Origin of the sequence: uncultured Metabacillus sp., from assembly GCF_947503125.1 — a bacterium.
Classification (GTDB): domain Bacteria; phylum Bacillota; class Bacilli; order Bacillales; family Bacillaceae; genus Metabacillus.
Window position 1 is genome coordinate 1 of sequence record NZ_CANNCR010000039.1, and the last position, 42550, is coordinate 42550.

At 38.0% G+C, this 42550-nt stretch carries 40 protein-coding genes and 2 tRNA genes; all 42 read right to left on the reverse strand.

Features of this window, described 5'->3' with window-relative positions:
* Positions 1–632: 632 nt before the first annotated feature.
* On the reverse strand, positions 633–2132 hold the full coding sequence (lysS, locus tag Q1B07_RS19165; protein ID WP_299093013.1) for a lysine--tRNA ligase: 1500 nt from the start codon (positions 2130–2132) through the stop codon (positions 633–635).
* A 99-nt stretch (positions 2133–2231) separates the two neighbouring features.
* A complete protein-coding gene (dusB, locus tag Q1B07_RS19170) occupies positions 2232–3233 on the reverse strand; it encodes a tRNA dihydrouridine synthase DusB (RefSeq protein ID WP_299093015.1) in 1002 nt (333 codons plus the stop codon).
* An 11-nt stretch (positions 3234–3244) separates the two neighbouring features.
* A complete protein-coding gene (locus Q1B07_RS19175; RefSeq protein ID WP_299093016.1) occupies positions 3245–3463 on the reverse strand; it encodes a helix-turn-helix transcriptional regulator in 219 nt (72 codons plus the stop codon).
* Entirely contained in the window at positions 3415–3942 is a 528-nt protein-coding gene (gene folK, locus Q1B07_RS19180) for a 2-amino-4-hydroxy-6-hydroxymethyldihydropteridine diphosphokinase (protein WP_299093018.1), read from the reverse strand. Before folK ends, Q1B07_RS19175 begins: the two co-directional genes overlap by 49 nt.
* Entirely contained in the window at positions 3939–4301 is a 363-nt protein-coding gene (gene folB / locus Q1B07_RS19185; RefSeq protein WP_299093060.1) for a dihydroneopterin aldolase, read from the reverse strand. The genes folK and folB overlap by 4 nt, the downstream gene beginning before the upstream one ends.
* 1 nt (position 4302) lies before the next feature.
* Positions 4303–5136, reverse strand: coding sequence for a dihydropteroate synthase (gene folP / locus Q1B07_RS19190; RefSeq protein WP_299093062.1), 834 nt, complete (start codon positions 5134–5136; stop codon positions 4303–4305).
* 23 nt (positions 5137–5159) lie between these two features.
* Positions 5160–6020, reverse strand: a complete 861-nt coding sequence (pabC, locus tag Q1B07_RS19195; RefSeq protein ID WP_299093020.1) for an aminodeoxychorismate lyase — start codon at positions 6018–6020, stop codon at positions 5160–5162.
* A gap of 2 nt (positions 6021–6022) precedes the next feature.
* Positions 6023–6610: an aminodeoxychorismate/anthranilate synthase component II gene (gene pabA / locus Q1B07_RS19200; protein WP_299093022.1), complete on the reverse strand. Its 588-nt coding sequence runs from the start codon at positions 6608–6610 to the stop codon at positions 6023–6025.
* Between the two features lie 11 nt (positions 6611–6621).
* On the reverse strand, positions 6622–8037 hold the full coding sequence (pabB, locus tag Q1B07_RS19205; protein WP_299093023.1) for an aminodeoxychorismate synthase, component I: 1416 nt from the start codon (positions 8035–8037) through the stop codon (positions 6622–6624).
* Between the two features lie 194 nt (positions 8038–8231).
* On the reverse strand, positions 8232–9155 hold the full coding sequence (gene cysK, locus Q1B07_RS19210) for a cysteine synthase A (protein WP_299093024.1): 924 nt from the start codon (positions 9153–9155) through the stop codon (positions 8232–8234).
* A 94-nt stretch (positions 9156–9249) separates the two neighbouring features.
* Positions 9250–10155, reverse strand: a complete 906-nt coding sequence (locus Q1B07_RS19215) for a peptidyl-prolyl cis-trans isomerase (RefSeq protein ID WP_299093025.1) — start codon at positions 10153–10155, stop codon at positions 9250–9252.
* Between the two features lie 33 nt (positions 10156–10188).
* Positions 10189–11064: an Hsp33 family molecular chaperone HslO gene (gene hslO, locus Q1B07_RS19220; protein WP_299093026.1), complete on the reverse strand. Its 876-nt coding sequence runs from the start codon at positions 11062–11064 to the stop codon at positions 10189–10191.
* A gap of 47 nt (positions 11065–11111) precedes the next feature.
* Positions 11112–11903 (reverse strand): type III pantothenate kinase, encoded by a 792-nt coding sequence (locus Q1B07_RS19225; RefSeq protein WP_299833307.1) that lies wholly within the window; start codon positions 11901–11903, stop codon positions 11112–11114.
* 503 nt (positions 11904–12406) lie between these two features.
* Complete coding sequence (gene ftsH / locus Q1B07_RS19230) at positions 12407–14341, reverse strand: ATP-dependent zinc metalloprotease FtsH (RefSeq protein WP_299093028.1); 1935 nt, start codon at positions 14339–14341, stop codon at positions 12407–12409.
* Positions 14342–14447: 106 nt separating this feature from the next.
* Complete coding sequence (gene hpt, locus Q1B07_RS19235) at positions 14448–14984, reverse strand: hypoxanthine phosphoribosyltransferase (protein ID WP_299093029.1); 537 nt, start codon at positions 14982–14984, stop codon at positions 14448–14450.
* A gap of 22 nt (positions 14985–15006) precedes the next feature.
* Entirely contained in the window at positions 15007–16392 is a 1386-nt protein-coding gene (gene tilS, locus Q1B07_RS19240; RefSeq protein WP_299093030.1) for a tRNA lysidine(34) synthetase TilS, read from the reverse strand.
* Between the two features lie 141 nt (positions 16393–16533).
* Positions 16534–17577, reverse strand: a complete 1044-nt coding sequence (locus Q1B07_RS19245; RefSeq protein WP_299093031.1) for a protein kinase family protein — start codon at positions 17575–17577, stop codon at positions 16534–16536.
* Positions 17543–18313: a VWA domain-containing protein gene (locus Q1B07_RS19250; protein ID WP_299093032.1), complete on the reverse strand. Its 771-nt coding sequence runs from the start codon at positions 18311–18313 to the stop codon at positions 17543–17545. Before Q1B07_RS19250 ends, Q1B07_RS19245 begins: the two co-directional genes overlap by 35 nt.
* Positions 18314–18396: 83 nt before the next feature.
* Positions 18397–20880, reverse strand: a complete 2484-nt coding sequence (gene spoIIE, locus Q1B07_RS19255; RefSeq protein ID WP_299093033.1) for a stage II sporulation protein E — start codon at positions 20878–20880, stop codon at positions 18397–18399.
* Positions 20881–21242: 362 nt separating this feature from the next.
* Positions 21243–21314 (reverse strand) — tRNA-Glu (locus Q1B07_RS19260).
* Between the two features lie 101 nt (positions 21315–21415).
* A tRNA-Met gene (locus Q1B07_RS19265) sits at positions 21416–21492 on the reverse strand.
* A 335-nt stretch (positions 21493–21827) separates the two neighbouring features.
* Positions 21828–22280 carry a S1 domain-containing RNA-binding protein gene (locus tag Q1B07_RS19270; RefSeq protein ID WP_299093034.1) on the reverse strand — a complete coding sequence of 151 codons (453 nt, stop codon included), beginning with the start codon at positions 22278–22280 and terminating at the stop codon, positions 21828–21830.
* 87 nt (positions 22281–22367) lie between these two features.
* A complete protein-coding gene (locus Q1B07_RS19275) occupies positions 22368–22736 on the reverse strand; it encodes a septum formation initiator family protein (RefSeq protein ID WP_299093035.1) in 369 nt (122 codons plus the stop codon).
* Between the two features lie 11 nt (positions 22737–22747).
* Positions 22748–23383, reverse strand: a complete 636-nt coding sequence (gene yabQ, locus Q1B07_RS19280) for a spore cortex biosynthesis protein YabQ (protein WP_299093036.1) — start codon at positions 23381–23383, stop codon at positions 22748–22750.
* Positions 23380–23691, reverse strand: a complete 312-nt coding sequence (gene yabP, locus Q1B07_RS19285; protein ID WP_046517505.1) for a sporulation protein YabP — start codon at positions 23689–23691, stop codon at positions 23380–23382. The genes yabQ and yabP overlap by 4 nt, the downstream gene beginning before the upstream one ends.
* 484 nt (positions 23692–24175) lie before the next feature.
* Positions 24176–24439, reverse strand: coding sequence for an RNA-binding S4 domain-containing protein (locus Q1B07_RS19290; RefSeq protein ID WP_299093038.1), 264 nt, complete (start codon positions 24437–24439; stop codon positions 24176–24178).
* Between the two features lie 2 nt (positions 24440–24441).
* Complete coding sequence (gene mazG / locus Q1B07_RS19295; protein ID WP_299093039.1) at positions 24442–25905, reverse strand: nucleoside triphosphate pyrophosphohydrolase; 1464 nt, start codon at positions 25903–25905, stop codon at positions 24442–24444.
* 14 nt (positions 25906–25919) lie between these two features.
* On the reverse strand, positions 25920–27497 hold the full coding sequence (locus Q1B07_RS19300) for a polysaccharide biosynthesis protein (protein WP_299093040.1): 1578 nt from the start codon (positions 27495–27497) through the stop codon (positions 25920–25922).
* A 386-nt stretch (positions 27498–27883) separates the two neighbouring features.
* The gene (gene spoVT, locus Q1B07_RS19305; protein ID WP_299093041.1) at positions 27884–28420 is read right to left on the reverse strand and encodes a stage V sporulation protein T; all 537 of its coding nucleotides are present in this window, start codon (positions 28418–28420) and stop codon (positions 27884–27886) included.
* A 271-nt stretch (positions 28421–28691) separates the two neighbouring features.
* A complete protein-coding gene (mfd, locus tag Q1B07_RS19310; protein ID WP_299093043.1) occupies positions 28692–32225 on the reverse strand; it encodes a transcription-repair coupling factor in 3534 nt (1177 codons plus the stop codon).
* 136 nt (positions 32226–32361) lie between these two features.
* The gene (locus Q1B07_RS19315; RefSeq protein ID WP_299093045.1) at positions 32362–32592 is read right to left on the reverse strand and encodes an anti-sigma-F factor Fin family protein; all 231 of its coding nucleotides are present in this window, start codon (positions 32590–32592) and stop codon (positions 32362–32364) included.
* Between the two features lie 95 nt (positions 32593–32687).
* The gene (pth, locus tag Q1B07_RS19320; RefSeq protein ID WP_299093047.1) at positions 32688–33245 is read right to left on the reverse strand and encodes an aminoacyl-tRNA hydrolase; all 558 of its coding nucleotides are present in this window, start codon (positions 33243–33245) and stop codon (positions 32688–32690) included.
* Positions 33246–33479: 234 nt separating this feature from the next.
* A complete protein-coding gene (locus Q1B07_RS19325) occupies positions 33480–34106 on the reverse strand; it encodes a 50S ribosomal protein L25/general stress protein Ctc (RefSeq protein ID WP_299093049.1) in 627 nt (208 codons plus the stop codon).
* Positions 34107–34336: 230 nt separating this feature from the next.
* A complete protein-coding gene (locus Q1B07_RS19330) occupies positions 34337–35290 on the reverse strand; it encodes a ribose-phosphate diphosphokinase (RefSeq protein ID WP_299093051.1) in 954 nt (317 codons plus the stop codon).
* 19 nt (positions 35291–35309) lie between these two features.
* Positions 35310–36686 (reverse strand): bifunctional UDP-N-acetylglucosamine diphosphorylase/glucosamine-1-phosphate N-acetyltransferase GlmU, encoded by a 1377-nt coding sequence (gene glmU / locus Q1B07_RS19335; protein WP_299093052.1) that lies wholly within the window; start codon positions 36684–36686, stop codon positions 35310–35312.
* Positions 36687–37175: 489 nt separating this feature from the next.
* Entirely contained in the window at positions 37176–37466 is a 291-nt protein-coding gene (gene spoVG / locus Q1B07_RS19340) for a septation regulator SpoVG (RefSeq protein ID WP_046517517.1), read from the reverse strand.
* 201 nt (positions 37467–37667) lie between these two features.
* Positions 37668–38042, reverse strand: coding sequence for a 2-iminobutanoate/2-iminopropanoate deaminase (ridA, locus tag Q1B07_RS19345; RefSeq protein ID WP_299093054.1), 375 nt, complete (start codon positions 38040–38042; stop codon positions 37668–37670).
* Between the two features lies 1 nt (position 38043).
* Positions 38044–38889: a pur operon repressor gene (gene purR, locus Q1B07_RS19350; RefSeq protein ID WP_299093055.1), complete on the reverse strand. Its 846-nt coding sequence runs from the start codon at positions 38887–38889 to the stop codon at positions 38044–38046.
* 59 nt (positions 38890–38948) lie between these two features.
* The gene (ispE, locus tag Q1B07_RS19355; RefSeq protein ID WP_299093057.1) at positions 38949–39818 is read right to left on the reverse strand and encodes a 4-(cytidine 5'-diphospho)-2-C-methyl-D-erythritol kinase; all 870 of its coding nucleotides are present in this window, start codon (positions 39816–39818) and stop codon (positions 38949–38951) included.
* 402 nt (positions 39819–40220) lie between these two features.
* On the reverse strand, positions 40221–40409 hold the full coding sequence (locus tag Q1B07_RS19360) for a small, acid-soluble spore protein, alpha/beta type (protein WP_299093058.1): 189 nt from the start codon (positions 40407–40409) through the stop codon (positions 40221–40223).
* Positions 40410–40709: 300 nt separating this feature from the next.
* Positions 40710–40979, reverse strand: a complete 270-nt coding sequence (gene veg / locus Q1B07_RS19365; RefSeq protein ID WP_046517522.1) for a biofilm formation stimulator Veg — start codon at positions 40977–40979, stop codon at positions 40710–40712.
* 387 nt (positions 40980–41366) lie between these two features.
* Positions 41367–42248, reverse strand: coding sequence for a sporulation peptidase YabG (gene yabG / locus Q1B07_RS19370; protein ID WP_299093059.1), 882 nt, complete (start codon positions 42246–42248; stop codon positions 41367–41369).
* Between the last annotated feature and the right edge of the window lie 302 nt (positions 42249–42550).

Genomic DNA, 42550 nt, shown 5'->3' on the forward strand with positions numbered 1-42550 from the left:
TTTTAGTACGTTGTTTGTTAATCGAAATTAACGTTGGCACGCTTGGTTTTGTTTAGTTTTCAAAGATCATTTTTTAAAGCAGATTTATAATAATAACAAACTCCCAATCTTAAAGTCAAGAAGTTTTTATTTATTTTTTTAAAAAGCTCATTGCCTGTTTCGCAGCAACGTATTCAAATATACCACCGTTTCATTCCTTTAGCAAGCATTTTTTTAAAATAATTTAAAAATGAATAAAACTTGATAATTCGAAGAGAAAGTTATTGATGTAATTCCATACTAAACGCTAGAAAACTAATTTAAGCGTTTAGTGAAAGTTATTCAGAAATAACTCTATTTAGCCTGCGTTATTTACATGAAACCGACCAATTAAACGCAAATACAGCTAACTCAGTTTTTGGTATCAGTCCATTTTTAATACATGAACTTTTAGCATATTCAAGTGAGTAATAGTTTAAATAAATAGCCGTCACCAGAAAAAACAAGATAAATATAGATAACTTAATGCTCTTAGCTTTTATATGAACCACCACGCTTTTATACACAATATTCTAAATCACTACCATTTTAACATATTATGACAATCAAAAAAGCAGACCAAATCAAAATATGGCCTGCTTCTAAAGTTCTTTTTAACGGTGTCTCATTTGCGGGAATAACAATACGTCACGAATTGATGGTGAATTAGTTAAAAGCATAACTAGACGATCGATACCGATTCCTAAACCACCTGTAGGCGGCATTCCGTATTCCAGTGCTTCAATAAAGTCTTCGTCCATCATATGAGCCTCGTCATTACCTTGTTCACGTTCTTTAAGCTGCGCTTCAAAACGCTCTTTTTGATCAATTGGATCATTTAGTTCTGTAAATGCATTTGCATGTTCACGAGCAACGATGAATAGCTCAAAGCGATCAGTAAAACGAGGGTCATCATCATTTTTCTTGGCCAAAGGTGAAATTTCTACAGGATGACCGTAAATAAATGTTGGTTGGATTAATTTTTCTTCTACTTTTTGTTCGAAGAATTCGTTGACGATATGTCCATATTGCATATGTTCAGTAATCTCAACATGATGTTCTTTTGCAAGAGTCCGAGCCTCTTCTAAGGACATCTCCTTCCAAAAGTCTGCACCTGTATATTCTTTTATAGCATCCACCATATGAAGTCTTTTCCATTTCGGTTCAAGATTTACCTCGTATTCCCCATATTGAATCGTTGTCGTGCCTAATACTTCTTTTGCTACATGGGCAATGACATTTTCCGTTAACTCCATAATATCTTGATAATCAGCGTATGCTTCATAGAGTTCGATCATCGTGAATTCAGGGTTATGGCGCGTAGATACACCCTCATTTCTGAAGACGCGGCCTATTTCATAGACTTTTTCCAATCCGCCTACAATTAATCGTTTCAAGTGCAATTCAATTGCTATACGCATGTATAAAGGCATATCCAATGCATTGTGATGAGTAATAAACGGACGGGCAGAAGCACCACCAGGAATAGAATGCATTGTTGGTGTTTCCACTTCTAAATATCCTTGATCATCTAAAAAGCGTCTCATCGCTTGAATGATTTTACTTCGAGTAATAAACGTTTTCTTACTTTCCGGACTCACAATTAAATCTACATAACGTTGACGATAGCGTTGCTCAATATCTTTTAATCCATGGAATTTGTCTGGTAATGGTCGCAATGCTTTTGTTAAAAGCTCAAAAGATTTTACTTTTATCGACAATTCTCCCACTTTTGTCTTAAACACTTCTCCAGTTACACCAATAATATCCCCAAGATCTGCTGTATTGAAAATGTCATAAGCCTCTTCCCCAACAGTATCCTTACGAACATAAATTTGAATTTGACCAGATAAATCCTGGATATGGGCAAATCCCGCTTTCCCTTTTCCTCGCTTTGTCATAATACGTCCAGCAATTGTAACAGATATCGCCTTTTCTTCTAATTCTTCTTTTTCGAATTCATTATAGGCATCAATAATCTCTGCTGTTTGATGCGTTCTTTCAAAGCGTTTTCCAAACGGATCTAACCCTTTTTCTCTTAAAGTATGTAATTTCTCACGTCTCACCTTTAGCTGATCATTTAATTCTTCTTGGTTTAATTCATCGTGACTCATATTAACAACTCCTATCAGTTACTAAATAAAAAGCAGAAAACTGCCAGGAGTACTGGCAGTAAAACAACTTAACGCGCAAACCATTAAACAACCTAACAGTTATCCTACTTGACTAGCACTTTCTTGTTTTGCTTCAACCTCTAAAACAAACTCATCCAGAAGGGCAACAAGCTCGTCTCTAGTATTCATTAGGTTAACTTCATTTCTTACCTTTGCATTTCCTCTGATCCCTTTTAGATACCATGCAGCATGCTTTCTCATTTCGCGAACAGCCACATTCTCATTTTTAAGGGCAATTAATCGATCTAAGTGCAGCTTACATACCTCAATCTTTTCACGTACACCTGGTTCATCCATTAGTTCACCAGTTTCTAAATACTTAACAGTGCGATAAATCATCCAAGGGTTTCCTAGTGCAGCACGCCCAATCATAACCCCGTCAACACCTGTTTCATCAAGCATACGCTTAGCATCTTGTGGTGTTGTTACATCACCATTACCGATAACCGGGATTTTAACCGATTCCTTTACCTCTTTAATGATATCCCAATTTGCTGTTCCTTCATACATTTGTACACGTGTACGACCATGTAAGGCTACAGCTTTACCTCCAGCGCGTTCTACAGCTTGGGCATTTTTCACAGCATAAATATGCTCCTCATCCCAGCCCATACGCATCTTTACGGTTACAGGCTTTTCAACAGCTTCTACTACAGCTGAAACCATGTCATAGATTTTATTCGGGTCTAAAAGCCACTTTGCACCAGCATCACATTTCGTAATCTTCGGAACTGGACAACCCATGTTTATATCAATAATGTCCGCTGTTGTGTTTTTATCAACAAATTTAGCAGCCTCAACTAGCGTTTCTTTTTCTCCGCCAAAAATTTGCAAACTTAAAGGTTTCTCACGCTCATCTATATAAAGCATCCCCATTGTTTTTGCATTTTTATATAAAATCGCTTTATCGCTCACCATTTCGGCACAAACTAAACCAGCACCAAATTCTTTTACCGTTAAGCGAAAGGCAGAATTACATACACCTGCCATAGGGGCAAGCACGACTCTATTTTTTAATTGAATATCACCGATTTTAAACAATTTCTAACCTCCTATCCTTTCATTGATTCATTTGGGGTCAGTTCTTCAACAGTAATGTTAAGAGCTTTAGCTACTTTCTCGATAAACTGTTTGTTGGGTTCACGATTGCCTCTTTCTATTTCACCTAAGACTGAAACAGAAACGCCAAGATCTTTTGCGAAACTCTCTTGGGTAAAGCCTTTTAATTTTCTAAAAGCGCGAATACGTCTACCCCATTTTTCTGCTTCCATATTCGTACTCCTTCTTTATCTTGTAATTGATCTATGATAGTCGAAAGTGATTCTTTCCTCGATGGAATGCGGATGTTCTTGTCTAATTCTGATAATGGAATTAACACAAAGGCACGTTCATGCATTCTAGGGTGTGGAACAATAAGTTGCTCTGTTTCAATATTTTCATGATTATAAAGCAAAATGTCAAGGTCTAAAGTTCGCGGCCCCCATTTTACTTCACGCTTTCGATTATGTGATTTTTCAATATCCTGTAACACGTTTAATAGTTCAAGCGCTGATAGATCAGTGTTTATCTTAATAACCATATTTAAAAATTCATCTTGATCAGTAAAGCCAATTGGATCTGTTTCATAAATAGAGGAAATATTTTCTACAATTATGGATGGATGAAAGTGCAGTGTTTGAATGGCTTTTTTTAAGTGCTTCTCCCGGTTTCCCATATTCGATCCAAGAGCTATATATGCTTCTACGTTCATTTCCTACCCCTTTTAATTTCAACGGCTACCTCTTTATAATGACCTGGTATCGGCGGGTCGGGCTTTATTAACTTTACCGTACAGTTTTGAACGAGATAGAATTTCGTCAATACTTCCTTAGCAATTTGCTCGGCAACAGTCTCAACAAGCTTATAAGGTTTACCCTCGACAATCTTTTTACAGCATGTATAAAGTGATGCATAATTGACGGTATGCTCCAAATCATCTGTTTCTCCTGCTTGTTTTAAATCTACTTCTACAGTTAAATCAACTCTAAATCGTTGGCCAATCTTATTTTCTTCCTTCAAAACACCATGGTATCCATAAAACTCCATACCGTTCACAAAAATCTTATCGATGTTAGTTACCTCCTTTACCAAGCATTGCATCCATCATTTTTGCCATTCTCGCCATCTCTAACACATCATGAATACGAATGATTTGGCAGCCTTTTTCAATTCCTAAGCATACGGTTGCACCTGTACCTTCCATTCGTTCCGTCGGCGGCAGGTCTAAAACATGCCCGATAAATGACTTTCTAGATGTACCTAATAATACCGGATAGCCAAGTTCGACAAAAGCATCCAAATGTCTCATTACCTGCAAATTATCGTCCATTGTTTTGGCAAAACCAATACCCGGATCTAAGATAATTTTATCATCACTAACTCCTGCATTCTTTACAATTGTAACAGACTCCATTAGGTCAGCAATCATATCAGGAATTAATTTATGATAATCACGATCGTGACGGTTGTGCATAAGAATAATTGGGACATTATAATCAGCAGCAACCTTTGCCATATCAGGATCGGCTTTCGCACCCCAAATGTCATTAATGATGCTTGCACCTGCTTCAACCGCTTGCATGGCAACCTCTGCCTTATAGGTGTCTATCGAAATCGGAACATCTATTTCATTTGCAAGTTCACGAATAACAGGAGCTGTTCGCTCAATTTCCTCTTCCACGGATACAGGCTGGTACCCGGGTCTTGTAGATTCCCCCCCGATATCAATGATATCTGCCCCGTTTTTGATCATTTCCTTTGCGTGAGAAATAGCTTTATCCAAATCTACATACTTTCCTCCATCTGAAAAAGAATCTGGAGTTGTATTTAAAATCCCCATGATTTGTGTCTTTTCGCCATAATGGAGAGTGTATTTCCCACATTCAATCACTTGTTGCTTCGTCATTAATTTCATTCTTCATCCAACCTTTATATCTCGTCTATACTTAATAATTTCGTCCGATAAGAACAATATAACTCCGTTAATTTTTGCACAACACTTCCATCTTTCCCAAAAAACAAATACTCGTCCACCTTTTTTATTGGAACAATCTCTTGGGAGGAATTTGTTATAAACACTTCATTTGCTTCTAGCATATCCTTTTTTGGGTAAAATCCTTCATCGATTTGCATGCCAAGGTTGTTCAAGCATTTCATCACAAATTGCCTTGTAATTCCATTTAAAATTCCTGTCTCAATTGAAGGCGTGTAGACAACCTGATCCTTTACCCAAAAGATATTGGAAACAATGCCTTCTGCAACATATCCTTTTTCCGTTAAGAAAATTCCTTCTACATCTGGAGTTTCTCTTAATTCTCGTCTTCCCAAAATATTATTTAAATAATGGTGTGACTTTAGGCGCTCTGTTCCTTCAGGTGTATTTCTGCGCAATGTTAAAATCGAAGCATGTTTTTCAATATTTCCAATCGGTGGTGCCTTTCTTAAAAAACAAAGAACAGTCGGTTGATCATAAGGTTGTAGCAGTTTGCCGACCTCGCCTATTCCAGCAGAAATATTTAACCGAACCGTCACATCTTCATTTACGAGATGATTTAACTGAAGGAGCTTCTGAAGAATTTCAGACACTTCATCCGCATCAACCTTATAAGAAATCCCTAACTCATTTAAGGCATGCTGCAGTCTTTTTAAATGATCATGGAGAAGGAAGGGGAAGCCTTTATAAATACGAAATGTTTCAAAGGCTCCTAGACCATAAAGAAAGCCATGATCAAATGGAGAAATCGTGGCTTCTGTATCTTTTATAAACTGTGATTGGCAATATATATACACGTTTATGAACTCTTTTCGATTAATTTATATTGATTGATAAAATTCTTTAATAAGTCTTTTCCAAAGGATGTCATGATCGATTCAGGGTGAAATTGAACACCTTCGATCGGTAACGTTTTATGGCGGATGGCCATAATTTCATTTTCAGCTGTCCACGCTGTTACCTCTAAGCAATCAGGCAACGTTTCATTTTTTACAATTAACGAATGATAGCGCGTAGCAGTAAATGGATTTTCCATGCCTTTAAAGATCGTTTCTCCATTGTGATGGATTTGTGATGTTTTCCCATGCATTAACCGTTCAGCACGTACAACATCTCCGCCAAAGACCTGTGCAATGGATTGATGACCAAGACAAACGCCAAATATCGGAATTTTCCCAGCAAAATGCTTAATGGCTTCCATGCTTATTCCCGCTTCATTCGGACTGCAAGGCCCAGGAGAAATCATCAGAAATTGGGGGTTTAGCTCCTCAATTTCCGAAATCGTTATTTCATCGTTTCGTTTTACAACAAGTTCTTCTCCAAGCTCTCCTAGGTATTGCACTAAATTGAATGTGAATGAATCATAATTATCAATCATTAAAATCATCTGAACTCACCTCAGTCTCTTATTTTCTCTTCTTTACTCAGCTCAATTGCCTTAATCATTGCTTTAGCCTTTTTCAAAGACTCTTTATATTCAAAATCCGGATTGGAATCAATAACAATTCCTGCTCCAGATTGAACATACCCATAGCCATCTTTTGCAAATAAAGTACGAATCACAATATTAAGTTCCATATTTCCATCATAACCGATCCAGCCTATAGAGCCAGTATATATACCTCGCCTTGTTGGTTCAAGCTCTTCAATAATTTCCATTGTTCTTACTTTAGGTGCACCTGTTATTGTACCACCAGGGAAGGTCGCTTTGATCACATCTGAATAATTTGCTGTTTCTTTTAGTTTCCCCTGCACATTTGAAACGATATGCATTACATGTGAATACTTTTCAATGACCATAAATTCATTAACATGGACTGATCCATATTCACATACACGCCCTAAATCATTTCTTTCGAGGTCAACAAGCATGACATGCTCTGCACGCTCTTTTTCATTTTCAATTAATTCATTTGCAAGCTTTCTATCCTCTTCTTCATTTTTGCCTCTGGACCTTGTCCCGGCAATCGGGCGGGTACTTACAGCTCTCCCTTGTTTTTTAACAAGTAATTCTGGTGATCCGCTCACAATTTGAAACTCTGGAAAATGCAAATAAGCCATGTATGGAGAAGGATTTACTTCCCTCAAGGTTTCATAGATCTCAAGCGGATGATTTTCTAAACGAACATGCTGTCTTAATGAGAGATTTACCTGAAAGACATCTCCCGCTGCGATATATTGCTTGATATCTTCAACAGCCTTCTTGAAGGCTTCCTTTGAAAATGTGATAGGATCACCAGAAGTCGCTTCTTCTTGCCTATTTTTATATTGACATAGATTCGGGATGCATGTCCACTTTTCCTGCAACAAACGCAGCTTCTTCTTGGCACTTTCGACTTCATGCTCTTGATAATAATGTGTAATTAACCAGAGCTTGGATGTATGGTGGTCAAACACAGCAATATCATCAAAAAGCAAAAAATACAGATCAGGAGTTTCTAAATCATCAGCTGCAAAATCCGGCAACTTCTCAAAATACCTTACATAATCATAGCTAACGAAACCTATCGCTCCACCTTGAAAATCAGGCAGTTCCGGGTCGGTTTCCATCTGATATTTTTGAAACCAGGAATGAAAGAGATCAAGCGGATCCCCTTGCAGAACCTCGGTCCCCCATTCATTTGTTATAAAAAGCAGATGATTTTTACCCTTTACTGAAGCAACCGGCTTTAGCCCGGCAATACTGTACCTGCCGCCCCGCCCACTTTCTAAAAAAACATGCTGCTTCTCTTCTTGGACCAAGTATTTATATTGTTTAAAAAAATCACAATTATAATCAATATTGATGCTTAGCGATGTCCTTCGTTGCTGCATGACTAATCTCCCCTTTAAAACTCTTACTTTCATTTTACATAAATGTTGCGGAGAAACCATAAGGAATTTAATTTAATTTTTCACAAAAAGGACATCTTTATCACATTCCAAAAAATGATAAAATCATTTTATAAAGTGAAAAGAGGTCGACATTTACGTCAAACCTCTTTTAAAATATATAATCTTAGTCAGGATCAATCATATTGATATAACGGAGTACTTAAGTAACGCTCACCATTATCTGGAATTACTGCCAATACTTTTTTGCCTTTACCAAGCTCTTTCGCTACTTTTAATGCTGCAAAGATTGCTGCTCCAGCTGAAATTCCACCGAGGATTCCTTCTTCTCTGCCTGCTCTTCTAGCTGTTTCAAATGCCTCTTCATTTTTAACCGTAACAACTTCATCATAAATAGCTGTATTTAATACATCTGGAACAAATCCTGCACCGATACCTTGAATTTTATGAGGACCTGGTTTTCCACCCGATAGAACAGGAGAATCTGTTGGTTCAACTGCATAAATTTTGATGGATGGATAGTTTTCTTTTAAAACTGATCCAGCTCCAGTAATTGTACCGCCTGTACCAATACCTGATACGAAAGCATCTAATTGGTTACCCATTTGTTCAACGATTTCCTTACCAGTTGTTAGGCGATGGATTTCAGGGTTTGCTTCATTTTTGAATTGTTGTGGCATAAAGTAACCATGCTCTTCAGCTAGTTCTCCTGCCTTGCGGATTGCTCCGTTCATTCCTTCAGAACCAGGAGTAAGAACAAGCTCTGCTCCATACGCACGAAGTAAGTTTCTGCGCTCCAAGCTCATTGTATCAGGCATAACTAGAATCGCTTTTAGTCCTTTTGCAGCAGCTACCATAGCTAGTCCAATACCTGTGTTACCACTTGTTGGCTCAATGATTGTATCGCCAGCTTTTAATTTTCCGCTTTTTTCTGCAGCTTCAATCATTGCAAGTCCGATACGGTCCTTTACACTGCTGCCCGGATTAAAATATTCAAGTTTCAAATAAACATCTGCACTGTTTTCATCAACTAGTCTATTTAACTTCACGATTGGTGTTTGACCAATTAATTCATGTATAGAGTTTGCTACGCGTGTCATACTATTCCTCCCCTATCCCGAGTAAATTTATTGGATTTATAAGTAAATATATCAATTAATATCACAATTGTCAAAACTTTTTATGCTATTTGTACTATTTTTCTGATTTTTCACCATAAAACCATGTGACACCCAGTTCTTCCCATAAAGGCTCGACAGATACCGTTCCTTCCATCTGTTCAAGTGCAATTTGCCGGCGGATTTGTCCTTTTACATCTTCAAAGCTGTATGTTTTCCCTTCAAGTTTTTCATGAAGGAACAGTACTGCATAGCCTGTATCAACTTGAATTGGCTCGCTCCACTCACCTTTGCCAAGCTTTGGTGCTGCTTCAAGATAGGCAGCAGGAACATATTCATTATCTTTAGAGACAAATCCAATATCACCGCCTGAATTCGCAGTAAACTCATCTATCGATTGTTCTAAAGCGAGTGCTTCAAAGCTGGATCCGCCATTAAGCTCTCTGATGATCTGGTTTGCCTCATTTTCCGTCTTCACGATAATATGTGATAAATGATAGGACTCATCTATATTGTATAAATCTTTATTATTTTCATAAAAATCCTTCATTTCTTTTTCAGAAACCGAAACATCCCTAGTCAGGATCTCTTCGAGCAAGATACTGTAACGAATCTGGTCTCTCCAGTTTTCTTCATTGCCAAATTGTTCTTCGTCCAACGAGTTATACATCGACTTATATGTAGCTAATTCCCTTTCAATGACTTCATCTGAAACGGAAATATCGTATTTCTTAGCCAACTCCTCAACAACCTGGACATTTATTAACTCCTTAAGCGTATCCTTCCCGTAACGCGTTTCAAGCTCAGCCATCCATTGTTCCCTGGTAATAGATGTATCACCAATAGTTGCAATTGTTTCACTTGTTTGAGGATCATTTGATACAGGAATAACCCCTTGATTCTTTGAAAGGAAAAATCCAAGCGTAAAGCAATTAATGATTACTAAACCAAAAATAATACTCCATAATGTTTTCCCGCTCACTTTACCCAACTCCTACTACCCTGCTCAAACGAATTATTTTGCTGCTGTTTTTAATTCTTCTAAATCCTCTCTCGTCAGCAAATAAACTTCATTACAGAAATGACATTGAGCCTCAGCCTTTCCATCCTCATCAATCATGGCCTGTATCTCTTCTTCACCAAGGCAGATAATCGCATTTTCAATTCGTTCTTTTGAACATTGACATTTAAATGCAACAGGATGCTTTTCTAGTATTTTCACGTTTCCTTTACCAAGTACTTCTTCTAAAATTTCCTCAGGAGTTAAACCACGTTGTATTAATTTTGAAATTGGTTCAATTTTATTTAATCTCTCTTCAATCTTTGTAATGGTTTCATCATCTGTTCCCGGCAATAACTGAATAATGAATCCGCCAGAAGCTAAGATGGTATTATCAGGGTTAACCAATACTCCAACTCCAACTGAAGATGGTATTTGTTCAGATGTTACCAAGTAATAAGTAAAATCCTCACCAAGCTCTCCAGAGACGATTGGTACTTGTCCAGAGAAGTTTTCTTTTAGACCAAGATCCTTCACAACTGTCAAGTTTCCCTCTGTACCTACTGCTCTTCTGACATCAAGCTTACCATGTTCATTTAAGTCAAAATGCGTTTGAGGATTCGTCACATAGCCGCGCACATCTCCCTTTGAGTTGCTGTCAACTAAGATGATACCGATTGGTCCGCCTCCCTCAATTTTAATTGTGAGCTTAGCATTTCCCTTTAGCATCGAACTCATCATGACTCCTGCAGTCATTGCTCTTCCAAGGGCAGCTGAAGCCGTTGGCCATGTGTGATGTCTTCTTTGTGCTTCAGAGATCGTCTCTGTTGTTCTTGCAGCATATGCTCTCACTTGATCATTATAAGCTAATGCCTTTATTAGATAGTCCATTTGTTAAACTCCCTTGTCTGTATAATCAATGATCTAGTTTATGTAAGCTAACGGTGCTCTGTACCTAATTCCTTTACTGTATTTCGTTCATAAATAAGCTGGAGACCTCTTAAAGTCAAGAATGGGTCTACTATGTCAATACAATCTGATTCCTTGGCGATTAATGTAGCTAGACCACCCGTTGCAATAACCTTTGGTACTTCCTTTGCTTGTTCTTTTATCCTTTTTACAATTCCCTCTACTTGTCCTACATATCCATATAAAATACCAGATTGCATCGCACTTACAGTATTTTTACCGATTATGTTATCAGGTCGTGTTATTTCGATCCTCGGCAGCTTTGCAGCTCTTGAGTAAAGAGCTTCTGTTGAAATATTAATTCCAGGTGCAATGGCCCCTCCCATATATTGACGTTGTTCATTAATATAACAATAGGTAGTTGCCGTTCCAAAATCAACAATGATAAGCGGGCTGCCATAATCCTGAATACCCGCTACAGCATTTACAATTCGATCCGCTCCTACTTCACGAGGGTTTTCGTATTTTATATTTAATCCTGTTTTCATTCCAGGGCCGACAACCAATGGTTTCAGATTAAAATACTTCATACACATTCTTTCTAACGCAAACATGATTGGCGGTACAACAGATGAAATGATAATTCCCTCTATTTCTTTAAAAGAAAGTCCCTCATGTTCAAAAAGGTTTTTTATAATCATGCCAAACTCGTCTTCCGTTTTATTACGGCTTGTTTCTATTCTCCAATGATGCTTTAACACATCCTCTTTATATACCCCTAAAACTGTATTCGTATTTCCTACATCCAATACAAGAATCATTTGTATCACCACTTTATATTTAATCTATTACTAGTTTACATATTCGAGATTATTTTATCATAAGAAAAGCGTAAGCGCCTTGATCAGCCTAGGGCAAATAAGATGCTGATGAATAGAAGGCGTTCTTTGCCATCAATTCATGAGTGGCTAGACCCTAGAGGGGCTAGGCGCTGGAGCTAGACACAAAAACTAAGTACAAAAATTTATACTTTCTTAAACTTTAAAAAAAGCGCAAGGCGCCTGCCTATCGGCGACAAGCATAAGTCAAACAGGAATAGAAGGTGTACTTTACCTTCAATTCCTGTTTGACTTATGACCTCGAGCCGATGGCGCCTGGAGCTAGATTCAGAAACGCAAGCTATGTTAAGAAAATATATAAATTCTGATATTATAAGAAAAGCCCAAGCGCCTTGATCAGCCCTGACGTAAAATCAATTAGCGTTTTTCCATTAAAAAAAGATCGATGACAAATTTAAGTTAGCCATCGATCTAAATTTTCACTATTATTGTTTAGAAGAATCCTCTTCATCTTTTTTTGGTTGGATATTTACTTTAACGTCCTCTGCTTTAGCATCCTGACTTTTTTCAGTCGCTGCAACTGGACGATCCGGTAATTTACCATGTTCAACAAGACTTTGAATTTGCGCTGCATCAAGTGTTTCAACCTCTAATAAGGTTTGTGCAACCAATTCAAGCTTTTCTCGATTTTCTGTTAAGATTTGACGAGCACGCTCATAGCTATCTTTAATAAAGCGTTGGATTTCTAAGTCAATCTCATGTGCAATGGCATCACTGTAGTTTTGTTCATTATGAAGATCGCGACCTAAGAAAACTTGACCGCCTTGTGATTGCCCGAATTGCAATGGTCCAAGCTTGTCACTCATACCATATTCAGTAACCATTTTTCTTGCGATGCTGGTTGCTCTTTGGAAATCATTATGAGCTCCGGTACTTACTTCACCAAAGATAATTTCTTCGGCAACCCGACCGCCAAGCAAACCAGTAATTTTATCTAAAAGTTCTGGTTTTGTCATAAAATATCTATCTTCTTTTGGAAGCATAACGGCATATCCGCCTGCTTGACCACGAGGCACAATGGTTACTTTATGTACCATATCAGCTTCATCAAGCACAACACCGATAATCGTATGTCCTGCTTCGTGATAGGCAACGATATTACGCTCTTTCTTAGAAATAACACGGCTCTTTTTAGCAGGACCTGCAATAACGCGGTCTGTCGCTTCATCAAGATCGGTGTTATCAATCTTCTTTTTATCCTGTCTCGCAGCAACTAATGCAGCTTCGTTTAAAAGGTTTTCTAAATCTGCTCCAGAGAATCCAGGAGTACGGGCCGCAATGGCCTTTAAATCTACAGATTCATCTAGAGGCTTATTACGAGCATGTACTTTTAAGACAGCTTCACGGCCTGTAACATCTGGACGGTCAACCGTAATTTGACGGTCAAAACGACCTGGACGTAATAACGCTGGATCCAGAATATCAGGTCTGTTAGTAGCCGCAATGATAATGATTCCTTCATTGGCACCAAAGCCATCCATTTCAACAAGCAATTGGTTAAGAGTTTGCTCACGCTCATCGTGGCCTCCACCCAATCCTGCACCACGTTGGCGCCCAACTGCGTCAATCTCATCGATGAAAATGATACATGGGGCATTCTTTTTAGCATTTTCGAATAAATCACGAACACGTGATGCACCGACACCAACGAACATTTCTACGAAATCAGAACCACTAATGGAGAAGAACGGCACGCCGGCTTCACCCGCAACTGCTCTTGCTAGTAAGGTTTTACCTGTTCCTGGAGGTCCCACAAGCAAGACACCTTTAGGAATTCTTGCCCCTAGCTCAGCAAATTTACGAGGATCTTTTAGGAATTCAACAACCTCAACCAGCTCTTGCTTTTCTTCATCTGCACCAGCGACATCCTTAAATTTAACCTTCTTCTTTTCTTCGCTATACAGCTTAGCTTTACTTTTACCAAAATTCATCACTCGGCTGCCGCCGCCCTGAGCTTGGTTTAGCAGGAAGAAGAATAAAATAAAGATAATAACAAATGGGATAATGGATGTGAAAAATGTAACCCAACCACTTGTTTCTTCAGCTGGAGCAACATTTAATTTTTCAACATTATTCGCCTCAGCAGCTTTATCAACCCGATTTAACCCTTGTTCGGTTGGTATATATGTCAAGAAGGTTTCATCTTCTTTATAACCTTCCATCTTACCTCTTACTTCAAATACACCACGAACCGGCTGTACAGTCATTTCTGTAACATTCCCATTGTTTAATTCAGAAATGAAATCATTGTACGTTATTTGTTCCGTTTTAGGATTGCCACCTGTAAAGAAACTAACAACCCCAATTATGACTAAAAAGATTAGTAAATAAAATATGGTATTACGGAAGATCCGATTCATTCCTTACCTCCTCCCACAGTAAACACGCTATATTAAATAGTATCATAGAAAATCATGGTAACACAACAAATTAGACTATGCTAAATCCCTGGATTTGCTGAAAAGTTTATTCATAAATTTCAGGCTTTAAAATTCCGATATAAGGAAGATTTCGATATTTTTCGCTGTAATCAAGTCCGTAGCCCACTACAAAAGCATCTGGAACAACAAAACCTACATAATCAGCTTCAATATCAGCTTTTCTGCCAGTTGGTTTATCAAGCAGTGTAACGATCTTTATTGATTTTGCTTTGCGGTAACGGAATAGTTTCACTAAATAACTTAAAGTTAAACCGCTGTCGATAATATCCTCAATGATTAAGATATCTCTTCCTTCAACAGAAGTATCCAAATCCTTGATGATTTTTACTTCTCCTGAAGAGACAGTTGATGAACCATAGCTTGAAACATCCATAAAATCCATTTCCAAATATGTATCAATATTCTTTAAAAGATCACCCATAAACGGCATGGCACCTTTTAGAACGCCAATCGCAAGCGGAAACCGATCTTTATACTCTTCCGTTAGGATCTTTCCTAACTCCTTCACTTTTTCCTGAATTTGTTCTTCAGTTACTAGAATTTCTTCGATATCTTGTCTCATTAAATGTGTGCCCCCTAGAAGTTCATAGCTCTTTATAATGTAATAATACAAAGTCATCCCCATTTGCCGGATCGGCTTCATAAATTGACTTTTTTAAGCCGGGCAGCCACAGGATGTCCCCATTCCCATCTTCTACAATTGGCCATGAGTTTCGGCTATGTAATGGAATCTTTGCATCAATAAATATATCTTTAACCTTTTTCCTGCCATTCATGCCTTTTAACTTGATTTTATCTCCCTGCTTTCTTGTGCGAATAATGAGCGGTTTCACTAACGTTTTCTCATTTAATAAAAACGATTCATTCCCATTAAATGATTCACTGTTACCTTTGACCGATTCGCACGAGATCTGAAACCCGTTTGGGAGATAAACAACGGAAGGGATATCAAGTTGAAAACAATAATCTTTACCTTCCTCTTGCTCAAAAGTAAACATACATGTTTGATATGATTTAATCACTTTTAAACTGCCTGGGTAGTCAAGTGAACCTGATGGGTGATCTTGTGAGAGTAACCTCAGTAAACTCTCAATATGTATTGAAGATAGAGAAGCTGGAATATTTACGTATAGATAGTTTAATATTAGTTGAATCCCTCTTCTTTGTAAAGGCAAAGGTAAGCTTTTAAACCTGTCGATATCCATTTCTACCAATGACTTTTCTTTTCTTTTCAATACTTTATTCATTTGTTGCTTTGTTAATTCCTTTAAATACGTTTCATCCTCTAATAAGGTTTCACTAAAATATTGAAATCTTTCGTGAACTAGTGGATTTTCTCTTTTTAAATATGGCAATATATGCTTTCTGAAACGATTTCTAGTATAATCCGTCTTTTCATTACTTGGATCAAATCTAGGCATTAAGTGTTGTTCCCGGCAATAAGAAAGAATTTGTTCTTTTGTTTGTCCAAGCAAAGGCCGTATGATGTGTCCATTGTGAAACGCTCGTTTTAAGCGAATACCTGCAAGGGACTCTCCCGTACTTCCTCGAACCAACCTCATTAAGATCGTTTCTATTTGGTCATCCCCATGATGACCAAGTGCCAAACACCTTGACTGATACTTATCTAAAACTTCCTTGTAGAACTTATATCGGCACTCTCTTGCAGCAACTTGTGAACTTAAATGGTGAAGCGCAGCATATGCAGCTACATCAATTTGCTTTGCTTCACATATTATATGATGCTGCTTACAAAAATCCTGGACAAAGAGCATATCCTCTTTTGATTGTTCTCCTCTGAACATGTGATCGACATGCACAGCGACTAAATTAATCTTCCAGTGATCCTTTTGTTTATAAAGTAAGTGCAGCAACGCCAGGGAATCGGGTCCTCCCGATACACCAACGACAATGGTTGAACCCTTTTCAATCAATTGATGTTTTTGAATAAGGGCATAAAAGTTTTCCACGTTTCTTCCCTCTTTTTTTAATATTCCCTTTGAAGTCTTTTCTTTCTTATCTCTATCCTACCATTATTTCTTAGGCAATAACAAAGAAGAAAAATGCGTTCACATATTCACCATATTTTTTGAACAATTTTACAGTACGTTTTACATTAAATAATGATAAACATATAGGGAATAGATTAAAAACACGCCTATCAGAATCACAATTGTTTCAAGAACGCCGCTCATTTTTTTCCGTTTTTTAGTTTGCTTTGCCTGTTTTCTCGTTTGCTTCACTTGAGAAGGACCCATTCTTGCAGCCTGACTCTTGGTATGACTTTGTGTCTTTACCTGAGTACGATAAGTTTTCGTTTTCTGCTTCTCTTTGCTCGTTTCTATTGAGAGTAAATGAACTAAATCTCTCTTCATTTCAGCTGCATTCATGTATTTTCCCAATAGAGCCTTTTGTAAAACCTGCCTATGTTTTTGCAAGAATGGATGATGATCGATGATGTCAAATAGCTGTGCTCTTCCGTCACTTTCACTTTTTCTAGTAAATCGCTTTGGATAAGCAGCATTAATCATGATCATTGCAACCGAAAAAAGGTCATATGAAGGCTCTGCTTTACGGGTGCCGAATCCCCAATACCCGCGGTCAAAAAACTCTGTAAACTCTTTGATTGCCCTTCCTTGCTGTGTCGTTCCGCCAACATCGATACATCTTATTCTTGGCGGAGGACCTGATATAAGCAGATTTTCAGGTTTTAGGTCCCCGAAAATCCAGCCTTGCTGATGAAGCCTTTCTAAGTTTGATAGAAGCTGAAGAACCAATACATCAACCCATTCAATTCCTCGATCTTTTATAAATTCCAGGAAATTTTTCCCTCGAACATATTCCATCACATAAAAAGGAAGGATTTTCCCATGATCGATTCTCCAATCATCCACATCAAGCAAAGAAGGCCCAAGAGAAGTACCTTGGACCTTAGAAAACCGCTTTAGCACGTTTACCTCTGAAGTAATCGCCATACTATTTTCACTCAGTTTAAGAGCGACTTTTCCTTTTCTACTATCAGCTAAGTACACATTGCCTGTTGCACCTTGTCCAAGCAGCCTTATAATCGTATATCGCTCCCCGTTCCACTTCCCATTAACAACCGTTCCTGAAGAAAGGTTACATGCCTGATTCATCATAGTATTCTTCTTCATTTCGTAATAAACCCCTTAAGGAACGTTTCTGTTTAAACTGTTGAATCGCATCCCGTATCGCTGGGCCAGTCGGTGTAATACCTCCTGTTGACAGTTTAGGGAATATAGAAGAAAGTGATTGTAGATTTGGTGTCCAATCAAGTACCTGTTCAACCTCATCCTTTTTCCCAGGAAATACTGAGACAGAAAATTGATTATCTCCCATTCTTGAATTCAAACTAATAGAGAGATCAAGCAATGCTTCCTTAACCGTAGGGAGCTTTGGCTTCATACTTGCACTTGTATCAACTAAAATGAGGATTTCCAAGCTTATGGTTTCACCTAGTTCATCAACAACCTCCATTACCTCGCCCCGTTTTTCAGGTGGAAGTTCTTCCATTGACGTATGTTTGCCAAGGATTTGCTGCAACTCTTTATTTACAACACCTTGAAGCGTTTGCGTCATAGCTTTTCTCGTTACCATTTGCACTGTTTGCGATAGTTGGTGCGCATAGACAATTTGGTGTACGCCACCTCCTGACATTGCGATTCCTTCTATTTCTTGCATGGCCTCATGATCAATCACATTCTCTTCAACAACACCAATAACATTTACCGTTATCCCTTGCTCATGAGCTAATGCTGCTATTGCAATGGGATCTTCCCCATGATTAGAACATCCGTCCGTAATTAATAAGATTTGCTTTAAATGACCCTTTGCCATAATTACCCTCCTAGAGAGATGTAAATTTTTCATATATCGCTTATATCGCTTGGACGTATATGAAAACTTGTTACCATACTCGCCAGAAGAGCAGGTTTTTATACTTTAGCTCCTTCTTAACCTATTTTTTTCTTTGTTTCATATTTTGAAACAGGAATGCTTGCCCATTTCGGCGTATTGTGCTCAATCGCCGAAACAACAACCGTCATATCATCCTCGATTTTACCGGATCTCGTTCTTATCACCTCTTCCATTATTAGGTCTGCAACCTCTTGAGGATCTTCCGTTTTTATTTCACTAATTTTCCGCTTCATCCATAAATCATAATTCTCAACATGTTTTGGTCCTTCAAAGATACCATCACTCATCATAATCAAAAGGTCTCCTGCCTTCAGCTTTTCCCCAACAACATCGACATCGAAATCATCGATAATGCCCATTGGTAGATTGCTAGCTTGAATTTTAATGATTTTATCTCCTCGTTTCACAAAGCTTGGCGTTGAGCCAATTTTTAAGAATTTACTGGTTCCATCTTGAAGATCGACAATCGCTAAATCGAGCGTTGAGAAAATTTCATCTGTCGTTCTAAGCGATAAAATTGAATTGATTGTTTTAATTGCAACCTTTTCTTCTATGCCTGATTGCAAGATTTTTTGCAATAGCTTGATCGTTTCATTGCTTTCAAAGTGAGCTCTTTCACCATTTCCCATTCCATCACTAATGGCAACAGCAAACTTGCCTACTCCTAAATCAATCATAGAATAGCTATCTCCTGATACCAAACCGCCGCCTTTCGCTGCATGAGCAACACCTGTTTCAATCCGGAATTTCTTCGCTGAACCAAATGAAACATGGCAATAACCATTTGGATAGTTTGCACACTCCTCATGTTTAACGATAATTGATTCATCTAAAATATCAGATAGCATTGGTGCAATGATTTTTTCGCACTCACCATGTCCATTACAAAAAGGAATACTCATTTCAATATCGACATTCCCTTGCTCAAGGCTGTAAATATCTACATTAACAATTTCTATCCCGAAATTTTGCAGGGCATCTAAAATTTGCTCCTCCTGGACAAAATGATTCTCGCGTTCTCTTTTAATTTCCTTGGAAAGGTCCTCCATAACATGTGATACACCTAATAGTTGTTCAGCAACTAACCTCCTGCTTTCCTGAACCTCCTTCTTTAGCTTTTGATTTGCTTGAAAATAATTGATTTCTTCTTCGATCGCCTCTTCCACTTTCGTTGATTTTGAACAGTGTTTCGCAAACTCCTTTTTTAACTTGATATTGTTTTGATACGTTTTTTGTTTCGTTTCTTGCATAATTGCCTGCATATATTCATAAGTTGTATCAAAGTTCTGTACCCAGCACCTTTCTTTCTTAAAACAATGCTGGCATGTACTTTCCGTAATACTGCTTAAAAATAAATCGGTTTCTCGTTGTTCATCTTCTGTCACATCCTTATTATAAAAGGTTCCAAAACTTTCCGATAGCGCTTGGAATACTTGTGAAAATTGATCAACGCGATGTGCGGTTACATCACGGATTTTCCGTACATATTGTTGTTGTTCCTGAGCATGCTCACTTGTCCCTGGGATGTGCCGTGCCAGTCTTGCTGTAATGGCTTTCGGTGTAATCAGGAATAACAAGATGGCAATCATTGATTCAGTCAGTGTTGTCATTAAATCAGATGACCCTTGTCCATATAAAGAAATCAACACAGACCCTAGCAGAAGGCCAATTGCCGTTCCTAACTTTTGCCCTTCTCTTAATAGACCTCCTAATAGTCCAGAAAAGGCAAGGAGGCTCATATGATATAAGTTTCCGACGTTTGCCAAGCTTAAAATCAATCCCGTGACAACTCCAACTGTACAGCCAATGCTGGATCCGCCTATAAAGGCAAAAAGGAGAACAATATAACGGGAAAAGATATGTTCTGCCTGCAAATTTTGATAGGACACTCCAACAAGACCTGTCATTACAGAAGCTAAGAGAATCATAATGCAGATAATTTCCTCAATCTTTAGTGATTGTTTATATTTTCGGGCAGATATGAGTGGAATACTTTGAAGAAATATTAAGGTTAGGATAAAGGATAACCCTGATTCAACCCCTGCCATCATATAATCATATAATGTTAAAGTGGATTTGGTTGCGAATGAAAAGACAATCCTTGTTAATGCAACCGTCCCAAAAACGACAAAGGGGAGAATCTTTAATTGATCCTTAAAGATATAGGCAGATAGGCGATTGATCACAAGGAAACCAATAATTGATGCTAAAATGATGAAGGATATTTCAAAAGAAACAGTCATACCTCCGGCTATTAAGGAGAAACCGGCTAATAATGCCTTATCTTTTTTCATGAGAAAAACTGCGCCAAAGAATGGCAATGCGAAAGGTAATACCTCCGATAAAATAATTGCTCGTCCTAATAAAAACCCAATTAATACATACACAAGACCTTTATGCAAGAGGAACACTTGTAATTTAGAAGAGAATCGATGAAAGAATCGATTAACTACTTGCTGGGTTTTAACCATTCCCAAATCCGAAATCGGCTCCATTAACCTTCTTTCTACTTTTTCCATCGTTCATTCCCCCACTAATTGATTGTTGCTGTAATTATATCGAACGCTTGGACAAGATTTTGTCAAAAGAAGGAATGATATTCCAAAAACAGTTCGACTGTTTTTGAAGAATGCGACAAATATCTAAGTGATGTGAAAATTTTTCTAATGTCTTTCGTCAAAAAGGTAGAAAACGATGAGAAAACGGCTAGGAATATGTAAGTAAAAGGAGAAAGAAAGATAGAATAGCCTATGAAAAACGGATCCTTGTCGGTAAAATATTTCACCTTACCAGGTTTCGAATCCCATTTCCTTAGTGCGGAGAAGCTTTTTTAATAAAACGACAAAAAAACTAGTTGCTCAAAACAACTAGTTTTTCCATATGACCCGTACGGGATTCGAACCCGTGTTACCGCCGTGAAAGGGCGGTGTCTTAACCGCTTGACCAACGGGCCTATTTAAATGTTAGAGACGGATATGAGATGTCAGAGGTTTATGTTTTATTTCGAAGAAACCGTTTATCCGACTTCTTACTTCCAAATTCTCACTTCTAGTATGGTAGCGGCGGAGGGAATCGAACCCACGACCTCACGGGTATGAACCGTACGCTCTAGCCAGCTGAGCTACGCCGCCATATTTCAAAGTTGTCCTTTTCTAAGGCACAAGATATATAATACATTCGAATTAAATTTCCGTCAATATAAAATTTATTCACATAATCTTCTGACTATTAATCACTATTTAGAAAAGCGCAAGCGCCTTGATCAGCCTCGGGCAAATAAGACGATTTAGAATAGAAGGCGTTCTTTTGCCTTCAATTCTAAATTGGCTTTGACCTCGAGGGGCTAGGCGCTGGAGCTAGACACAAAAACTAAGTACAAAATTTTATACTTTCTTAAACTTTAAAAAAAGGAAAACACCAATAAGATGTCTTCCTTTTACGGCAACATTTATATGAAGGCAGCAAGCTATCCTCTTCTAGCTCCTCGACCACCGCGTTTTGATTCTGTATTGCGTTTTAATGAAGATAGACGATCTTCACTGTCTTTTAAGAAACGACTCATCTTTTGTTCAAAGCTTTCCTTGCTATTATTGCGGAAATCATTTCCTCTTTGTCTCGGGCGATCTGATTGCCTTGGACGATCTGAGTTTCTTGGGCGTTCTGGACGTTCTGGGCGCTCTGGGCGATCTATCGCTTTTTTAATAGATAAACCAATCTTACCATCATTCTCAACATTTATTACTTTAACTGTAACTTCATCTCCGACTTTTAAGTGATCATTAATATCCTTCACATAATTATCGGCAACTTCACTGATGTGAACGAGACCTGTAGAGCCTCCTGGTAGCTCAACAAACGCTCCAAAATTAGTAATGCCCGTCACTTTACCCTGTAACTTGCTGCCAACTTCAATCGACATAAAAATAATGCTCCTCCTTAAACAGATAAAAAATCATTCGAACCTTTATTATATTATACATAAATAAAAAATCGAGTGTCAACAAGGCTAATCTTTTATGTTAAAGATGATCTCATTCTCATCAGATAAGAAATAATCCCTTCGTGCAATTTTTGCGATATACTCATCATCATTAAGCTTGACAATTTCTTCTCTTAAAAGCTTCTCCTCTTGTTTTAATCTGCTCAATTCTTTTTCAAGTTTTTTTTGTTCAGCCAATTTTTCCTCAATGGTACTTTGCTGATTGTAAATGGTGGTGATTATAACCACTGAAGAAATGACAGCCAATAATCCTAACAGGGTTAACCTTCTGATCAAGCCTCTTTTCCGTCGTTTCGAAAGTTGCTGTTGTCTCTCCTGTTGCTGCATATATTGTGATTGCAATTCCGTAATTTTCCTGGTTCTTTCGAGACTCATAGTTTTCCTCCTTACTTTTCTTTTCTCCGTAGCCACCACGCTTTTATCTTACTAGCTATATTCTGGAATTTTTTCATAAATCCTGCTAACAACCGAATAATCTTTCCCAGAAAGTTCCTAATTTTAAATGGAGTAAACCGCCATAAAAGGCGCAAAAGAAATCTTACCGGTGCTAATAAAAGTTTAACGAACGAATATAAAAATTGAAAAGCCCATTTTAGTAATCTCCATAAAAAGTTCACCGTTCCAAGTAAGATCACAAAGAGCAGCTGAACCAAGCCGACAATCGGTTTTACAATCATTAGATTGCCTACCTTTAGCATAAAACGATAGATGCTCAGGCTTGTCTGTATTAAACGCTCAAGAATACGCAAATACAAGCGTTTAAATAAACTCTGATAAGCTGCATATCCGCATAGTACAGCTAGGAAGATATAAATCCGCAATTCTCCTTCATTAACCAGCAGCAACAGATAAAAAAGGATAAGTCCTTGTACGACCCAAAATAAAAAATCATTAATAAAAACAACCCATCTAGCTCTCATTGGCCGCTTTAAAAAGCGGCCATAAGTATCGAGAGCCAAACCGAGCCAACCACCCATACCAGCCATTGCCAACATTGTGTAAAATTGCGTTGTCAGACTCATTTAAATAACTTGCTAAAGAGTCCTTTAGCTTTCTCCCCATGCTGTTCGTCCAAATACACCAAGTCAAAAATTCTGCTGCCCTTTATGGAAACAACGCCCTTATCAACATCAAGATTTTTCATCTGAAGGTTTTGCCCGCGGATCGCTAGCGCCCCCATGACGGTATCCAATAGAAATTCCTCACTATCAAAGCTCTCCACCTGCTTAACACCAGTAATCTCTAATAATTTCCTTCCCCGCATGATGACATCATGCTCTTGAATGGCACCTTTATGGACAGATGAATTGTTATCATAATATTGATTCATGTTCAACCTCCGCATTCTAAATAAAGGATTCTTTTACATTTGTATGTAAAAACAATCCGAATTAGAACAAGCTATATAGAAATGCGGAAGCGGCTTGATCAGGCCCGACAAGCACAAGACGATTAGGAATAAAAGGTGTTCTTTACCTTCAATTCCTAAGTGGCTTGTGACCTCGAGGGCCTAGGCGCTGCAGCTAGACAATATCGAAATGCGGAAGCGGCTTGATCAGCTCCGACAAGCATAAGATGATTCCTAATAGAAGGCGCTTTTTGCCTTCTATTAGGGAGCAGCTTATGACTCGAGGAGCTAGGCGCTGCAGCTGGACAATTCGAAATGCGGAGGCGACTTGCTTAGCTCCGACAAGCATAAGACGCTTAGGAATAGAAGACGTTCTTTGTCTTCAATTCCTAAGTGGCTTATGACTCGAGGAGCTAGGCGCTGCAGCTGGACAATACAGAAATGCGAAAGCGCCTTGCCCTAAAAGCTATTCCTGCTCTACCTTCTCTTCTTTAACAATACGGTACAGATTTGCTGCCTCTTCTTTTCTTGTTGTTTCCTTTAAATCTGTAATCTCAACTGTCATTAACTTTTGGCCAAAACGGATGAGCAATTCATCCCCTATTTTCACATTGGAGCTTGCCTTTCCGGGGATTCCATTAATTGAAATCCGGCCTTGATCGGCAATTTCTTTTGCTAATGTTCTTCGTTTAATGATTCTTGATACTTTTAAAAATTTGTCTAATCTCATCTTCATCCCTCTTTATCTATTTTCTTTGCTTCATTCCATAATTGATCCATTTCTTCTAAGGACATGTCTTGAAGCTTCAGGTTATGTTCCTCTGCCTTCTTCTCTATGTAGCGAAAACGATCATAAAATTTTTTATTTGTTGAAGCCAATGCTTCCTCAGGTTCAATATGATAATGCCTTCCCACATTGACTAACGCAAATAACACATCGCCGAACTCCTTCATGATGTAATGATCATTTGTATTCAATTTTAGCTCGTCTTCAAATTCTGTTATTTCCTCTTTTACCTTTTCCCAGGTTTCATCAACCGTTGGCCAGTCAAATCCAACCTTAGCAGCTTTTTTCTGTAAATGAAAGGCTTTAGAAAGGGCGGGAAGTGCTGATGATACCGAATCAAGAATGGATGTTCTAATAGGGAGTTCTTTTTGCTTAATCTCTTCCCAGTTTGCCAGCACCTCATTTGTATCTTGAACAACCGTTTCTCCAAACACATGCGGGTGTCTGCGAACCATCTTTTCTGCGACTGCTCTAATAACATCATCAATCGAAAACATTCCATCGTCTTCACCAATTTGGGCATGAAGAACAACCTGCAAAAGAACATCACCTAGTTCTTCAATCATATGATCTATATCTTCTTCTTCTATTGCTTCCAATAGTTCATAACACTCTTCAATTAAATATCTTTTTAAAGAGTGATGTGTTTGTTCCTTGTCCCAAGGGCAGCCATCTGGACCGCGCAGTTCGGCTACAATTTGCCTAAAGCTAGTAAATTGATGATATAACAGTTCGTTATTTTTTACAGGTGGAACATAGACACTTGTTAAGTTGTTGACACTTGTTTCACGATCAAGCTCATACAATGGCACTTCTTTAATTAGCTGCTGACTGCTTCCAGCAGCAGTTACAATCGTCACACGATAATCATCTGGCAGCTGTTCCATTAAGGTGAGCTTTACATCTGACGCTACCATTTGGTCATAAACTTGAGTAATAAGAACATGTCCATTCAATTGAAGCTGTTCGCTTTTTAATGTTAAGGCATCTACTAGCTGAAATCCTTCAATTGGATCAATTTCTAATGCCTGAAAAGTCGAATCGATAAAGCTTTGTCCGCCTTGTACAACAATTGTATAACCCTTTTCCCTTCCGTTATTTAAAAGGAGTTGTACGGTTTTCTCTGCGACAAGCGGATGTCCCGGAACAGCATACACAATATCCTGATCGGCAGCTTTTTCTAATAAGGTTTCGACAATTTTCCGATACACTTCATCAAAGTCATCATTCTCTTCATAAATAGAATCAAACGCTTCATAACGTATTTCGTTATTTAATTCGACAATAATGGGATGCTCCTTTGTCCGTAAAAATAAATGCTCAGATTTTGTAATTAATTGGTATACACCAAAAGGCAATTGCTGCAAATCGCCTGCACCTAACCCAACAATTGTGATTTTTTTAGCCATTTATGAACCCCATTTCATTTTACAAGTTTTTTTACAATTGGAATATTTTGAAGCTCATCATGTGTAAATACTTTTAATTTTAAAATTGCCCATCCATAAATACAGCCTCCGATTAATACCCCGCTGAGCGATGCAATACTAGCATACAGTCGATGCTCTAAGTCAAAAACCAGGCCTGCAGCTTTTAGGAAGATCGTTAACAAGCTAACCATGATGACAATCGCAAGACTGATTTTAACTAAACTCTTATTCCCTTTAAAAGAATAACCTTTTATCACCATATATAAAATTGTGATCAATACGACAATCCCGTAAGAAACGACTGTTGAGATTGCTGCTCCGATCACCCCGTAAATTGGAATCAGCCACGTATTTAAACCATATTTAATCCCCACTCCAACTATGACCGACAATGCTGGAAAAAAGGCATAACCTAATCCCTGTAATATCGCAAACATAGTTAGACATAACGAGGTAAACAATATGGAAATACTTAAAACCATTAAGACCATTGAGCCTGAAGTATTTGTAAAAAGCATCACATTCGTCGGTTTTATAATCGCTATTAACCCGGATGATGCACCTGCGGCAACAACAATGCATAGCTTCAAAGAAAGATTCAGCTTTTCATGAATAAAGACAAAGTTATTTTGCACCTTTGCGCTTGCAATAACGGGAACAAGTGATAGAGCAAGAGATGTCGCAACAACTGTCCCCAACTGAATAAGCGGTTGTCCACGATCATATATGCCCTTGGTTTCCTTCGCTAAAACCTTTCCCATTCCTCCATCAACTAATAGGGAATATAAATTAAGCGCATCAATTAGCTGTATAAAAATTAGCATAAGGCTGCTTAACCCAATTGTCCAGCTAGACTTCACTAAAGATAAGAGTATTTTCCGAGTTTGAATAGGTGCAGAAATATTCCACCTAAACATGCCGCGATGCTCTTTTCTCCAAGTGATTGCCAGCATTACCAGCGCAGCGATGCTCCCAATAATAGAACCTGCTAAAGTCCCAAAACCAACTTCATATAAATTATATCCAGCTTTTATCATGAAATAAGAGCTTACCAATATAAAAGAAACTCTAATTCCTTGTTCAACAACCTGAGAAACAGCTGTCGGATTCATATTTTGCTCTGATTGATAATAGCCTCTATAGGTTGAGACTAGGGGAACAATGAGAAACGAGATTGCGGATACCTGAATAAGCTTTGTAAGATGAAGGTCTCCCATAAAGCGTGCGATCTCATCAGAAAATATGTATAAACAAATAGATAGAAAAAAACCAATGACTAATAAATAGAAAAATATAATCGTCATGATCTTTGAGCGAATTTGCATCGATTTCCCATATCCGTATTCCGTCATCACCTTCGAAATCACTACAGGGAACCCCGATGTGGCTAAAATCACACTCATCCCATAAAAAGGATAAACCTGTTGATAAATATAAAACCCGATATCCCCGACAATATTTTGAAATGGAACACGGTATGCTGCACTTAAAATTTTTATTACTAACCCGGCAACTGTAAGGATAAGCGCTCCTTGTATGGCCAGATTCATCCTATTCTTCTGGACGTTCATGTCCTACTCCTCTCAAAAATCCTCTAAGCTTGATTATAGTAGAGCTGAAGAGCATTGAAAAGTCTTAGCCTAAGAATGAAACAACATTTAGGATAGATAAAACAAATAATTCAAACATAAGAAAAGCGCAAGGCGCTTAGCATTCGGCGACAAGCATAAGTCAAATAGGAATAAAAGGTGTTCTTTACCTTCAATTCCTATTTGACTAGACCCTAGAGGCAGTCAAAAACCAGGGCGTCCTTATCTCTTGACTGCACTTGCACGTCCTGTGCTTCGCCGATGGCGCCTGGAGCTAGATTCAGAAACGCAAGCTATGTTAAGAAAATATATAAATTCTGATATTATAAAAAAGAGCAGCATGTACGCTGCCCTTTTTGTCTACATCCTTATTGTTCCATTTGACGCGCTAAAAATCCTGCTGCAGTCTCTACTGCCTTATGCTCAACTTCACCAATTGACTGTTCTTTTGAAAAAATAATGACAGCTCCAATTGGATCACCATTCGCGACAATTGGTCCAATTGTATATGATTTGATTTCTTCGCTAAGACCTTCAACAAGCTGTGTCTCTCCACCTTCAGCTTGTAAAACAGAGCTTCTTTCTTCCATTGCTTGTTCAACTACGTCACTAATGTTCTTATTTAAGTATTCTTTTTTTGAACCGCCGGCTACGGCAATAAATGTGTCTCGATCACAGATTAAAACTGGATGACCCAAACTATCATACAGGGCATCTGCATATTCCTTAGAAAAGTCGCTTAATTCGCTTATTGGTGAATATTTCTTTAGAATGACCTCACCATCGCGATCCACAAAGATTTCTAATGGATCTCCTTCACGAATTCGAAGTGTTCTGCGAATTTCCTTTGGAATAACGACTCGACCTAAATCATCAATACGACGAACAATACCAGTTGCTTTCATCTTATGCTGCCTCACTTTCATCGGATGATAGGGAAAAGAGTGATTGTTTGGATTGCTGTTACTTTTAAGATAGGGTGTGTGTAACAACTCTAACCTCCTGAAGCTTTAATGAAAAAACTTTTGACAGGAGCTTTCTCTTTATGTAACAATCACCATTTGTTGAAATTAGTATCCTACACAAGTGATGTAATATACATGATGAAAGTGATTTTTTAACATTTTTCGTAAATTAACAACTAATAAGCTTCGCCTAAATCTTTTGATGTTAAACCTAATTTAAAGGAATTTCTTCTTTTTTTACTGACGCCAGCCCATTTAATAGTTCCTTGATAATATCTAACCATTTTTCTGTATCAAGCCCTTTTGTAGCAACCGTCAACTTTAATCTGCTGCCTTCCATACCTAAACCAACAATTCGATTATACTTATTGCTCAATTCGAATAGGCGGTGGCCGTCAATTTTATTACTTGCTTCCTCTTCAATGAGTAAGGTAATAACATCTTTTTCTTGTTTAATATGTTCAACTCTTTCCTGTATTGCAAACACTTTAATTTTTGCAATTTGGAATAAATAATCTACTTCAACAGGATATTCTCCAAAACGGTCAATCATTTCCTCTTGCAGTTCTTCTAATTCTTGCAAAGAATCAATTGATCTGAAGCGTTTATACATATCGATTTTTTGACGGCCATCTGAGATATACTCCTGTGGTATATAAGCATCCACTTGGAGATCAACTTCAACTTCAATCGCTTTTTCCTTCGGTTTATCTGTTTGCCGTTCTTCGATCGCTTCTTTTAACATTTGTGAATAAAGGTCAAATCCAACCGAATCGATAAAGCCGTGCTGCTGGGCTCCCAATAAATTACCTGCTCCTCTAATCGATAGGTCACGCATCGCAATTTTAAATCCAGAGCCAAGTTCGGTAAATTCCTTTATCGCTTGCAACCTTTTTTCAGCTACCTCTGTTAAGACCTTATCTTTTCTATGTGTAAAATAAGCGTATGCCACACGATTAGAACGTCCTACCCTGCCTCGTAGCTGATAGAGCTGGGATAACCCCATCTTATCGGCGTCATTGACAATCAATGTATTAACATTTGGAATATCTACACCCGTCTCAATAATCGTCGTACTTACTAATACATCATATTCCCCTTCAAGGAAATTAAGCATAACGGACTCAAGTTCGTTTTCTGTCATCTTTCCATGTGCATATGTCACCCTGGCATCAGGGACAAGCATGGATATTTCCTCTGCTTTTCTTTCAATATCCTCGACTCGGTTATATAAAAAGAACACTTGACCGCCACGTGCCATTTCCCGTTCAATCGCTTCTCTTACAAGGGCACCATTGTACTCAACAACATAGGTTTGTACAGGAAAGCGGTTCTCGGGAGGTGTTTCAATAACGGATAAATCACGAACACCTAACATGGACATATGTAAGGTCCTTGGGATTGGTGTCGCTGTCAATGTAAGGACATCAACATTTGTTTTCAGCTGTTTAATTTTTTCTTTATGCGTCACACCAAAACGCTGTTCCTCATCGATAATAAGCAACCCTAAATCCTTATACTGAACATCCTTTGATAATAAGCGATGTGTCCCGATCACCATGTCAACGGTTCCGTTTTTTAAGCCTTTTTTCGTTTCAGTGATTTCCTTTCGCGTTCTAAAACGACTTAGAAGCCCAACGTTTATCGGATAATCCTGAAATCGCTCTCTAACCGTTTCAAAGTGCTGCTGAGCCAGAATGGTCGTCGGAACTAATAATGCAACCTGCTTTCCATCAGCAATGGCCTTAAACGCCGCTCTTATCGCAACCTCTGTCTTTCCATAACCAACATCTCCACAAAGTAGTCGGTCCATTGGACGAATACGCTCCATATCCTTTTTGATTTCTTGGATGGATCGTAATTGATCCTCTGTTTCCTGATATGGAAAGGCTAATTCAAATTCCTTCTGCATTTCTCCATCAGGGGAAAAGGCAAACCCTTCACTAGCTTCACGTTCTGCATACAGTTTAATTAAATCATCAGCAATATCTTGGACAGAAGACTCCACTTTCTTTTTTACCCTGCGCCAATCGCTGCCGCCAAGCTTATAAATCTTAGGTTCTTTGCCTTCAGAGCCTACATATTTTTGCACCTGGTCAATTTGTTCAACCGGGACATATAACTGGTCACTGCCTTGATACTTAATGTTTAAGTAATCCTTATGAATTCCATTAATTTCAAGTGTTTCAATCCCAAGATATTTACCAATACCATGGTTCACGTGAACAACATAGTCACCAATTTCTAACTCAGAATAGCTTTTTATTCTCTCAGCATTTGAAAGCTTTTGTCTTCTGACTTGCTTTTTCACACGCTTTTTAAAAAGCTCCTCTTCTGTGATCACAGCAAGCTTTTGCATTGGAAGCTCAAAGCCTGTTTGAAGATCGCCTTGCATAATATAAATATTCCCGCTCTTAAAGGATTCCATCTCTCCAAGGATGTGGGCATTTATATCATAATCTTCTAAAACCTGCTCTAATTTTTTTGTTCGTTCTTCATTAACACCTAAAAAAACAACTGCATAATTCGACTTCTGCCAGCGTTCAAGCTCATTTTTTAACACATTCATTTGCCCATGGAAGTTTTGCATTTGCTTGCAAGATAAATTCAAAATATTTTGCGGGCTTGTATGTGGTACATGTCTTAAAAACAATGAAAGATAGACGATTGGGTGTTTCTTTTTCGTCATCACATCCACATAGGAATGAGATAATTTCACATCCTGAAAGATTTTCCCGTCTTCCAGCAAGCTTGTAAACCACTCAGCTTCTTCCCTATCCAATTGATCATAGGTTTCGTGAATTCTGCTTATTTCATCCAGAATGACAATAGCATCTGCAGGGAAATAATCTACTAAACTAGCAGCCTTCTCATAGAAGAGGGATGAATATTTAAAGATATCTTGACTAAATTGATTATTCCTTAAGCGCTCTAAGTCATACTGTATATTTTCAAGCAGCAATTCTTTTTGCTGCTCATTCTTCATTTTTTTAAGCGTTTTTGCTAAACCTGCCTCAACCGCTTGAATACCGCGATTTTTAGACTGTTCATCGACAATCATTTCAATTGCAGGTCCAATTGAGATTTCCTTCAGCATATGGAGTGAACGCTGGTCATCTATATTAAACGAACGAATCGAATCAATCTCAGTATCAAATAATTCAATACGAACGGCATGTTCCTCTGTCAACGGATAAATATCAATAATTCCGCCCCTTACACTGAATTCCCCTGGTGTGCTAACCATGTCTGCCCGTTCATATCCTAGGGAAATAAACATCTGAATGACTTGATCAAGGTCAATATCTTGTCCTAACGTCATCTTTAACTGATATTGTTCCCAAATTTCTGTAGGCGGAAGCAAACGCCTTACACCTGCCACAGGGGCAACAATGATCGATTGTTTCCCTTCAGCAAGCCTGTTAAGAACCTCAATTCTTTGTGCTTTCAGCTCCGGACTAGCAATCGCAATCTCAGAAGCAATTAAATCATTAACAGGGTAAAGGTAAACCATTTCATCATTTATAAGATGAACGAGATCTTCATATAATTTTTGAGCTTGATAAAGATTATGAGTAACAATTAAAATTGATTTCTTTAATTCATTATAAAGAGCTGCGGTAAAAACAGTTCTAGCTGAACCAGATAAACCAGCTACAAGCTGTTCATTCAACCCTTCTTCAATCCCAGAAACAATAGTCTTAAAATCATCTGTCTGATTAAAATATTGCTGCAAACTATACAAGCTCAGCCCTCCTCTCAGTAAATTCATAGATTTATCTTTTTTGGCTTGTTTGTTTTTTAAATAGATTTGGATTGCCAGCTTTATACTATGGTGAAAAGCTAAACAGAAAAATGCTTTGGGGCTGTACCCAAAGCTCTTACTGAATAAAACTTTCATATTGATGAAATTCTGGATATCTATTTAGTGCATCTTGACAATCCTCGCAAATCGTTTTTATTTGTATATCACCATTTTGTTGATAGGTTATCATCTCTTGACGTTCTTCATCAGATAAATGATCAAAGCCCAGCTGTTCACTTGAAACAGCCATTTTATCAATACTTCCTACCTTCACACCACAGTGTCTACAATGATAATGCAGAGCCATAATTGCCTCCTGAAAAGGGTATATTTTACTGATAGTATGTACCTTTTCGAGGCTTGATATACATGATTTGCTCGGCAGATTAACTGATATTATGTTTAATTAAACTCATTCATAATCTGAGTAAATGAAGTAGACAGCCATCTTTCACAGGCATTTGCAGATCGATCAATCGCTTCATTGATCCCTTGTGTTTCCTCATCAGTAAATCGTCCTAATACATAATCGGTAATTTTCATGCCATTAGTTGGACGGTCAATCCCTATGCGAATCCGGTTAAATTCTTGTGTGGCTAAATGTAAAATCATCGATTTAATCCCATTATGGCCGCCGGCACTTCCCTTAGTCCTTAAGCGAATTCTTCCAACTGGTAGATCAAGGTCATCGTAAATAACAACAATCTCGTTATGATCAATATCATAATAATCCATCAAAGGCCGAATGCACTCCCCTGATAAATTCATATATGTAAGTGGTTTTAATAATATGATTTTCTCCCCTGAAATATGTCCCATCCCATATAATCCGTTAAACTTGTGGCGATCAAGCGGGATCGACAATTCCTTCGAAAGCTTATCAACAACCATAAAACCTACATTATGCCTTGTTTGCTCATACTGTTTCCCAGGATTACCCAATCCGATTATGAGTTTCATTTCTAGAAACCCTCCAATACAACTCAACTTATACGCATATGATTATATTATATACTTATCGTTATACTTTTACATGTTATTTTATTTACAATTCTTCCTCATATCCTAACAATAACACAAAAGTCTATGAGCAAAAAGGAAAGTGCCAGCCTTCCTAAAGCTACTAGGAAAAAATCTCTTAGTGCTCTAAAGTAGAAGGCTGACACTCGGTTAAATAATTCATCTATGGCTTTCTTATTTTTCGCTTTCTTCTCGACCTTCCTCATTTTCAGGAGTTCCAGGCTCTTGCTCTTCCCCACTGTCAATTTCTTCTTCCTGCTTAGGAGGGAGAATGGATGCAATCGCTGTCTCTTCATCCTGAACAAATGTGTAATCATTGCTCTTTGGAAGATCCTTAATTAAGATTGTTTCATTTACGCCGAGGTTTGTAATATCAACATCAATAGACTGTGGGATATTTCCCGGCTTTGCAGTAATGGTTAGTTCATGGAATGATTGCTGTAAGACACCGCCATCCTTCACACCTTGTGCTTCACCTGTTAAATGTACAGGTACATCAACTTGCACATCCGACTGCATGTCCACTACATGAAAATCGGCATGGACAATTTCATTTTTTAATGGATCTGTTTGAACATCATAAAGCATAACCGCATGTGAATCACCATCTACATCCAGGTGAAGAATCGCATTTTTTCCTTCTTCCCTTAATGTTTTTATCAGTTCGATACTATCTAAAGCAACTGGCTTATTTTCAATTTTCTTCCCATAAATAATCGCGGGAATTTGACCTGATTCACGAATTTTTCTTTTCGCAGAGTTTGTGAATTCAGTTCGCTTTATCGCTTGTAATGTTGTCATAGTTACACCTTCCTAACGAATTATCATCCATATATATTGTTTACCCATAACTAGGAAGGTATAAACATATTTTTTCTAGCGGAAGCGATCTGGTTATGCCTGGCAAGCAAAAAGAAGCTATATTCTAATACGGGATGCCCGCATTTCAAGAATAAGCTTCCTTTATAAAAAAGTAAGTATAAAGTTATTACCTTGTGTTATTGTATAACACAAGGCGCCTTGCACTTTTCTTAATCAAAAAGTAAACTTACAGATTGTTTTTCATGGACACGAATAATCGCTTCGCCAATTAATGGTGCAACAGATAGCTCAACCAATTTATCAATTCGTTTCTCTTGCGGTAATGCAATTGAGTTTGTCACAACTAATTCTTTAATTTTAGAATTGTTAATCCGTTCAATAGCTGGACCTGATAAAACAGGATGTGTACAGCATGCAAATACTTCCTTAGCACCATTTTCGACAAGCGCGTTTGCTGCAAGCGTAATTGTTCCGGCTGTGTCAATAATATCATCAATTAAAATAGCTGTTTTCCCTTCGATATTCCCAATAATATTCATAACTTCCACAACATTTGGTCTTGGACGTCTTTTGTCAATAATCGCAATTGGAGCTTTTAACTTATCCGCTAATTTACGAGCTCTTGTTACACCGCCATGATCTGGGGAAACGATGACAATATCATCAAGGTTTTTTCCTAGGAAATATTCTCCTAATATCGGCACTCCCATAAGATGATCAATCGGAATATCAAAGAAGCCCTGAATTTGTGGTGCATGCAGATCTAAAGTAATAACACGGGTTGAACCTGCTGTTTCAATAAGATTTGCAACAAGCTTAGCTGTAATAGGCTCCCTTGCTCTTGCTTTTCGATCTTGTCTTGCATATCCATAATAAGGAATTACAATATTAATGGTTTTGGCAGATGCACGTTTTAAGGCATCAATCATGATTAAAAGTTCCATTAAATGTTCGTTAACAGGGCCGCTGGTTGATTGGATGACATAGACATCACAACCACGAATACTTTCCTCAATATTAATTTGGATTTCCCCATCACTAAACCGAGTAACAGAACTCTTCCCTAAATCCACACCAACAATATCTGCAATTTCTTTTGCTAATGCTGGATTAGAGTTGAGCGTAAATATTTTTAAATTTGAATCTCCATAGCGATTAGACATGGTAAAGTGAAAACCTCCATTAGGAATTTTTATTTTTTATTCGATCGACATAATTCTCTTTATTTACTTGTCGTGAACGTGCAACTGTTAATGCTTTCTCTGGTACATCATCTGTAACCGTTGATCCCGCAGCAACATATGCTTCTTTGCCAATTGTTACTGGTGCAATTAAATTTGAGTTACATCCAATAAATGCCCCATCTTCAATCTTTGTTAAAAACTTATTTTTTCCGTCATAATTAACCGTAATTGATCCGCAGCCAAGATTAACATCGGAACCAACCTCAGCATCGCCAATATAGCTTAAGTGTGATGCTTTGCTGCCCTTACCCATTGTCGACTTTTTAACTTCAACGAAATTTCCGATTTTCACTTCATCAGAGATCGATGATAAAGGACGAATATGAGCAAAAGGTCCAATGTTAACACTGTTGCCGATTTGACTGTCATGTGCAACAGATTGACGGATTGTCGTTTCGTTTTGCACCGTGCAATTTTTAATTTCTGTATTCGGTCCGATCAGGCAGTTTTCACCTATAACTGTTTCACCTAGAATCATCGTTCCCGGGTAGATAACAGTATCGCGGCCAATAACAGCATCTGCAGAAATATAGGTGTTATCAGGATCAATAAGTGTTACACCGTTTCTCATATGCTCTTTATTGATGCGTTGCTTCATAATTTTTTCCGCTTGTGATAACGCGATTCGATCGTTAACTCCTAATGTTTCATCAAAAGAAGCTGTTTGATAGGCAGAAACAATTTTTCCTTCCTTTTTAAGAATCTCTATCACATCTGGAAGATAGTATTCCCCTTGCACATTATCATTTGATACATGTGATAATGCTTTAAATAATTCTTTATTATCAAAGCAATATGTACCAGTATTAATTTCAGCAATTTCTCTTTCTGCATCTGTTGCATCTTTATGCTCAACTATTTTTTCTACCGTACCGGCTTCATTGCGAACAATACGGCCATAGCCTGTTGGATCATCAGCCTTTGCTGTTAAGATCGTTGCTTTTGCATTTGTTTCTTTATGATGAGTTAATAATGCTGCCATCGTTTCTGAAGTAATAAGAGGTGTATCGCCACAGATGACAATTGTTGTTCCCTCTTCATTCTCTAGGTATGATGCCGCCTGCATAACCGCATGAGCAGTTCCTAACTGTTCACTTTGTAACGCATACTCACTCGCATCGCCAAGCTCTGATTTTACTTTTTCAGCACCATGTCCAACAACTGTCACGATTTTTGTTAACTCTAATTTAGATACTTGGTCTAAAACATGTTGTACCATAGGTTTTCCACATACAGAATGCAGAACTTTATATAATGAAGATTTCATCCGTGTGCCTTGTCCTGCAGCTAAAATAACTGCGTAGCGATTTTCCATTTACTAGGCCTCCATTTTTATATTTAACCTTTTTTAATTAAACTATTAAATGTCTAGTACCTTTTTATCCATAAAAAAATATATCTTAAAATAACTCGTATTTCAAGATAGCAAATAAAAGTACATGATATTTCTAATTTTATCATAATAATATTTTTTCGCACGTTCACTTTAACACAATAAAGGGTCTCATGAAGAACAAAAGCGCAAGCGCCTTGGTCATCGCCGTACAAACTGGAGGAGCATCGACTGAAATAAAGGAAACACGGTAAGCGAAGCGAACCGATGTTGACTTATCGTAGGGAGATGATCTGAAGTTTGATAGGCGATAGGCGCTGGCAGTCAAAAACGCGACGTCCTGTCGCACTGACTGCACTTGCATATCCTGTGCTTCGGAGCTGGATGTCGCAGTGCTTATCCACAGTTCAATGAATTTTCTAAACGATAAAAAAGGACTTTGCATTTATCTGCAAAGTCCCTTTTTATATTTTATGAAGCACCTGCTTCTTCAAATTCTACTTCTAACTCACCTAAACGGTGATATTCTGCTAATACAGCGTCTTGAATTTTTCCGCGTGTATTAGAATTAATAGGGTGTGCAATATCTCTGAACTCTCCATCAGGAGTTCTCTTACTTGGCATCGCAACGAAGAGACCGTTATTTCCATCAATAACACGGATATCATGAACAACAAATTCATGATCTAGCGTGATTGATGCAATTGCTCTCATACGTCCTTCGGTATTTACGCGGCGTAATCTTACGTCTGTAACTTCCATCCTGTTCACCACCTTTTCCCCCATATGAAAAACTTTAGTTACTATTTCAACGTTCTTTTATATATTCCTGCAATATTTGAAAATTTTTTTAAAATTTAGATAAGGGAGGAAAAGAGGTATTAAGCAAAAGATCTTAATAATATAAAAGGACTGTCTCAAAACAAAGGATTAAACCTCTGAGACAGTCCGTATGCAAAAACGTTACTTAATTAATGCGATGACTTCTATTTCAACTAGAGCATCTTTTGGGAGACGTGCCACCTCAACGCAAGAACGAGCTGGCTTATGCTCTGAAAAATATTGACCATATACTTCATTAAATGCAGCAAATGAATTCATATCTTGAAGGAACACTGTTGCTTTTACCACTGATTCAAGAGATGCGCCTGCCTCCTCAAGAACAGCTTTTAAGTTTTTAAATACTTGATGAGTTTGTTCAGAAATATCTCCTGTTACCATTTCCCCTTCAGCAGTTAACGGGATTTGACCTGAGCTATAAAACAAATTATTCACAATAATCCCTTGCGAGTATGGGCCGATTGCGGCAGGTGCTTGATTAGTGCTGACAATTTTCATATTATTCCTCTCCAATCTTTTTTTCTTTAATAAATTGAAAATAAGTCCCGGGCTTTACTTGGATATGCTTTTCACGCGTATCTACATCAGTGAGTTTTACGAGAGAGATATATTCGTCCACCAGTCTTTCTTCTACTCCCTCAGTTTCTACAAGAACTCCGATCCCTGCAACCTTAGCCTGGAACTCCTCAAGAAGGCTGATCATCCCGTTGATTGTGCCTCCAGCCTTCATGAAGTCATCAATAATTAACACATTAGAGCCTTCCTTTAAGCTACGCTTAGCTAGCAGCATCGTTTGAATACGTTTAGATGAGCCTGAAACATAGTTAATGCTTACTGTAGATCCTTCTGTTACTTTGCTATCTTTCCTTACGATCACGACCGGTACATCAAGTTGAGCTGCAACAGCATACGCCAATGGGATCCCCTTTGTTGCAACAGTCATCACGACATCAATTTTCCGATTACTAAAAACGGTTGCAAATAATCTCCCTAATTTGTTAACAATCGAGGGGTCACCAAGGATATCGGTTAAATATAAATAACCTCCTGGAAGCAGCCTTTCTGGTTTAGCCATTAATTCACAAAGCTCGTCTATAAATTGTTTTGCTTCATTTTCCTCGACCTGCGGAATAAACTTTACTCCGCCCGCAGCACCAGGTACAGTGAGTAATGTTCCAATTCCATGTTGCTCAAAAGTCTCTTTAATAATCGTCAAGTCTTCGCTTATGGATGATTTAGCTGATTGATACTTCTCTGAAAAATAGGTTAATGGCACTAACGAATGTGGATGATGAAGCAAATAGTTTGTCATATCCACAAGACGACCACTACGACGAAATTTCATGAAATGGTAACCTCCAAAATCCGAATATTATTATAGTAAATATAACTTAATATCCGTATTTAATCAAGGCTGTTTCGCTCCCCCAGCATTCGTACTGCAAATACTTGGTCACAAAACCCTCGAAGTCCATTATAAACTCTCGGCAATCGTGATTCATATTGTACAAGACCGAATACAGTCGGTCCGCTCCCGCTCATGAGAACGGCATCAGCTCCAAAACGCTTCATTTGATCTTTAATATTTGCTACTTCAGGATACATATGTAAAGTTACACTTTCTAGTACATTTCCCATTAGTTTGCAGATCTGGTCATAGTCTCCTGCTTTAATAGCTTCAACCATTCCTTCAACATCAGGATGCTCGATCGAATTTATGTTTAAATTTTTATAAACATCAGCAGTTGAAACGCCAATTGTCGGCTTTGCAAGAACAACCCAACAATGTGGCGGAGGGTCGATATGATGGATGATTTCCCCTCGTCCTGTAGCTAATGCCGTTCCGCCATAAACACAGAATGAAACATCTGAACCGATTTCTGCTCCCAGCCTTGCTAACTCTTCTATAGATAAACCCAAGTTCCATAAGCGATTTAATCCTCGTAATGTTGCCGCTGCATCACTGCTGCCTCCCGCTAATCCTGCAGCAACTGGAATCGTTTTTGTAATCGATATCGACACACCTTTACGGATCTTATACCTTTCCTTTAACAATTTAGCCGCTTGATAAGCCAAATTACGATGATCATCTGGAACAAAACGATTTTGAGACACAATACAAATCTCATCATATGGCAAAGAAACGAGCTCGACCCGGTCAGCTAAATCGATGGTTGTCATAATCATTTTCACTTCATGAAAGCCATCCTTCCGTTTAAAAAGGACGTCCAATGATAAATTTATCTTCGCTGGTGCTTTTTCTAACACACGCATGTATTCACCTACTTTAACGATCTAAAATTGTATCAACATTGTACCACAAAAGCAGGCATAGTATTTCTTTTTTCGACAAAGAAAAGCGGAAGCACCCGCTTAGGCGCTGCAGCTGGACATTCGAAATGCGGAAGCGCCTCGTTCAGCTCCGACAAGCATAAGACGCTTAGGAATAGAAGACGTTCTTTGTATTCAATTCCTAAGTGGCTTATGACTCGAGGAGCTAGGCGCTGCAGCTGAACACGAAAACTGAGTTCGTTGTATATCTTACAAAGGCTTAAGTGCCAGCGACTCATCAACCTGCTGACTTCATTCTTCCCTATAGACAAAGGGCTGACTGTATAAGCTCACTCCTCAAAGAATAAGGCGATAAAGCTTACCAGTCAACCCTGATACTTCACATTACTTTTGACCACGATGATGTTGAGCAAGCTGAGACTCAGCTAATTCAATTGCACGTTTAACCATATTTCCTGCGTCACGTGACCGAATTGCTCCCCATCCTTCTTCTTTTACTGTATCGTAAAAACCTAAGTCCTTTGCTAATTCATATTTAAAGCTTTCAGACATAATTCCACGACGTCTGCCCATAACACTACACATCCTTTCAAAGGATAAATATGGATAAAAGAAGAGATTGAACGGTGGCATTTTCTATTATCTACACTTATTTATCGATTTATGTAGGGAACTGCTTCTAAGAAAAGCGCAAGGCGCTAAGCATAAGGGGACAAGCATAAGGCGAATAGGAATAGAAGGCGTTCTTAGCCTTCAATTCCTGAGTGGTTACACCCTAGAGGGGCTAAGTGCTGGAGCTAGACACAAAAACTAAGTACAAAAAGTTATACCTTTTTAAAAAAAGACAAAAGAAAAAACAGTAAACAATTCTGTCTACTGTCCACTAACTGCAAATGAACCTGTTGTATCTTCAAAAAATGTTAATTGTACTGTTTCCGTTAACACATCAGCATAGCTGTAAGATACACGTTCAAACGAATTTTCATCTTGATCAAGCTCAATAACAAAGACAGATGGATAGGTTTCTGCAAGTACACCACAGCGTTCTATCGTTTTCCTACGACCACCGTTTGCTCTTAAAGTTAGTCGTCTGCCAAGATTTCCATCCAAGGACTTTTTAATATCCGTTAGAGTTTTTCCCATTGCATCCACCTCACTAATGTAATTATACAGCTTTTGCCTATGTAAGTCAAATAAAATTAAAATTATATCAATAACTTTTCCCAACTGTCAATAAATTATTTTCAACAAAATTCTTAATCCTTCACAGATAGTTTGTTCCGACAATATTAATTTTATGTGCAAAAATGAATGTTTTTTTTATTTTTTATTCAAATGTTCATTTATAAGCCGTAAACAGAGGAAAAGATTCATTATTTTTTGGATTTCGCTAAGAAAAAACAATGAATACCAGATGGTATTTTCATGGTTAAAAAAGATGAATTTTATCAAAAAAAGGTGATATTTTATCACTGTCCACGCAGCTCTTTTCTATTAGAAAGAGCCACTTATATCGATAAGCGGCAACATTTACTGATTACTATGTTTTCTGAATGGCATTCCTGTCCTAAGCACTCCCCTTGTTTCAACACCGCCAAGACCCTTTTCCCTTGTTAACGTGTTTCGAAGGACATCCCAAACATTAATCCGTTCAACAAACGGAGTAAAGCTTATTTTAGCGACAATGTAAACAGGGTCTAAGGCATGGATATTTACCCTTGATGGAGAGCTGGCAAAATTAGCGCCTGCCCTAATTAAGGATTCGAAATGGGATTGACATGCTCCTGCAAAAATCACGAGCTGGTCAAGGTGGGAAACTTTTTTACGGGCATTGCGGACAGTTTGCACGAACTCTTTTGAATGGCGGTACGCATTTAAATCATCTATATTTCCTTTATGCTTTGAATAAGCATCATGACCTGTTATCACTAAAATATCAGGACGATAGCTTTCGAGAAGACCCGTAATTTTTTCTGGCATTTCCTTTTCACTAACATGAATACCATTTACGGGGACACCGATCTTTTCATATAAGGCTAAACATTTTTGCAAATAAAGGGGATCTCCATCAACATGAAGGACTCTTCCAGGTATATGAAAAAACTCTTCGTTGTGGCTATAACTGGATGTTGCATAATATTCTTGCTTCTCTCTTAACAGCTGATAATCTTGGCGAAATAAATAATATGACTGCTCAATCAATTCCTTTTCCTTTTGCTTGCGGCTATTTTTCTCCATCTCATCCACAATGACGAGATCACTGCATTGTGCATCAGCTATTAATCTAACTTCATCACCATATAAGGTTGCAATCTGCTCTCCTGAAGCAGTTGTTTTTACATCAATCACTCGAAATAACAGGTCAAGCTGATAAGATTTTCTTGCTACAACATCTCCAATTTTCACCTGCATAATTGATCACTCCAATTTTAAGAAAAGCACAAGCACCTTGCTCGCTCCAATACAAACACGGTCATTGTAGGATTATTATCATCTTCTAAAAAAGTATCCTTTTCTAGCCTATGTTGTTTTTGATAATTGGTGATATGTCGCCTAAAAAAAAGCAAATGAAGAAGCATTTACGTTAAATAAAAATAAAGCATAGTCTACAACGTAAACCATGCCTTAAAATCCTATCATAAGAAAAACCGGGCAAAAACCGCCCGGTCCTTTTTTGTCTAGCGAATATCCGATAGCTTGTACTCTATTCCATG

What these genes read in the sequence shown, in the direction of transcription:
- lysS (WP_299093013.1), bottom strand. Translation starts at nt 2,132, where the DNA reads ATGAGTCACGATGAATTAAACCAAGAAGAATTAAATGATCAGCTAAAG.
- spoIIE (WP_299093033.1), bottom strand. Translation starts at nt 20,880, where the DNA reads ATGGAAAAAGTAGAAAGAAGGTTAATGGAGCCGATTTCGGATTTGGGA.
- folP (WP_299093062.1), bottom strand. Translation starts at nt 5,136, where the DNA reads ATGACGAAGCAACAAGTGATTGAATGTGGGAAATACACTCTCCATTAT.
- yabP (WP_046517505.1), bottom strand. Translation starts at nt 23,691, where the DNA reads ATGAATCAATATTATGATAACAATTCATCTGTCCATAAAGGTGCCATT.
- cysK (WP_299093024.1), bottom strand. Translation starts at nt 9,155, where the DNA reads ATGACACGCGTAGCAAACTCTATACATGAATTAATTGGTCAAACACCA.
- glmU (WP_299093052.1), bottom strand. Translation starts at nt 36,686, where the DNA reads ATGGAAAATCGCTACGCAGTTATTTTAGCTGCAGGACAAGGCACACGG.
- veg (WP_046517522.1), bottom strand. Translation starts at nt 40,979, where the DNA reads ATGGGAAAAACTCTAACGGATATTAAAAAGTCCTTGGATGGAAATCTT.
- spoVG (WP_046517517.1), bottom strand. Translation starts at nt 37,466, where the DNA reads ATGGAAGTTACAGACGTAAGATTACGCCGCGTAAATACCGAAGGACGT.
- purR (WP_299093055.1), bottom strand. Translation starts at nt 38,889, where the DNA reads ATGAAATTTCGTCGTAGTGGTCGTCTTGTGGATATGACAAACTATTTG.
- Q1B07_RS19360 (WP_299093058.1), bottom strand. Translation starts at nt 40,409, where the DNA reads ATGGGCAGACGTCGTGGAATTATGTCTGAAAGCTTTAAATATGAATTA.
- hslO (WP_299093026.1), bottom strand. Translation starts at nt 11,064, where the DNA reads ATGGACTATCTAATAAAGGCATTAGCTTATAATGATCAAGTGAGAGCA.
- Q1B07_RS19250 (WP_299093032.1), bottom strand. Translation starts at nt 18,313, where the DNA reads ATGAAAAATTTACATCTCTCTAGGAGGGTAATTATGGCAAAGGGTCAT.
- pth (WP_299093047.1), bottom strand. Translation starts at nt 33,245, where the DNA reads ATGAAACTCATAATCGGATTGGGTAATCCTGGGAAACAGTATGAGCAA.
- hpt (WP_299093029.1), bottom strand. Translation starts at nt 14,984, where the DNA reads ATGAGACAAGATATCGAAGAAATTCTAGTAACTGAAGAACAAATTCAG.
- yabG (WP_299093059.1), bottom strand. Translation starts at nt 42,248, where the DNA reads ATGCAGGTGAAAATTGGAGATGTTGTAGCAAGAAAATCTTATCAGCTT.
- folK (WP_299093018.1), bottom strand. Translation starts at nt 3,942, where the DNA reads ATGAACGTAGAAGCATATATAGCTCTTGGATCGAATATGGGAAACCGG.
- spoVT (WP_299093041.1), bottom strand. Translation starts at nt 28,420, where the DNA reads ATGAAAGCAACTGGTATTGTTCGTCGTATTGATGATTTAGGTCGAGTC.
- mazG (WP_299093039.1), bottom strand. Translation starts at nt 25,905, where the DNA reads ATGGCTAAAAAAATCACAATTGTTGGGTTAGGTGCAGGCGATTTGCAG.
- ridA (WP_299093054.1), bottom strand. Translation starts at nt 38,042, where the DNA reads ATGAAAATTGTCAGCACTAATCAAGCACCTGCCGCAATCGGCCCATAC.
- Q1B07_RS19275 (WP_299093035.1), bottom strand. Translation starts at nt 22,736, where the DNA reads ATGAGTCTCGAAAGAACCAGGAAAATTACGGAATTGCAATCACAATAT.
- Q1B07_RS19270 (WP_299093034.1), bottom strand. Translation starts at nt 22,280, where the DNA reads ATGTCGATTGAAGTTGGCAGCAAGTTACAGGGTAAAGTGACGGGCATT.
- Q1B07_RS19225 (WP_299833307.1), bottom strand. Translation starts at nt 11,903, where the DNA reads ATGATTCTTGTATTGGATGTAGGAAATACGAATACAGTTTTAGGGGTA.
- Q1B07_RS19330 (WP_299093051.1), bottom strand. Translation starts at nt 35,290, where the DNA reads ATGTCTAATCGCTATGGAGATTCAAATTTAAAAATATTTACGCTCAAC.
- Q1B07_RS19300 (WP_299093040.1), bottom strand. Translation starts at nt 27,497, where the DNA reads ATGAACGTCCAGAAGAATAGGATGAATCTGGCCATACAAGGAGCGCTT.
- Q1B07_RS19315 (WP_299093045.1), bottom strand. Translation starts at nt 32,592, where the DNA reads ATGGCTCTGCATTATCATTGTAGACACTGTGGTGTGAAGGTAGGAAGT.
- pabB (WP_299093023.1), bottom strand. Translation starts at nt 8,037, where the DNA reads ATGCAGCAACGAAGGACATCGCTAAGCATCAATATTGATTATAATTGT.
- Q1B07_RS19290 (WP_299093038.1), bottom strand. Translation starts at nt 24,439, where the DNA reads ATGAGATTAGACAAATTTTTAAAAGTATCAAGAATCATTAAACGAAGA.
- pabA (WP_299093022.1), bottom strand. Translation starts at nt 6,610, where the DNA reads ATGATTTTAATGATTGATAATTATGATTCATTCACATTCAATTTAGTG.
- Q1B07_RS19325 (WP_299093049.1), bottom strand. Translation starts at nt 34,106, where the DNA reads ATGACAACATTACAAGCGATAAAGCGAACTGAATTCACAAACTCTGCG.
- ispE (WP_299093057.1), bottom strand. Translation starts at nt 39,818, where the DNA reads ATGCGTGTGTTAGAAAAAGCACCAGCGAAGATAAATTTATCATTGGAC.
- ftsH (WP_299093028.1), bottom strand. Translation starts at nt 14,341, where the DNA reads ATGAATCGGATCTTCCGTAATACCATATTTTATTTACTAATCTTTTTA.
- yabQ (WP_299093036.1), bottom strand. Translation starts at nt 23,383, where the DNA reads ATGAGTCTGACAACGCAATTTTACACAATGTTGGCAATGGCTGGTATG.
- Q1B07_RS19245 (WP_299093031.1), bottom strand. Translation starts at nt 17,577, where the DNA reads ATGAAGAAGAATACTATGATGAATCAGGCATGTAACCTTTCTTCAGGA.
- Q1B07_RS19175 (WP_299093016.1), bottom strand. Translation starts at nt 3,463, where the DNA reads ATGGAAGCAGAAAAATGGGGTAGACGTATTCGCGCTTTTAGAAAATTA.